General features: G+C 42.9%; 47 protein-coding genes, 2 tRNA genes, 1 pseudogene and 1 riboswitch (1 of these 51 running past the window's edge). Of the genes and pseudogenes, 39 read left to right on the top strand and 11 right to left on the bottom strand.

Going from position 1 to position 57,671, the window contains the following annotated elements:
- From metE to JOC37_RS07070, 31 genes are all read left to right on the top strand, one after another.
- Positions 1 to 1,982, top strand: the 3' portion of a protein-coding gene (gene metE / locus JOC37_RS07220; protein ID WP_204617535.1) for a 5-methyltetrahydropteroyltriglutamate--homocysteine S-methyltransferase. 316 nt of this gene lie to the left of the window's left edge; 1,982 of the gene's 2,298 nt are visible here — the last part of the coding sequence; the start codon falls outside the window, past its left edge; its stop codon occupies positions 1,980 to 1,982.
- Between the two features lie 247 nt (positions 1,983 to 2,229).
- A complete protein-coding gene (locus JOC37_RS13465; protein ID WP_204617533.1) occupies positions 2,230 to 3,105 on the top strand; it encodes a methyl-accepting chemotaxis protein in 876 nt (291 codons plus the stop codon).
- 203 nt (positions 3,106 to 3,308) lie between these two features.
- Positions 3,309 to 3,426: riboswitch (molybdenum cofactor riboswitch) on the top strand.
- A gap of 124 nt (positions 3,427 to 3,550) precedes the next feature.
- A complete protein-coding gene (locus JOC37_RS07210; RefSeq protein ID WP_204617531.1) occupies positions 3,551 to 4,576 on the top strand; it encodes a molybdopterin-binding protein in 1,026 nt (341 codons plus the stop codon).
- Positions 4,577 to 4,711: 135 nt separating this feature from the next.
- Positions 4,712 to 7,444, top strand: coding sequence for a molybdopterin-dependent aldehyde oxidoreductase (locus JOC37_RS07205; protein ID WP_204617529.1), 2,733 nt, complete (start codon positions 4,712 to 4,714; stop codon positions 7,442 to 7,444).
- 89 nt (positions 7,445 to 7,533) lie between these two features.
- On the top strand, positions 7,534 to 9,822 hold the full coding sequence (locus JOC37_RS07200) for a pyridine nucleotide-disulfide oxidoreductase/dicluster-binding protein (RefSeq protein ID WP_204617527.1): 2,289 nt from the start codon (positions 7,534 to 7,536) through the stop codon (positions 9,820 to 9,822).
- Positions 9,823 to 9,833: 11 nt separating this feature from the next.
- Positions 9,834 to 10,043: a DVU_1557 family redox protein gene (locus tag JOC37_RS07195; protein ID WP_204617526.1), complete on the top strand. Its 210-nt coding sequence runs from the start codon at positions 9,834 to 9,836 to the stop codon at positions 10,041 to 10,043.
- 3 nt (positions 10,044 to 10,046) lie between these two features.
- Positions 10,047 to 10,775 (top strand): DVU_1556 family methyltransferase, encoded by a 729-nt coding sequence (gene trsM / locus JOC37_RS07190; protein ID WP_204617524.1) that lies wholly within the window; start codon positions 10,047 to 10,049, stop codon positions 10,773 to 10,775.
- A gap of 15 nt (positions 10,776 to 10,790) precedes the next feature.
- Complete coding sequence (locus JOC37_RS07185) at positions 10,791 to 11,237, top strand: DVU_1555 family C-GCAxxG-C-C protein (RefSeq protein ID WP_204617522.1); 447 nt, start codon at positions 10,791 to 10,793, stop codon at positions 11,235 to 11,237.
- Positions 11,234 to 12,667, top strand: a complete 1,434-nt coding sequence (gene trsS, locus JOC37_RS07180; RefSeq protein WP_420797283.1) for a radical SAM (seleno)protein TrsS — start codon at positions 11,234 to 11,236, stop codon at positions 12,665 to 12,667. Before JOC37_RS07185 ends, trsS begins: the two co-directional genes overlap by 4 nt.
- Positions 12,594 to 13,928, top strand: coding sequence for a DVU_1553 family AMP-dependent CoA ligase (locus JOC37_RS07175; protein ID WP_204617520.1), 1,335 nt, complete (start codon positions 12,594 to 12,596; stop codon positions 13,926 to 13,928). Before trsS ends, JOC37_RS07175 begins: the two co-directional genes overlap by 74 nt.
- The gene (locus tag JOC37_RS07170) at positions 13,912 to 14,961 is read left to right on the top strand and encodes an XdhC family aldehyde oxidoreductase maturation factor (RefSeq protein WP_204617518.1); all 1,050 of its coding nucleotides are present in this window, start codon (positions 13,912 to 13,914) and stop codon (positions 14,959 to 14,961) included. Before JOC37_RS07175 ends, JOC37_RS07170 begins: the two co-directional genes overlap by 17 nt.
- Positions 14,958 to 16,091 (top strand): DVU_1551 family NTP transferase, encoded by a 1,134-nt coding sequence (locus JOC37_RS07165; protein ID WP_204617516.1) that lies wholly within the window; start codon positions 14,958 to 14,960, stop codon positions 16,089 to 16,091. Before JOC37_RS07170 ends, JOC37_RS07165 begins: the two co-directional genes overlap by 4 nt.
- A complete protein-coding gene (gene cobC / locus JOC37_RS07160; RefSeq protein WP_204617514.1) occupies positions 16,076 to 16,690 on the top strand; it encodes an alpha-ribazole phosphatase in 615 nt (204 codons plus the stop codon). The genes JOC37_RS07165 and cobC overlap by 16 nt, the downstream gene beginning before the upstream one ends.
- Positions 16,691 to 16,915: 225 nt before the next feature.
- The gene (gene modA, locus JOC37_RS07155) at positions 16,916 to 17,701 is read left to right on the top strand and encodes a molybdate ABC transporter substrate-binding protein (RefSeq protein WP_204617512.1); all 786 of its coding nucleotides are present in this window, start codon (positions 16,916 to 16,918) and stop codon (positions 17,699 to 17,701) included.
- A gap of 9 nt (positions 17,702 to 17,710) precedes the next feature.
- Complete coding sequence (gene modB, locus JOC37_RS07150) at positions 17,711 to 18,394, top strand: molybdate ABC transporter permease subunit (protein ID WP_204617511.1); 684 nt, start codon at positions 17,711 to 17,713, stop codon at positions 18,392 to 18,394.
- Positions 18,363 to 19,031: an ATP-binding cassette domain-containing protein gene (locus tag JOC37_RS07145; RefSeq protein WP_204617509.1), complete on the top strand. Its 669-nt coding sequence runs from the start codon at positions 18,363 to 18,365 to the stop codon at positions 19,029 to 19,031. Before modB ends, JOC37_RS07145 begins: the two co-directional genes overlap by 32 nt.
- 96 nt (positions 19,032 to 19,127) lie before the next feature.
- Positions 19,128 to 19,310: a hypothetical protein gene (locus JOC37_RS07140; RefSeq protein WP_204617507.1), complete on the top strand. Its 183-nt coding sequence runs from the start codon at positions 19,128 to 19,130 to the stop codon at positions 19,308 to 19,310.
- 117 nt (positions 19,311 to 19,427) lie between these two features.
- Positions 19,428 to 19,697: a hypothetical protein gene (locus JOC37_RS07135; protein ID WP_204617506.1), complete on the top strand. Its 270-nt coding sequence runs from the start codon at positions 19,428 to 19,430 to the stop codon at positions 19,695 to 19,697.
- An 82-nt stretch (positions 19,698 to 19,779) separates the two neighbouring features.
- On the top strand, positions 19,780 to 20,556 hold the full coding sequence (locus tag JOC37_RS07130; RefSeq protein WP_204617504.1) for a hypothetical protein: 777 nt from the start codon (positions 19,780 to 19,782) through the stop codon (positions 20,554 to 20,556).
- 496 nt (positions 20,557 to 21,052) lie between these two features.
- The gene (locus JOC37_RS07125; RefSeq protein WP_204617502.1) at positions 21,053 to 21,664 is read left to right on the top strand and encodes a hypothetical protein; all 612 of its coding nucleotides are present in this window, start codon (positions 21,053 to 21,055) and stop codon (positions 21,662 to 21,664) included.
- A 531-nt stretch (positions 21,665 to 22,195) separates the two neighbouring features.
- The gene (locus tag JOC37_RS07120) at positions 22,196 to 22,759 is read left to right on the top strand and encodes a helix-turn-helix domain-containing protein (RefSeq protein WP_204617500.1); all 564 of its coding nucleotides are present in this window, start codon (positions 22,196 to 22,198) and stop codon (positions 22,757 to 22,759) included.
- 44 nt (positions 22,760 to 22,803) lie between these two features.
- Positions 22,804 to 24,846, top strand: a complete 2,043-nt coding sequence (locus JOC37_RS07115; protein WP_204617498.1) for a hydantoinase/oxoprolinase family protein — start codon at positions 22,804 to 22,806, stop codon at positions 24,844 to 24,846.
- 4 nt (positions 24,847 to 24,850) lie between these two features.
- Positions 24,851 to 26,596: a hydantoinase B/oxoprolinase family protein gene (locus JOC37_RS07110; protein ID WP_204617497.1), complete on the top strand. Its 1,746-nt coding sequence runs from the start codon at positions 24,851 to 24,853 to the stop codon at positions 26,594 to 26,596.
- Between the two features lie 3 nt (positions 26,597 to 26,599).
- Positions 26,600 to 26,935, top strand: a complete 336-nt coding sequence (locus JOC37_RS07105; protein WP_204617495.1) for a cupin domain-containing protein — start codon at positions 26,600 to 26,602, stop codon at positions 26,933 to 26,935.
- Between the two features lie 66 nt (positions 26,936 to 27,001).
- Entirely contained in the window at positions 27,002 to 28,087 is a 1,086-nt protein-coding gene (locus JOC37_RS07100) for a M24 family metallopeptidase (RefSeq protein WP_204617493.1), read from the top strand.
- Between the two features lie 72 nt (positions 28,088 to 28,159).
- The gene (locus JOC37_RS07095; protein WP_204617491.1) at positions 28,160 to 29,509 is read left to right on the top strand and encodes a purine-cytosine permease family protein; all 1,350 of its coding nucleotides are present in this window, start codon (positions 28,160 to 28,162) and stop codon (positions 29,507 to 29,509) included.
- Between the two features lie 298 nt (positions 29,510 to 29,807).
- The gene (locus tag JOC37_RS07090; protein ID WP_204617489.1) at positions 29,808 to 32,792 is read left to right on the top strand and encodes a PD-(D/E)XK nuclease family protein; all 2,985 of its coding nucleotides are present in this window, start codon (positions 29,808 to 29,810) and stop codon (positions 32,790 to 32,792) included.
- The gene (locus tag JOC37_RS07085; RefSeq protein WP_204617487.1) at positions 32,785 to 35,955 is read left to right on the top strand and encodes a UvrD-helicase domain-containing protein; all 3,171 of its coding nucleotides are present in this window, start codon (positions 32,785 to 32,787) and stop codon (positions 35,953 to 35,955) included. The genes JOC37_RS07090 and JOC37_RS07085 overlap by 8 nt, the downstream gene beginning before the upstream one ends.
- A gap of 424 nt (positions 35,956 to 36,379) precedes the next feature.
- Entirely contained in the window at positions 36,380 to 37,396 is a 1,017-nt protein-coding gene (locus tag JOC37_RS07080; protein ID WP_204617485.1) for a helix-turn-helix transcriptional regulator, read from the top strand.
- Between the two features lie 152 nt (positions 37,397 to 37,548).
- A complete protein-coding gene (locus tag JOC37_RS13690; protein ID WP_204617483.1) occupies positions 37,549 to 37,665 on the top strand; it encodes a stalk domain-containing protein in 117 nt (38 codons plus the stop codon).
- Positions 37,666 to 38,072: 407 nt separating this feature from the next.
- On the top strand, positions 38,073 to 38,573 hold the full coding sequence (locus tag JOC37_RS07070) for a coiled-coil domain-containing protein (protein ID WP_204617482.1): 501 nt from the start codon (positions 38,073 to 38,075) through the stop codon (positions 38,571 to 38,573).
- A 133-nt stretch (positions 38,574 to 38,706) separates the two neighbouring features.
- On the opposite strand, the gene JOC37_RS07065 is transcribed toward JOC37_RS07070, so the two are convergent.
- The 6 genes from JOC37_RS07065 to polA form a co-directional block, all read right to left on the bottom strand.
- Positions 38,707 to 38,791 (bottom strand) — tRNA-Leu (locus tag JOC37_RS07065).
- Positions 38,792 to 38,858: 67 nt separating this feature from the next.
- A complete protein-coding gene (locus tag JOC37_RS07060) occupies positions 38,859 to 39,443 on the bottom strand; it encodes a transglycosylase SLT domain-containing protein (RefSeq protein ID WP_204617480.1) in 585 nt (194 codons plus the stop codon).
- A 44-nt stretch (positions 39,444 to 39,487) separates the two neighbouring features.
- Entirely contained in the window at positions 39,488 to 40,102 is a 615-nt protein-coding gene (gene coaE, locus JOC37_RS07055) for a dephospho-CoA kinase (RefSeq protein ID WP_204617478.1), read from the bottom strand.
- 47 nt (positions 40,103 to 40,149) lie between these two features.
- Complete coding sequence (gene ytaF, locus JOC37_RS07050; RefSeq protein WP_204617476.1) at positions 40,150 to 40,794, bottom strand: sporulation membrane protein YtaF; 645 nt, start codon at positions 40,792 to 40,794, stop codon at positions 40,150 to 40,152.
- Between the two features lie 76 nt (positions 40,795 to 40,870).
- Positions 40,871 to 41,698, bottom strand: coding sequence for a bifunctional DNA-formamidopyrimidine glycosylase/DNA-(apurinic or apyrimidinic site) lyase (gene mutM / locus JOC37_RS07045; RefSeq protein ID WP_204617475.1), 828 nt, complete (start codon positions 41,696 to 41,698; stop codon positions 40,871 to 40,873).
- Positions 41,691 to 44,345, bottom strand: coding sequence for a DNA polymerase I (polA, locus tag JOC37_RS07040; protein ID WP_204617473.1), 2,655 nt, complete (start codon positions 44,343 to 44,345; stop codon positions 41,691 to 41,693). The genes mutM and polA overlap by 8 nt, the downstream gene beginning before the upstream one ends.
- A gap of 130 nt (positions 44,346 to 44,475) precedes the next feature.
- Between polA and JOC37_RS07035 the strand changes: the two genes are divergently transcribed.
- Genes JOC37_RS07035 through JOC37_RS07025 form a run of 3 tightly spaced genes read left to right on the top strand, consistent with a single transcriptional unit; the run spans position 44,476 to position 47,194 of the window.
- Entirely contained in the window at positions 44,476 to 45,918 is a 1,443-nt protein-coding gene (locus JOC37_RS07035) for a S41 family peptidase (protein WP_204617471.1), read from the top strand.
- 41 nt (positions 45,919 to 45,959) lie between these two features.
- Complete coding sequence (locus JOC37_RS07030; RefSeq protein WP_204617470.1) at positions 45,960 to 46,583, top strand: DedA family protein; 624 nt, start codon at positions 45,960 to 45,962, stop codon at positions 46,581 to 46,583.
- Between the two features lie 14 nt (positions 46,584 to 46,597).
- Entirely contained in the window at positions 46,598 to 47,194 is a 597-nt protein-coding gene (locus tag JOC37_RS07025; RefSeq protein ID WP_204617468.1) for a phosphatase PAP2 family protein, read from the top strand.
- A 79-nt stretch (positions 47,195 to 47,273) separates the two neighbouring features.
- Here the strand turns inward: JOC37_RS07025 and JOC37_RS07020 are convergent, their stop codons facing one another.
- A complete protein-coding gene (locus JOC37_RS07020; protein ID WP_238480811.1) occupies positions 47,274 to 48,002 on the bottom strand; it encodes a polysaccharide deacetylase family protein in 729 nt (242 codons plus the stop codon).
- Between the two features lie 198 nt (positions 48,003 to 48,200).
- Between JOC37_RS07020 and JOC37_RS07015 the strand changes: the two genes are divergently transcribed.
- Both JOC37_RS07015 and JOC37_RS07010 read left to right on the top strand, forming a co-directional pair.
- Positions 48,201 to 49,328 carry a D-alanyl-D-alanine carboxypeptidase family protein gene (locus tag JOC37_RS07015; RefSeq protein ID WP_238480810.1) on the top strand — a complete coding sequence of 376 codons (1,128 nt, stop codon included), beginning with the start codon at positions 48,201 to 48,203 and terminating at the stop codon, positions 49,326 to 49,328.
- Between the two features lie 55 nt (positions 49,329 to 49,383).
- A tRNA-Val gene (locus JOC37_RS07010) sits at positions 49,384 to 49,458 on the top strand.
- Positions 49,459 to 49,896: 438 nt separating this feature from the next.
- Here the strand turns inward: JOC37_RS07010 and JOC37_RS07005 are convergent.
- Both JOC37_RS07005 and JOC37_RS07000 read right to left on the bottom strand, forming a co-directional pair.
- Complete coding sequence (locus JOC37_RS07005) at positions 49,897 to 50,394, bottom strand: hypothetical protein (RefSeq protein ID WP_204617465.1); 498 nt, start codon at positions 50,392 to 50,394, stop codon at positions 49,897 to 49,899.
- Positions 50,394 to 50,900: a DUF4747 family protein gene (locus JOC37_RS07000; protein WP_204617463.1), complete on the bottom strand. Its 507-nt coding sequence runs from the start codon at positions 50,898 to 50,900 to the stop codon at positions 50,394 to 50,396. Before JOC37_RS07000 ends, JOC37_RS07005 begins: the two co-directional genes overlap by 1 nt.
- 290 nt (positions 50,901 to 51,190) lie before the next feature.
- Here JOC37_RS07000 and JOC37_RS13245 point away from each other — a divergent pair, with 290 nt between their 5' ends.
- The 3 genes from JOC37_RS13245 (at position 51,191) to JOC37_RS06985 (ending at position 55,893) form a co-directional block, all read left to right on the top strand.
- Positions 51,191 to 51,457, top strand: coding sequence for an ATP-binding protein (locus JOC37_RS13245; RefSeq protein WP_420797282.1), 267 nt, complete (start codon positions 51,191 to 51,193; stop codon positions 51,455 to 51,457).
- 138 nt (positions 51,458 to 51,595) lie between these two features.
- Positions 51,596 to 52,411 carry a Hachiman antiphage defense system protein HamA gene (locus JOC37_RS06990; protein WP_204617461.1) on the top strand — a complete coding sequence of 272 codons (816 nt, stop codon included), beginning with the start codon at positions 51,596 to 51,598 and terminating at the stop codon, positions 52,409 to 52,411.
- Positions 52,408 to 55,893: a DEAD/DEAH box helicase gene (locus JOC37_RS06985; RefSeq protein ID WP_204617459.1), complete on the top strand. Its 3,486-nt coding sequence runs from the start codon at positions 52,408 to 52,410 to the stop codon at positions 55,891 to 55,893. Before JOC37_RS06990 ends, JOC37_RS06985 begins: the two co-directional genes overlap by 4 nt.
- 100 nt (positions 55,894 to 55,993) lie before the next feature.
- Here JOC37_RS06985 and JOC37_RS06980 read toward each other — a convergent pair.
- Both JOC37_RS06980 and JOC37_RS06975 read right to left on the bottom strand, forming a co-directional pair.
- Positions 55,994 to 56,871, bottom strand: a pseudogene (locus JOC37_RS06980) (IS3 family transposase).
- A 206-nt stretch (positions 56,872 to 57,077) separates the two neighbouring features.
- On the bottom strand, positions 57,078 to 57,671 hold a 594-nt coding region (locus JOC37_RS06975; RefSeq protein WP_204617457.1), incomplete at its 5' end, for an ABC transporter permease.

Raw genomic sequence — 57,671 nt, 5'->3', positions numbered from 1 at the left:
ACGATGTTAAGGCCTTGGAAATGAAAAAGTGGTTTAACACAAACTATCACTATGTTGTGCCTGAAATTGAAGACGGCGTAGAGTTCAAACTGAACAGCAGTAAAGTTTTTGACGAGTATCAAGAGGCACTTGAATTGGGAATTAAAACAAAACCGGTCTTAATTGGGCCCTTTACCTTTTTAAAATTAGCCAAAATTAAAGCGGCGGGAAAAAAATATTTTGACTATTGTGATCAAATATTAAGGGTTTATGAACATATTTTTAATATACTAAATGAGTTAGCCGTTGAGTTTGTCCAAATAGATGAGCCTAAGATTGTTATGGATCTAACCGGTGAAGATATTAATAATTTTGTAAGGATGTATGAAAAACTTTTACCCCAAAAAGGGAAAGTAAAGGTTATATTACAAACTTACTTTGGAGATATAAGAGATATTTATAAAGAAATAGTTTCTTTAAATTTTGATGCTGTAGCCCTTGATTTGGTAGAAGGGGAAAAGAACATTGAGCTAATAGCGCAGTATGGTTTTCCCGGGGACAAATTGTTATTTGCAGGGCTTATAAATGGTAAAAACATTTGGCGGAATAATTACCGGCAAACTATGGAGAAATTGCAGACGGTATTTAAATATGTAAATAAAGACCGGGTGGTTTTAAATACTTCATGTTCCCTGCTGCATGTTCCCTATACCTTAAAAGGAGAAGTAAAGATAGCAGAAAAATATAAACAGCAGCTGGCTTTTGCAGAAGAAAAATTAACTGAGTTATCAGAACTGAGAGAATTACTTCAAGAAGGAAATTATTTAGTTAATAAGAAATTTATTAAAAATGCCCAAATAAAGAAAGAAAAAATTACTAATAAAGAGTTTTACTTTGAAGATGTAAGAACGAAAATAAATAATATTAAAGATGAGGATTTTATAAGAAAACCTTCCTTTGATGAGAGGATTAAAAAACAGCAGGAGATTTTAAAACTACCTTTTCTTCCCACCACTACAATAGGATCTTTTCCTCAAACCAGCGAAGTAAGGAAGTTGAGAAGGGCGTATAAGAAAGGTGAAATAACTTTAACAGAATACAGGCAGAAAATAAAAGAAAAGATCCGGGAAGTAATTGAATTACAAGAGGAAATAGGACTGGATGTACTGGTTCACGGTGAATTTGAAAGAAATGATATGGTGGAATATTTTGGGGAAAATCTAGCGGGCTTTTTATTTACAGAAAATGGATGGGTACAGTCTTATGGTACAAGATGTGTAAAACCGCCCATTATATTTGGAGATGTCAAGAGAGAGAAGCCCATAACTGTGGAGTGGATTAAATATGCTCAAAGTTTGACCGAAAAACCTGTAAAAGGAATGCTTACCGGTCCAATCACCATACTGAACTGGTCGTTCCCCAGGGAAGATATCAGTTTGAAAGAGATAGCATTTCAAATTGCTTTGGCGATAAAAGAGGAAGTAATGGATTTAGAAGCGGCAGGAATAAAAATCATACAAATAGATGAAGCTGCACTGAGAGAGAAACTACCATTACGAAAAGAAGATTGGCAAAAAGACTATTTGGACTGGGCGATAAAATCTTTCAGATTTGTTCATTCTTCAGTTAAACCCGAAACTCAAATACACACCCACATGTGCTATAGTGAATTTGCTGATATCATTAAAGAGATAGAAGCGATGGATGCAGATGTAATTTCTTTTGAAGCGGCAAAATCAGATTTGTCTTTATTGGATACATTAAAAGAACATAACTACAGCCAGGAAGTTGGACCGGGAGTATATGATATTCATTCGCCCAGAATACCAAAAGAAAAAGAGATTGAAGAGATACTATTAAAAATCAGCCAAAAACTTGATATAAATAAGGTTTGGGTAAATCCGGATTGTGGATTAAAAACCAGGGATATGGCGGAAACGGTACCCAGCTTAAAAAATATGGTTAATGCAGCCCAAAAAATAAGGCTTAAATTTAAAGGTTAATATTAATCTAAATATACTGCTGTCCACTGTTGAGTGGCCGGCAGATTTCTGCCGGAAATAGAGGGGGAGTCACCTCTCTTTATTTTTTGCCTAGGGGAGGTTTTAAATAATTCAAAAATAGGGGAAAGGTTAAAATCTTAAGATATTTAGCAGGGATTTTTGCTTTTTATCTCGAATTTTATCGAATATATTACATAATAATATAAATTTTAAAAGTATTTTAGAGTACTAAAGGTGGTATAATTATATGTCTTATTCCGATGATAATCTGTACAAGATTTTAGAGCGAATCGGTCCTGATGTTGTTCAAATAATATCCGAGGAGACAGGTGAAGACGTACACATCATGGGTAGGGGTGGTGTGATTATTGTCACCACACAACCGGAAAGGCGGGGAACGGTTCACGAGGGCGCTAAAAAGTTATTGGCCGGTGAAATTGATGAGGCATTTATCACCGAGGAAGACTGCAAGCATCTCAGCGGGGTGCGCCCCGGTTATACGGCACCCATTGTATTTAACGGGCAGAGAATAGCCGGATTGGGTATATCCGGTGACCCCAACAAAAATAAACCCATAGCCCGGATTGGTATAAGGATTGTAGAATCGAAGATTGTTCAGGAGTTAACTGCTGATAATGTCAGCCAGGCTGCTCAAGAGGTCTATTCCCGGGTGGAAGAAGCTACCGCTTCTATCCAAGAACTGTCTGCCTCCGCCCAACACATAGCTTCCAGCAGCAGTGAGATGGCTGAAATGGCTGGCCAGGCGAAAGCTAAAATGGAGCAGGTAAATTCCATCCTGGAGGCTATTGAAGAAATAGCTGTTCGCAGTAACCTGCTGGGATTAAACGCAGCCATTGAAGCAGCCCGGGCCGGTGACCACGGCAGGGGGTTTGGAGTGGTAGCTACCGAAATTCGTAAAATGGCTAATTCCAGTGCCAAATCTGTAGAGGAAACCACCAGGGTAATTATGGAAATTAAAGATTTTTTTAATAAAATATCAGAATCCATCGGTAGGAATTCTAATTATGTACAAAAGCAGACAAATGCTCTAGAAGAAATGACCACCCAGTTAACCGAAATAAATTTGCAAATGGAACAATTGGTTAGAAATTTTAATGACTAAAGTTTTAAAGTTACCACACTACATAGTATGGTAACTTTTTTCTTTTTCAACTAACCTGAAAAAGTTGTAAATTGCGGAAAAAGAAAAAATATATCGATTTTTTTGTATTGACTAACTGTTGCTGAGGGGAATAAAATTAAGGTGAAGTTTAGTTAATTAACTGTAAGACCAAGTTTAAACTGGTTGAAATGAAAGAATAAGGGTTGTAAATAATGCTCCGAGCCTAACAGTCTAAGGTTTAGCTATGACTGTAAGGCCGTTAGGGTTTACAGGGAAACCGGTAAGCCTCCCGGTGTGGAAAGGAGCGCAGTTATTCTTGCTGTTAATTTAAGCCAAGGTGCTGTTGCTTTATACCGCACCTTGGCTTTTTATTTTCAGTATGCCGGAAAAGGGGGCAATAATGCTGTTTAATATTTAACTGATGTCAAAGAAAGAGGGTGTTATTATGAAAGTCTTACCCGTGCGGGAGGCCGTTGGAACGGTTCTTTGCCATGATGTTACGCAGATAATACCGGGAAAGTTTAAAGGCAGAGCATTTAAAAAGGGACATATCGTTCGGGAAGAAGATATACCCAGGCTACTGGATATTGGCAAAGAGCACCTGTATGTGCTGGACTTGAGCGACGGGATGGTTCATGAAAATGAAGCTGCCGTTAGAATAGCCAAAGCTGCTGCCGGTTCCGGGGTAACGCTGACCGAGCCCGGTGAAGGCAAGGTGAATTTAATTGCGGCACATACCGGACTGCTGAAAATCAACATAGAAGCGCTGTATGAAATTAATTTCGTAGATGAAGTGATGTTTGCTACTTTACATTCCAACCAAATAGTTAGTAAGGGCAAAAACATAGCCGGTACTAGAATTATTCCCCTGGTGATTAAGGATGATAAAATTCGGAATATTGAGGAAATATGTCGAAATAATTACCCAATTGTAGAAGTTAAACCCATTAAGTGCTGCAGGGTGGGTATAGTAACCACCGGAAGTGAAGTATATAACGGGAGAATTGAAGATAGGTTTGGAGCGGTTATACGCCAAAAAATGAAAGAACTTGGCAGCGAGGTTATCGGGCAGAAGTTTGTATCCGACAGTATCGAGATGATTGTAGCGGCAATTAATGATTTTCTTGCCGCTGGAGCCGAAGTAATTACCGTCACCGGTGGTATGTCGGTGGACCCTGACGATGTTTCTCCCGCGGGCATCAAAGCTGCCGGTGGAGACATAGTTACCTATGGTGCTCCCACACTGCCCGGGGCGATGTTTATGCTGGCTTATATTGGTAATGTACCGATACTTGGTCTGCCCGGCTGCGTGATGTATTACAGGGCCAGCATTTTCGATCTGGTTATAGCACGCATACTGGCAGGGGAAAGGTTAACCCGTAAAGATATTGTTCACCTGGCCCATGGAGGCTTGTGTATCAACTGTAAAGAATGCCGTTACCCGGATTGCGGTTTTGGTAAGGGAAGTTGATTTCGAAATTTGAAGGCCAAGAGTAGGAAGGCTTTTATAGACATAAATTTGAGTATGTGGTTGGAAAATACACCGGTGTATTTAAAATAACAACTTAAAATTTAAGATTATCAAAACAAGGGAGAGGTGAAAAAGGTGCTTAAAAAGGTTATTACCATCAACGGGGTAACGAGAACTGTAATCGTTAACCCGGAAACATCTTTGGCAGATGTGATCCGCAAACAGCTGGGACTTACCGGCACCAAAGTCGGCTGCGGCCGGGGTCAATGCGGTGCTTGCTCGGTAATTATGAATGGGAAAGTAATCCGCTCCTGCGTTACTCGGATGAAGAGAGTTCCCGACGGAGCCGATATTACCACCATTGAAGGTTTGGGTACTCCGGATAATCTGCACGCCATACAGCTGGCATGGGCCGTTCACGGTGCTGCCCAGTGCGGTTTCTGCAGTCCCGGCTTTATTATTTCGGCCAAGGGTTTATTGGACACCAATCCGAACCCCACACGGGAGGAAGTGCGGGAATGGTTCCATAAACACCGCAATGCCTGCCGCTGCACCGGTTATAAGCCGCTGGTGGATGCTGTGATGGATGCTGCCCGGGTACTGCGCGGTGAAATTACCAAGGAAGAGTTGGCTTACAAACTTCCCAAAGAAGGAAGGGTATGGGGGACTAAACAACCACGGCCTTCTGCCATTGCCAAAGTTACCGGTACCCTTGACTACGGTGCTGACCTGGGCCATAAATTACCCTTTGAAAAGCTGCATTTGGCGTTGGTTCAGGCCAAAGTATCCCACGCCAATATTCTTTCTATCGATACTTCTGAAGCGGAGGAAATGCCTGGGGTATACAGGGTTCTCACCCATAAAGATGTAAAGGGCAAAAACCGCATTACCGGTTTGATTACTTTCCCCAGCAACAAAGGGGATGGTTGGGACAGGCCGATCCTTTGCGACAAAAAGGTATTCCAGTATGGAGATGCCATTGCCATTGTTTGTGCTGATACCGAAGAAAATGCCCGGGCAGCGGCGGAAAAAGTTAAAGTTGAGCTGGAAGAACTGCCTGCTTATATGAGTGCCCCGGCAGCGATGGCAGATGATGCCATTGAAATTCACCCCGGAACCCCTAATGTTTATTTCGAACAAAAGATTGCAAAAGGCGAAGATACCAAGCCGGTTATGGAGAAGGCCGACGTGGTGGTGGAAGACAGTTTCTATGTGGGACGCCAACCCCACCTGCCCATGGAGCCGGACGTTGGTTTCGCGTACTATGATGAAGAGGGGCGGCTGGTAATTCATTCCAAGAGCATCGGCTTACACCTTCACCACGCCATGATTGCACCGGGACTGGGCATTGAACCGGAAAAATTGATTCTGGTACAGAACCCGGCGGGGGGAACCTTTGGTTATAAATTCAGCCCCACCATTGAGGCTTTATTGGGAGTGGCCTGCATGGCTACCGGTAAGCCCGTTTTCCTGAACTTTAACATGTACCAGCAGATAACTTATACCGGTAAGCGGTCGCCGTTCTTTATCAACTTGAAGTTTGCTGCCGATAAGGCAGGTAAACTTTTAGCCATGGAAAGTGATTGGACGGTAGACCATGGTCCCTATTCCGAATTTGGCGATTTATTAACCGTCCGGGGGGCCCAGTTTATCGGTGCCGGGTATAACATTCCCAATATTCGGGGTCTTGGCCGCACAGTTTGTACCAACCATGCCTGGGGCTCCGCTTTCCGGGCTTACGGTTCGCCTCAAAGTGAATTTGCCTCAGAAGTTCTAATGGACCAATTGGCTGAAAAATTGGGTATGGATCCGCTGGAGCTGCGGTATAAAAATGTTTACCGGCCCGGTGACACCACTCCCACGGGATGTGAGCCGGATGTCTACAGCCTGCCTGAGCTGATTGACAAAATACGTCCCAAATACCAGGAAGCACTGGAAAGGGCTAAAAAGGAATCCACCGCCGATAAGAAGCGGGGGGTAGGAGTGAGCATCGGTGTTTACGGCTGCGGCTTGGACGGTCCCGATGCGGCGGAATGCTGGGTGGAGCTGACCAAAGATGGTGTTACAGTGGCCACCTGCTGGCATGATCATGGCCAGGGGGCAGACATGGGATGCTTGGCCACCGCTCACGAAGCATTGAGGCCCCTGGGGATTAAACCGGAGCAGATTAAACTTATTTTGAATGATATGTCTGTTTGTCCCAATGGTGGTCCCGCCGGTGGCAGTCGTTCCCAGGTTGTGGTGGGCAATGCCATTAAAGCCGGGTGTGAACTGCTGTTAAATGCCATGAAAAAAGATGACGGTACTTACAGGACCTATGATGAAATGGTGGCGGAAAATATCCCGCTGCGCTACGACGGCAAGTGGGCTGCTCCTTGTACCGCCTGTGATGAAAACGGGCAGGGCAACCCATTCCCCACTTACATGTACGCAGTTTTCATGTCTGAAGTTGAAGTGGATACCAACACCGGAAAAACCCAGGTTGTAAAAATGACTGTGGCCGCCGATGTGGGGGTAATCGCCAACAAACTGGTGGTGGACGGCCAAATTTACGGCGGATTGGTTCAAGGTATCGGCCTGGCCCTTTCCGAAGACTTTGAAGATTTAAAGAAACACACAACTTTGGTGGGCTGCGGCCTGCCGTACATTAAAGATGCCCCGGATAACATTGAAATTATCTATGTGGAAACTCCCAGGGAACTGGGCCCCTTTGGTGCCTCCGGGGTGGGCGAACTGCCGCTGACAAGTCCCCATGCTTCCATCATTAACGCCATTTACAACGCTTGCGGCGTGCGCATCACCGAACTGCCGGCTTTGCCGGAAAAAGTACTGGCCGGTCTAAAGGCTAAAGAAGCTGCCGGGAAATAACTAATTGACTGAGGAGCGAACCTAAATAAACATTTTGTTTATTTGGGTTCGCATCCCGTTTAGTACATATTGAAGTGAGTGATCGGGGTATGGAACAAAAAGAATTACGGGATTTGGAAGCCAAGTGCACTCAGGAGCATTATCCTGCCTGTACTGCTGCTTGCCCGGTGCATGTTGATGTGCGTGGTTTTATGGCTGCCATTAATAAAGAAAATTTTAAGGCTGCATATGAAATTTTGCAGAAAAAACTGCCCTTTCCCGGGATTATAGCCAGAATTTGTGACCGCCCCTGTGAAGCTGTCTGTAAACGAAGTGAAGCCGGTGATGCCCTGGCCATTGGGGATTTGGAAAGGTTTTGTGTGCAGAATTACTCCCCTTCCCGGCAGAAGATAAAAATTTTACCTAAAAAAAACAAGCAGGTGGCGGTGGTAGGAGGGGGATTGAGCGGTTTAACGGCAGCCTATGATTTGGCCCAAAAGGGATACGACATAGTGGTGTTTGAAGCGAAAAATTACCTTGGCGGCAGGATATGGACATACTGCGCGCCGGCACTGACCAAAAAAATAGCAGCCGGTGAATTTGCGGTATTAGAGAAACTGGGAGTGAAACTAAAGTTAAGTACCTGCGTGGGTAGAGATATACTGCTGCCTGATTTGCAGCGGCAGTTTGATGCGGTATACCTGGGTATGGGAACGAAATCTTTATCTAATGCTGATTTGCAAAGTGATCCGGCTGTTTTTTCCACCCGGTGGGAGGGGGTTTTTGCCGGTGGCAGTATGATCGTTGATGAGGCCGGCTATTCACCGGTTTTATCTGTTTCTCTTGGCCGGCGGGCTGCTGTTTCTATAGATCGTTACCTTCAGGGAGTGTCCCTTACAGCGTCCCGGAAAAACGAAGGGCCCTATCGCACACGCCTTTACACAAGCACCCGGGGGGTAAAACCCCTGGCAAGGGTACAGAAGGCTGATGCCGAGGGCTATAGTAAGGAAGAGGCGGTGGCGGAAGCGGGTAGATGCCTGCAGTGTCAATGTTTGGAGTGTGTAAAAGCATGCACCTATTTGGCTGAGTTTGGCAGTTATCCCAAAAGATATGTACGGGAGATTTACAACAACGAATCCATCGTAATGGGTATGCACCATGCCAACAAAATGATAAATTCCTGCAACCTGTGCGGTTTATGTGAAGCTGTTTGTCCAAATGGTTTTAATATGGGAGAAGTTTGCCAGCAGGCCCGCAGCAGCATGGTGCAGAGGGGGAAAATGCCCCCATCTGCCTTTGATTTTCCTTTGCGGGACATGATGTTTAACAACAGTGAAAAATTTGCTCTTAACCGCCACCAACCCGGCACCGATGCCAGTACCTTTGTATTTTTTCCCGGCTGCCAGCTGAGTGCCTCCCATTCCCGGCAGGTAATGCAGGTATACTCTTACCTGCAGGAAAAGCTGACCGGAGGGGTGGGAATAATGCTGCGCTGCTGTGGTGTTCCGGCGGAATGGGCCGGTGAAGAAAGGCTTTTTCAATCGGCGCTGGAAGAAATACAAACGAAGTGGCGTGAAATGGGCCAGCCGCAGTTAATATTGGCCTGTCCCACCTGTTATAAAATCTTTAAAACTCATTTACCGGAAATAAAAATTTTATTCCTGTGGGAGGTGTTTAGGCAAAAAGGGGTGCCGGAAACAGCCCGCAGAAATAAAATTAAAAAACTGGCCCTGCATGACCCGTGCAGCACCAGGTGGGAAAAACATATCCATGAAAGTGTGCGCAGCGTGATAAAACAGCTGGGGTATGAAGTGGAAGAGCTGCCCTACAACAAAGAGAAAACCCGGTGCTGTGGATACGGGGGATTGATGTATTCGTCCAATCCGGAGCTGTGCAGCGAAGTTATAGAAAGGCGTATTAATGAAAGCACTGCCGATTATCTAACCTATTGTGCCATGTGCCGGGACTTTTTTGCTTCCCGGGGTAAACGGGCATTGCACCTGTTGGATTTGATCTATGGTGAGTACCTGGACGTACTGGCAGAGAGAAAGGGACCGGGTTATTCCCAGAGACATGAAAACAGGGTGCATTTGAAATATAAATTACTCGATGAATTTTGGGGAGAAAAAATGAAACCAATTTCCGATTATGAAAGTATAAAGTTATATATCGACGACAGTGTGCAGGACATTTTAGAACAGAGATTTATATTAAAAGAAGATATTCAAAAGACAATAGCATGGGCAGAAAAAACAGGCCGGAAATTTATTAATCCTGATAACGGCAGATTTTTGGCCTGTCATAAACTGGCATCTGTAACCTATTGGGTGGAATATGCTTTCAAAGGTGACGGTATTGAAGTTTACAATGCTTACAGTCACCGTATGGAACTTGGTTAGGAAGTGAAGATATGGGCTACATGCCGGATAGAACTAAAAATCCGTGGCGCTGTTTTAAATGTGATTGTGATTTACAACCCGGCCGGGTAAACGTAAGTTATTTGGGCAGTTCCTTCCCGGTGGAACTGCTGAAATGTCCCCAATGCGGGCTGGTGCTTATAACCGAAGATTTAGCCCGGGGAAAAATGGTGGAAGTGGAAAGAACGCTTGAGGATAAGTAACCAGTGGCTTTAAAAGAAATATGCCGGGTTTATGAAGGCAGAGCAGTGCGGCAGGTTACCGGGAAAACAGTAAGGCCGGGTGGATTTACTCTTACTGACCGGGCTGTGGCTTACTGCTCTTTTTCTGCGGGTGCCAGGGTGCTGGATGTCGGCTGCGGCACCGGTGCTACGGTGGAACGACTGTTGATGAAATACCGGCTTGATGCGGTAGGGGTTGATCCTTCGCCGCTAATGCTGTCTTTGGGCCGGAAGAGGAACTGTGATCTGCCCTTGGTGATGGGCAGGGGCGAGAGTCTGCCCTTTGCCAGCGGTGAGATGGACGGGGTTTTTGCAGAATGCACCCTGTCATTAATGGAAGATTTAAAACAAACATTGCAGCAGATACACCGGGTATTAAAAGAAAATGGCCGGTTGGTTGTATCAGATGTTTATACCAGGAAAGAGTGTACCGGGATCAATTGGCATAACTTTCCCATGGATTGCTGCCTAAACGGTGCCCGTACCAAACAGGCCTGGTTGGATGAAATAATCAGTGCCGGTTTTGAAATATTGCAGTGGGAAGATCATTCCGAACTTTTAAAGGACCTGGCAGTAAAGTTGATATTTGCCCATGGTTCCATGATTAATTTTTGGCAGCAGGTATTGAAAAATGCAGAGCGGGGGCGGGAAGTACAAAAGATGGTCAACAAAGCTAAAGTGGGGTATTTTTTGCTTATTGCCCGCAGGTTATAGCAAAGGGGGATATATATGTCTGAGGCAGCCTTTCGGATGTTTGAATTGGCACAGCAGGGGTTTAAATGCAGTCAAATACTGCTGATGCTGGGCCTGGAGCGTCAGGGCAAAGAAAACCCCGACTTAATTCGTGCCGGCAGCGGCTTGGCCGGGGGATTGGGTTTTTGTGGGAAAATATGCGGTGCCTTAACCGGCGGGGTATGCTTACTGGGGCTTTATGCCGGCCGGGGGAAAGTAAATGAAAGTGAAAATCCCCAATTAAACGTGATGGTAGACCAGCTGGTGTCATGGTTTGAAGAACAATTTGGCAGTAACGGTATTAACTGTACCGATATATTAGGCGGTGATCCCAAGCAGAAAATTGATGCTGTGAAATGCGGCAATATAGTGGCTGCCACCTACAGTAAGGTACAAGCAATACTGGCAGACCAGGGCATAAACACTGCGGGTGAAGGCCGGTGAGTATTGAGCGGGGGAAAATACTTTCCACAACCGAAAGCCTGTGCCCGGAGTGTTTAAAGAAAATTCCCGCTGTTAGAGTGGCCCGGGGCGACAGGGTGTACTTGGAAAAAAGCTGCCCGGAACATGGCTTTTTCCAGACACTGATATGGCGGGGAAAGCCTGATTTCCAATCGTGGACCAGGCCCAAGATACCCACTGCCCCCAAAGTTTGCTTTACAGAGGTGGAAAGGGGCTGCCCCTTTGATTGTGGGTTATGTGCCCGGCATCGCCAGCATACCTGTACTGCTTTGCTGGAAGTTACCCAACGCTGTAATCTCAAATGTACATTTTGCTTTGCCGATTCCGGTACAGGTATGTCAAGTGATCCGGATTTAGAAGTAATCAGAGGCTGGTATCAAAGGCTGCTTGATGCCGGTGGACCATATAACATTCAGCTTTCCGGCGGAGAACCCACGGTACGCGGCGACCTGCCTCGGATAGTGGCCCTGGGCAGAGAAATGGGTTTCAATTTTATTCAACTTAATACCAATGGTTTGCGCCTGGCTGAAGATCCAGGTTATGTTCAAGAGCTTAAAAAAGCCGGTCTAAATTCGGTATTTTTACAGTTTGATGGCACAGAGGAAGCCATATACCGAAAGCTGAGGGGCAGTGATCTGCTGTCCCAAAAGATAGCGGCCATTGAAAATTGCGCCGCCCAAAATATAGGGATAGTGCTGGTGCCCACCCTGGTGCCCGGGGTAAATACTCATAACATTGGAGAAATCATTAAGTTTGCCTTGAAATACCTGCCTGCGGTTCGGGGAGTGCATTTTCAGCCGGTAAGTTATTTTGGCCGCTATCCCAAGCCGCCAACCGATGAGCAGCGTATCACCATTCCCGAAGTGATTACTCAAATTGTAAAGCAGACGGCCGGGATGATAAAGGAGGAACATTTTCGTCCCCCGGGCTGTGAAAATGCCCTTTGTTCCTTTCACGGCAATTTTGTGCTCATGCCCGGTGGGAAATTAAAGTGCTGGACCAAGCATCAACCCGGCTGCTGCGGCAGTGTTGAACTGGCGGAAGAGGGCTCCCAAAAAGCCCGCAGTTTTGTATCCAAATACTGGGGTTTTCCCCAAGTGGAAGTGAATACAAAATGTGCTGGTTTGGATGGGTGGGATATATTTTTACAGCGGGTGCGTACTCATTCCTTTACCATTTCCGGCATGGCTTTTCAAGATGTGTGGAACTTGGATTTAGAGCGAGTGCGGGATTGTTGTATTCATGTGGTAAACCCCGAGGGCAATATTATTCCCTTTTGTGCCTACAATCTAACGGACAGGGAGGGGCGTTCTCTGTACCGGTCCGGGAGGCGGCGGAATGGAAATCACACCACTGGAAGCATGGATACAAAGGAAAATAGGGTGCAGCCGGCTGACCAGGGAAATCATTAACAGTTATCAGCTTTATAGATTGAATGAAACCCTTGATTTAGTTCGAAATCGCAGTGCTTTTTACCGCAGAAAATTTGCTCACCTACCAGGAGCAGGTTTATCCAGACTGGAAGACATAAGGCACCTGCCGTTTACCAGTGCTGCGGATATTAAAGAAAACCCGCTTCGGTTTCTATGTGTATCCCAGAGTGAAATCCGCCGGGTGGTGTCTTTAACCAGCTCCGGAACCACCGGCGGCGGTAAGCGGGTTTTCTTTACAGCCGGTGACCAGGAATTGACCGTTGACTTTTTTCATCACGGTATGTCTGTGCTGGTGGAACCGGGAGACAGGGTGCTGATTATGCTGCCGGGTACCAGACCGGGCAGTGTGGGGGATTTGTTATTAAAAGCTTTAAATAGATTGGGGGCAGTGGGTATACTTCACGGCCCGCTGGGCGATGTGAGAGAGACCATCAAGATTATGAATCAAGAAAGAGTTGATTCATTGGTGGGAATACCGGTGCAGGCGCTGGCTCTGGCCAGGTGCAGTGAGCATGCCGGGGCGTATCGATTAAAAAGCGTGCTGCTGAGCACCGATTATGTACCCGCTGCCGTGGTGCGGGAACTGCAGAGAATCTGGGGCTGTAAAGTATTTAATCACTACGGAATGACTGAAATGGGCTTGGGGGGCGGGGTGGAGTGCCGGGCTCTGGCCGGTTATCACATGCGGGAGGCAGATTTATATGTAGAAATTATCAATCCCCGGACAGGGGAACCGGTGCCGCAGGGCGAAATGGGAGAAGTGGTGTTTACAACTTTAACTAGAGTTGGTATGCCTTTAATTCGCTATCGCACCGGTGATTTGTCACGTTTTATCCCCGAACGGTGCCCCTGCGGTTCAGTATTGCGGAGGATGGATACTGTAAAGGGGCGGTTGGCAGGGGTTATTGAATTGGCACCCGGTAGAGAACTTATCATGTCTCAACTGGATGAAGCGCTGTTTGCGGTGGATGGTATGCTCGATTTTAATGCTTTTATCACAGCTAAAGGCGGAACAAACATTTTACACATCGAAGCAAAATTTTTGGCGGGATGGGAAGAGAAGGGGCGGAATTCCATTAATAATGCCTTGGCCAATATACCGCAGGTACAGCAAGCCGTGGCGGAAGGTATTTTACAGCTGGCTCCGGCTGCATTCAGCACAGCGGAATGGTCCAATACCGGTACAGCTAAAAGGATAATTCGGGATTTAAGGGGGAGAGGTTGTGAAAGAAATATTTGACAGTATACTGCGGCTGTTAAATAGTAATGAAAGTTTTGCACTGGCAACAATTCTTAGTAAGTTGGGTTCTTCCCCGCGCACCGCAGGCACTAAAATGATAGTGCGTGGTAATGGCACTATTATCGGCACCATTGGTGGAGGGACAGTGGAAGCCGAGGTTCAGCGGCTGGCAGCAGGGGTAATGAAAGCCGGGCAGCCCATCATTAAAAAGTTTAACCTCACCGGGGCAGATGCTGAACAAATGGACATGATCTGCGGGGGACAGGTGGAGGTACTTATTGACTATATTGATGCCGCCGATAACAATAATGCAGAAGTTTATCGCCAGTTTATCGCTTCCCGGACTGAGCGCAAAAAAGCTGTACTGGTAACCCAACTTTTTGAAACCGCTGCCGGTAAAACTGGCAGCAGGCGATGCCTGATAAAGCATGATGGTACCACCGTAGGGGAAAGGATTTTTAATGATAACATGGCGGCAAAACTTACTGCCGGCGCGGTTGGCAGGTATCCTCGGGTGCTTACCGTTGAGGGTAAAACTTTTCTGGTGGAACCGGTACGCACTTCCGGTACGCTTTATATTTTTGGCGCCGGGCATGTGGCTCAAAAACTGAGCCCGCTGGCAGCAATGGTGGACTTTGAAACGGTGGTGTTGGATGACAGGCAGGAGTTTGCCAACCGGGAAAGATTTAAATCTGCTCACCGGGTAATATTGTTAAATTCCTTCGCGGAGGCTTTTAAGGATTTGAAAATTAACCGGGATAGCTACCTGGTTATAGTTACCAGAGGACATGTCCACGATAAAACGGTGCTGCAGCAGGCTTTAACCACCGGTGCCGGGTATATCGGCATGATTGGCAGTAAAAGAAAGCGGGATGCCATTTACCGTGCTCTGCTTGATGAAGGATTTACTGATAAAGACCTGGCCCGGGTACACTCCCCCATTGGTTTGGAAATTGAAGCAGAGACGCCGGAAGAAATAGCAGTGAGCATTGTGGCTGAACTAATCAAAATTAGGGCCGGGCTGAACAAATGAAACCAGGGGGAAAAATAGCGGCTTTGGTGGTGGCGGGCGGGTATTCTTCCCGCATGGGATTATTTAAGCCGCTGCTGCCTTTGGGTGCCGGCAGAGTAATAGAAAAACCGGTACATACCTTTCGCCAGGCCGGGATAGAAGATGTGCGGGTGGTTGTGGGCCACAATGCCGCCATGCTTATTCCGGTACTGCAGTCTCTGGAAGTTGAAATAATTTATAACCACCGGTATGCCGATGGGATGTTTTCGTCTGTTTTGGCGGGGGTAAAGAGTTTGGAAACCGGTGTGGAGGCTTTCTTTTTACTGCCTGCTGACATTCCGCTGGTTAGAGTACAGACCGTTAAAGAAATCTTACAGGCATTCCGGCACAGGGGAACCGGAATTATATATCCCTGTTTCCAAGGGCGGAAGGGACATCCCCCGCTGATTTCCAGTTTTTATATAAAAGATATAATCTCCTGGAACAAACCGGGAGGTTTAAGGGCGCTGCTGAGTCAATACCCGGACGATTCCCTGAAACTGGAAGTGGCTGATGAAGGGGTGCTGATGGATATGGACACCAAAGATGATTATCAAAAGATATTGGCGTACCATCGGCGGCAGCATATTCCCACCGCGGCGGAATGCCTGGCAATACTAAATAAATTTGGAGCTGCCCCACGGGTGGTTAACCACTGCCGGGCAGTGGCCGGTTTGGCTAAGGAATTGGCCATAGCTTTAAACAAAACCGGCTGCCGTTTGGATGTGGATTTAATTACGTCGGCTGCACTGCTGCATGACCTGGCCAAGGGTAAGCCCGGCCATGCCCAAACCGGGGCTGCAATACTGCGGCAGCTGGGTTTTGCCGAAGTAGCTGAAATTGTGGCCTGTCACATGGACATTGCCGTACCCCAAGAAAAACCGGTTACCGAGGCAGAAGTTGTATATCTGGCGGACAAGTTGATTAAAGAAGATTGTTTGGTGCCGTTGGAAATTAGATTTGAAGAGGCCAGGGAAAAGTATGCACATAAGCCCAATATTATGGAAGCGGTACTGACCCGGTTTCAAAATGCCCGCATTATCAAAAAACGTGTGGATGATAAGCTGGGAGAGGCGCTGGAAAAGAAGGTAATAGCGTGGAACAAAGGTTAATATATTTAGTTAGGCATGGAGAAGTAGATACCATAGGCAAAAAACGGTTTATTGGACAAATAGACCTGCCGCTAAGTGATAAAGGAATCAGCCAGGCTAAGCGTTTGCAGCAGGAACTCAGTTGTGCTCAAATCAGCGGCATTTACTGCAGTGACCTGCAGCGGGCGGTAAAAACGGCAGAAATAATTGCCGAGAAGCATCGTGCCGCTGTGACTGTATGCCAAGAGCTGCGTGAAATTAAATTGGGCCGGTGGGAAGGGAAGACTTTTGAAGAAGTTTGCAGGCATTACCCACAGCAGTTTAAAAAGCGTGGTGAGGATATTGCAAACTATCGGCCGCCCGATGGGGAAAGTTTTGCCGACTTAAGTAAAAGGGTTGTTGCTGCATTTCATAAACTAATTTCGAACAGCAAGGGGAATATATTAATTGTCGGTCATGCCGGGGTAAATAGAATGATATTGTGTCATTTACTGGGTATGCCGCTGAAAAACCTGTTTAACATATACCAGGATTATGGTTGTTTAAACATTATTCTGTACGGTCGTTTTGGTTTTCGCTTACGGCTGATGAATAAGGTATATAGTACCTTACCCAGGTAACGTTATATGTAATACGTGATTGTTAATTGCGTATTTTTCAACCGGGCGGTTGTCCTGGTGAACCCCTTTTGTACTGTCACAGGGGTACAATTAAATATTTTTAATAAACCACAACCGCTGTTTATACAGTGGTTTTTTACTTAAAGAAGGGGGGAATGTTGCAGCAGGTACCGGGTTATAAATGCAAATACAGATTTAGATTTTTAAGAGGGAGGAGATATAATAATGAAAAAATTATTTGTAGTAATTACTTTATTGCTTTGTTTAATGCCTGCCGCTGCAGGCTGCAGTTTCGGGGAAAAAGAAACTGCTGCCCAAAAGGTAGAATTAACCGTTTCTACAGCGGCCAGCTTAACGGATGTGGCCAATGAATTAAAAGCGGTATATACCGAGCGAAATCCTAATGTTACCATTAATTACAATTTTGCTTCTTCGGGTACTTTGCAAAAACAAATAGAAGAAGGAGCTCCGGTAGATGTATTTATCTCTGCCAGTAAAGCTAAGATGGATGCCCTGGCAGAAAAACAGTTGATTATAGAGGATTCCCGTAAGAACTTGGTATCCAACCGGATAGTGCTGCTGGTGAGCAAAGACAGCAGTATCAAAGATTTTTCAGATCTAATCAAACCGGAGGTATCTAAGATCAGTATCGGGGAGCCGGAGTCTGTACCCGCAGGTCGCTATGGCAAAGAGGTATTAACATCGCTAAATATATGGGAACAATTGCAATCAAAATTACTGCTGGCCAAAACTGTCCGTCAGGTGCTGTCCTATGTTGATACGGGGAATGTTGATGCCGGTCTGGTATATAATACAGATGCTCTCTTGGCGAAAAATGCCAAGGTGGTGGCGGTGGCGCCTGAAAACACTCATAAGCCTATTATTTACCCGGTGGCAGTTCTTAAAAGCAGCAGAAATGAAGAAGAAGCGCGCAAATTCGTTTCATTCCTGGCTTCAAAAGAAGCTGCTGAAATATTTGCCCAGTACGGTTTTATACCTCTGAATAACTAAGGTGATATTATGCTGAATGACTGGCATCCGGTAATTTTATCAATCCGGGTGGGATTAATTGCCGTTTTGGTTGTTACCTGCCTGGGGCTGCCGTTGGCCAGACTGATGGCCAGGCGTGATTTTCCCGGCAAAAATATATTGGAAGCAATTATTACCCTGCCCATGGTATTGCCTCCATCGGTAGTTGGCTATGGTTTACTGATGCTTATCGGCAAAAACGGTATTTTGGGGAAAACATTATACAATATGGGAATTACAATAATATTTACCTGGTGGGCTGCTGTGCTGGCTGCCACTGTAGTGTCTTTTCCGCTTATGTATCAAAGTGCCGGTGCTGCCTTTAAAAGTGTAGATGTGAACTATGAAAAGGCGGCCAGAACACTGGGCGCCGGGGAAGTGAGGATTTTCTTCACTGTCACTCTGCCGCTGGCTTTGCCCGGCATAATTGCCGGCGTGGTATTGTCCTTTGCCCGGGCGATGGGTGAATTTGGAGCCACTTTGATGGTGGCAGGTAATATACCCGGTCAAACCCAAACCATGCCGTTGGCTATTTACTTTGCGGTGGAAGCCGGTGACAATGCCACAGCCAGGGCGCTGGTAACTATAATTACCGTTTTTAGTTTTGCAGTGATATACTGTGTTAACCGGTGGACGAAAAAGAATGCGAGCGGTGATGAAGGTGCTGGAAGTTAATTTTAGTAAAAAACTGTGGCGTTTTGATTTAAACGTAGAGTTTAAGCTGAAAAATCAAATCATGGTATTATGGGCTCCTTCAGGTGCGGGTAAGACCACAATTTTACACTGCCTGGCAGGATTGTTAACCCCTTCCACAGGGTGGATTAAACTTAACAGCAAGGTTTTATATTCTTCCGCAGAAAAGATCAACGTGCCTACCCGGTATAGAGATATTGGCTATCTTTTTCAGGATTACGCTCTCTTTCCCCATTTAACGGTTAGAGAAAACGTAATGTACGGGCTCAGAAGTAAAAAACAGCGGAGAAATTCATGTGAGCATTATTGTATGGAATTACTGGAATCTTTTGGAGTTGGACATTTAGTTGAACGCTATCCGTATCAGCTTTCCGGTGGAGAAAAGCAGCGGGTTGCTCTGGCCAGGGCGTTGGCAGTGCAGCCCAAGCTGCTGCTTTTAGATGAACCCCTTAGTGCTGTGGATAGAGATATGAGAATTAACCTTAGAAGGGAGCTTAAAATACTGCACCGGCGGTGGCAAATACCGTTTATTATAGTAACCCATGATGAAGAAGAGGCCCGATTTTTGGGAGATAAAATTTTGAACCTTAAAAACGGTTATGTCCAAGAAGTCGGCTGATACGGCAGATGAAAATTTTTATCAACCCAAAGTGAGTACAGGGAAGTAGATTTAAGTTCGGCTGCACAGGCTAAAGTTCCGGTGTCCAATGGGGAAATGGACAAAGAAACGGTTAAAGAAGTGATTAGCCGCTTCCATGATAGTGAAAGTGCGGATAGTGTTCAGGTAATGGTTAACCTTGGTTTTCCTTTCTGGGGTTTCCTTATTTTATGGTTTGCCACCTGGACCAGTCAATTAGTTAATAATTACAGCGATTGCGGCAGGGGTATGTACAGGTAACTGCAGAGGAAGCAAAAAATCAGTCCGGTTATGACCTTATTACTCCTAAGTATCTACCGGAACGATTTCAACACTACGGAATATTTATGGGATAACCCAGGGATACCGACTGAAAAGATGGTAAAACAACTGTGGTATGACCCGGGGAAATTTGAAGTGTTGATGGTAACCCAGATAAAAGACCCAAGTCCAGACCGAGAAGAACAAATAATATTTACTGACAGTTTAGAAGCGCCGGGAAAAATAAGCGATATTTTCCCTTGGGCTAAATATAGATGTCAATATGCTTTTACTAAAAATGGAATTCACGTTCAGGGATATATGCTTGTAAATGACGAGGGTAACCGGGACGAATACGAAAGGATATTGAAGTCACTGGGAGAGTAAAAATGTGGTAGTTGTGAGGGAACCAAATAGTAGTTACTTTCGTTAATACTTTATAGAGAAAATTTCAAGGGGAGTTTTGCCAGTGAAGAAGAAGTGGTTAGCGTTTCTCTTGGTTGGAGTATTTTTAGTAGCCAGTTTACCAAGTAGTGTTATGGCTGCTGAACTAGTTACCGTTACTCTTAATGATAAAAAGCTAGATTTCGACGTGTCACCTATACTGGAGAACGGTCGGGTGCTAGTACCATGGAAAGAAGATAATATAACATTAATAGCCAATAAATCCCTTGCAAAAGAAAAATACCTTTCTAATTCAGTCATAACTTCCATTATGATAAAAAAAGAGAACAAGAACTTCGAAATTATGTTCACAGAAAAACCGTTATCAATTAGTTCAGTAGGTTTATCAGCAAATAAAGATTACCTGGCCTTAAAATTATTTTATCACTACGGTTATAAAGTACTTGTTGTTAATCTTAATACAGGAGAACATTTCATGCTAAATGACATGTTGAAAACAGCTAAAAATGGATTCGTAGAAACAATTCACGCTTACAGTTGGTCACCCGACAAAAACAAATTGGCTTTTGCCTTCGGCAATACCTCAAAAAGCAATCTAGCAATTTATGATCTGGATAAAAATTTCTTATCACTAATTCCAACAGAAAACGATTATATTACTATCGCTTACATTCTATGGCATCGTAACGGTGAAGGACTTGACTTTGTAAGTGAATATCCTCCAAACAAATTTAAACTTTATAGATATTTTAACAATCAAGATAGTATTGAGTTTATAAGAGCTGTATCACGTGAAGAAATAGTAAATATGCCTAGTCCTAACTATAGATTTAAGTATTAAGGGTAGGGCTAAACCCTACCCTTGAGCACACTACTTGCTTAGATGTTATTTACTGTAACTTTGCCTACCGCATCTGCACTTGCAATTTCTTTAATCTTTTTAATTAAGGCATCTTGGTTATTGCTAGATATCCTGATGCAACCGTATGTTGGGCGTAATTGTACCAAGTTGCATCAGTATTGGCTTCAGGATCACCACCGTGAATCGTAAAACCGGAGCAACCATTTTCTTCTGCAGTTAAAGCATTACCGCTTACAGGGTCCATGGAAACCCTTTCATAAGCTCTATAAGAAGATTCTGGGGTTCCCGGAGGGAGTGTAAATTATTTTGTGTAAATGGGTTTATGTTTATTATACTGAACCGGCTGGTTGTATTATTCATCCCAACTACTTATCAATTTCATTCCCTATTAGAATTTGGTAAATCTATAATTAAGGGTAGGTATTATACCTATCCTTAATTATTATATAGTGGTTTAAGGAGGAAGTTGTTTGATATGAGAAGAATTTATTTGTTTCTTATCGTTTTTATGTTATTTGTTACTACAAGCGTTATTGGGTGTAATAATCAGGCGACATTTAAAGAAGATTCATATGCTAATTTTGAAGAATTACATTCTAATGTTTTAAATAACTTTAAACCACTCAATTTTGAAATTATTAGTAAAAATGAGACAACAATGATGTCTCATACATTTCCAGAAGGTCTTAAAATTGATTCAAGGCAATCAGATAGCATAGATGATAATGTAGAAAAGCCGTCTAAATATGAAATATTCTTTCAAGACAAACAGCATAAAAATTTAGTTAAAGTAAATTTGATTTTTACACCTAGTAATTCTAAAAAAGGTATAGTTTTTTATCAAATTATTTCTCCATTTGATAATGTTAACATTATAGAAAAGTATCATGATATTCCTAGGCCTATAATAATTGAGACATTAGCAAGCTTTGGTAATTATAGTATTTCCTTGAATACAATATCTTTAGATGATAGTCTTTCTACAGTGACAAATGAAAAAGTTAAAGGTACAATAAATACTCATTGGGAATTTTTTAAGCAGCTCGAAGCATTTCTTATTGAAAATTATAATGATGCCAAAATATAAAAAACCTGGTATCATGGCTTTTAGTATATAGCTTTGATCACTAGCTTTGCATGAAAAAATTTTTCAAAGCCAAGGGGACGGTTCGAGACTGGTGAAAAAGTCTCTATAAAATCACGTTAGTTAGGGGTAACTTCGGTTCAAAAACAGAAAAAGTGCCTCAAGCCTTGATTTTAAGGTTTTTTTCATGCTTCGACTGGAGCCAAAGCAATTAAGCTTTTACTCATCATTATACAATAAAATTCCAGGAGATCATATACTTAAAAAGATTTCTATGGTAGTGGACTGAGGTAAGGGAATCCCATGGAATTATCCGTGGGATTTTTTTAAGATTAAAGGCTTCGCCTTTTTTGATGTTTAAAATGTCTAAAAAACTAACAAATTTTGTACAATGTCAGTGTAAAAATTTTATAAAAATTTTTATAGTGCAGCAGGAAAAATTTAAGTAAATGTGTAATTTATTAAAGTAAAATAATAAATATTTAATCTACAGCATAATTTCCCATTTAACTTTAAGGATTTTCAGTTTTTAGAATGCAAAAAGGAGTGAAGAAAATTAAAGAAATCTGCGAAAAAATCCGTGAACTACGTAACCAGCAAAATCTAACTTTAAAAGATCTTAGTGAAAAAACAGGATTATCTGTTAGTTTCCTTTCCCAGGTAGAAAGGGGCACATCCTCATTAGCCATTACTTCTTTAAAAAAAATTGCTGATGCATTAAATGTCCCTATAACCATTTTTTTTGACAGTTATCAGAATAAAAATTTTGTAGTTAAGGCTGAAGAACAAAAAACCTTTCGCATTGAAGGTTCAAGTGCTAAATATACGAGATTGAGCGGGGAATTTTCGGGAAAAGTATTGGAACCCCTTCTTGTTACCCTGGACCCCGGGAAAACGCATGAAGCAAAATTTAGTCATCCTGGAGAGGAATTCTTCTACGTTTTAGAAGGCGCTGTTATTTTTAATGTGGATGGCCAAGAGTATTTGTTAAAAAAAGGAGATTCAATACATTATCCATCTAAATTACCTCATTTCTGGTTTAATCCATTGGAACAAAAAGCAAAGATACTGTGCGTATTGACACCGGTGATCTTTTAAAGAGACAGCGGGAAACTATAAATTTTATAGAAGGGTGGTTAACCATGCGGGTCGCAACTGACATTGGGGGAACCTTTACAGATTTGGTTTCCGTTGATGAGCAAGGAAAAACTACAATTGCCAAAAGTCATACCACGCCTCCCAACTTTGAACAAGGGGTTATAGATGTTATTGAAAAAAGTGGTATAAATGCAAAAGAAATTGAGACTTTCATTCATGGTACAACTGTTATTATTAATGCTTTAACTGAACGTAAAGGTGCTAAAACAGGGCTCATTACCACAAAGGGATTTCGTGATGTTTTAGAAATAGCACGCGGCAACCGTCCTGATTTGTTTAATATTCGCTACCAAAAGCCGGCTCCCTTTGTTCCGCGTTATTTGCGCAGGGAAGTGGAAGAACGCTTGAATTATAAAGGAGAGGTATTAACTCCCTTAAATAAAGAACAAATTAAAAATATAGTTGAATACTTTAAGAAAGAAAATGTTGAAGCTATTGCAGTAGCCTATCTTCACGCATATGCTAATCCCGTACACGAGCAGCAAACTGTAGAGGTAATTAAGGAACTTTGGCCGGAAGTGGCAGTTACCGCTTCCCACGAAGTAACCAAAGAATGGCGTGAGTATGAACGCACCAGTACCTGTGTATTAAACTCCTATGTTAAACCCGTAGCATCAAAATATATTGACAGGCTGGAATCCAGGTTAAGTGAGATTGGTGCAGAAGGCCGTAAATATATTATGCAGTCTAACGGCGGTACCACTACCTTTGCCCAGTCCAAAGTTACACCTATCAATATGGTGGAATCCGGCCCGGTAGCCGGTGTTTTTGGTGCCGCGGTTTTAGGTCAGATTATAGGCGAGAAGAATATTATTGCTTTCGATATCGGTGGAACGACCGCAAAATGTTCACTAATTGATAATGGTGAAGTGAAAGTTACTACCGAATATAAAATTGAAAAGACAGACCGCACAGCCGGATACCCGATTAAAGTGCCGGTGGTTGATATTGTTGAAATTGGTAATGGTGGTGGTTCCATTGCCTGGATTGACGATGCCGGTTCACTGAAGGTTGGCCCCCAGTCTGCAGGGGCACTGCCTGGGCCTGTTGCTTACGGGCGCGGTGGTACTGAACCTACAACCACAGATGCCAGCTTAATTACCGGGCGTTTGTCTGCCAAAAACTTTGATAACGAAGTGGACTTAGATAAAGTAGAAGAAGCCATTTATGAAAAAGTGGCCAAGCACTTCAACATGTCGGTAGATGAGGCAGCGCTGGGTATTATCCGTATTGCCAATTCCAACATGTTAAATGCCTTAAAGTTAATTTCTGTAAGAAGAGGTTATGACCCCCGTGAATTTGCCATGGTAGCCTTTGGCGGCGGCGGCCCGATGCACGCAGCTGCGTTGGCCAAAGAACTGGGTGTGAGCAAGGTTATTGTTCCGGTAGCGGGTTCAGTGTTCTCGGCCTGGGGCATGTTAATGACTGATCTGCGCAGTGACTTTGTTCAGACTTACATTAAACGATTCAATGAGGTTGACCTTGATCAGTTAAATAAAGAGTGGAAGATAATTGAAGAAGAGGCGCTGGCGCAATATCAGAGCCAAGGTATTGAGCAGGATAAGGTAATTTTCTCACGTTATGCAGACATGCGTTACCTGGGGCAGGAACATACCGTTAAAGTTCCGGTGCCCAATGGGGAAATGGACGAAGAAACGGTTAAAGAAGTGATTAGCCGCTTCCATGATATCCATGAACAGCATTATACCTTTAAATTGGAAGAGGCCCAGACCGAGATTGTTAACCTGCACTTGGTTGCCTTTGGAACTGTTCAAAAACCGGAATTATATAAATTGGATAAAGTGGGCGGTAATGCAGAAGAAGCATTAAAAGAAATAAGACCGGTTCTTTATGAAGAAGAAGGTTGGATTAAAACCAAAGTATATGACCGTGAAAAACTGGCCGCCGAGGTAACCATTGAGGGTCCTGCTATAGTAGAAGAACAATCGGCATCTACCGTCGTTTATCCGGGGCAGTCTGTAACTGTAGATCATTACGGCAACTTGATTATTAAGACGGGGGTGTAATGAAATGACCAATCAAAATATTAATATTGATCCGTTTACCCTTGATATAGTAAAGGATTCACTTACCGCAATTGGTGATGAAATGTTTTATGCCCTGGCCCGTACTTCCATGAGCCCAATTATTTACGAGGTGCTGGACTATGCCAGCGGTCTGACGGACGCCAAAGGAAACCTTCTTACCCAGGGCAACGGTGTAACAGGGTTTATCGGATTGCTTACCTTTATGGTTAAAGCGACATTAGAGAAGTTTAATAAAGAAGGAGACCTTAAGCCGGGAGACATCATTATTATTAACGACCCCTATATGGGCGGCGGTTCCCACCTTTCTGACGTGGGTTTGGTAATGCCTATTTTCTATAAGGGGGAACTGGTAGCGTTTTCAGCCAATAAAGCACACTGGACAGAAGTGGGCGGTAAGGATCCCGGATCCTGGACCACTGACTCTACCGAGATATACCAGGAAGGACTGCAGTTCCCATGTGTTAAGCTCTTTGAGGAGGGTAAAGTAAACCAACCTCTGGTAGATATTATTGCTGCCAATGTTCGTTTCCCTGATCTTTCATTAGGGGATATGTGGGCTCAAGTTGCTGCGCTCCGAACCGGAGAAAGACGTTTTATTGAACTTTGCGGCAAATATGGTAAAGATTTGGTATTAGCATCCATCGACCGTTTACTTGAACATGGTGAACAAATTACCCGCAAAGAATTAGCCAAACTGCCAAAAGGAACTTTTGAAGCAGTGGACTACATTGATGATGATGGCTTGGGCAATGGCCCGCTTAAAGTGCAGGTTAAAGTTACCATTACCGATGACAAATTTATCTGTGACTTTACAGGCAGTCATCCCCAGGTGCTGGGGCCGGTTAACACTTCTTATGCAGCTCTTGTTTCTGCGGTACGAACAGTATTTTTGGCCGTTACAAACCCATCACAGGATGTGAATGACGGGATTTTCCGCCCGCTTGAGATTATAGCCGAAAAAGGGTCAATATTTTCTTGTGAGCGTCCGGCAGCAGTATCAACTTATTGGAAAACTATGGCTTACGGTACCGATTTGGTTTGGAAGGCGTTGGCCCCGGTAGTTCCCCATCGCCTGACAGCGGGTCACCTGTTATCTGTATGTGCTGTAATTGTTGCCGGTATGCACCAGGATACCAATGAGCCGTTCTTGATTGTAGAACCATCCGTTGGTGGTTGGGGTGCCGGTCAGGGCAAAGACGGGGAAGCAGGCCAATTCTGTATCGGTGACGGTGAAACCTTTAACGTACCGGTTGAAGTTGCTGAAACCCGCTATGGAATTATGGTTGACGAATACAGCTTCCGTGCGGACGGTGCTGGTGCAGGTGAATACCGCGGCGGCTCCGGTGTTATCCGTTCTTACAGGGCAATGACTGATAATCAGATGCTGACGGCAACCTTTGGCCGTCATAAGTTTCTACCCTGGGGGTTCAACGGCGGAAAAGACGGTTCGCGCAATGAGTTTGAAATCATAAAGGCCAATGGTGAAAAAGACGGGCCGTTTGGTAAATGTGCGCGCTACCCACTGAATAAAAACGATGTTGTTCGCTTAATCACCGCCACAGGCGGGGGATATGGGGATCCCTTGAAACGCAACCCTGAGAAGGTAGCGATGGATGTGAAGAATGAATTTATCACCGTAGAACAAGCAAGGGAAGATTATGGTGTAATAATTAACCCTGAAACCTTTGCAGTAGAAGGCTTCACAGAAGAGCGTCAAAGGAGAGAATAGTAATTGAAAATAGTAACTGCGGCAGATGTAGAGGCAGATAAGCGCTCCGATATCATTATAAAAACCTTGTTTGGTGAAAATGTTGATAAAGATGCGAAAGTAACCTTTGGAACAGTAGTGATACCACCGGGAACCAGGGTTCCTGCTGAAGGTGCAGGTGCCCATGATGGTGATGAGTATTCCTTAATACTCAAAGGCTCGCTGCTTTCTGTAAGCGGTGGCAAAGAGTATAGGCTGTCCGGGGGACAGGCTGCCTTTATTCCCGCCGGAGAAGAACACTGGTCAATTAACGATGGTAATGAAGATTGTGAAATAGTGTGGGCTATAATTAAACGATAAATTAGTCGGGGTCTTGTCTATTAAGGCAGGACCCCGATAAAAACAATTTATGTAGGAGGTGAAGGTTTGAATATTTTTGAACAGAGATTTGTAAAGGCCCGGAGATTGCTTGCAGAAAATGAAATAGATGCAGTAGTTGTCACTTCTTCCCCGAACTTTTTCTACTTTAGCGGAACATGGCTCGATTCTCATGAAAGGTTACAAGCTATTGTAATCCCTAAAACAGGTACACCTACAATGATTGTTCATGAAATGACCAAGGAGCAGGTTAATCCACCCAAGAGTGTTGACAGGTTGTTTTGGAAAGACGGAGACTCACCTATTGAATTATTAGCTAATTTATTACCTGAAAAGGGAAAAGTATCTATTGATAATCAGTGGCCAAGTGGGAATTTGATTCAACTGATGAGTCTATTACCACTTTCCTTTGTTGGAAGTGATAATATTCTAGGAGCACTGCGCCTTAAAAAAGACAATCTGGAACTAAAATATTTGAAAGATTCTGCACTTTGCGCTGATCAAATTATGGACAGTGTAAGCAAATTATTAAAGCCTGGAATAACAGAAAAAGAAGTGGTGCGAGAGATTGAAAGTCTCTTCAAACAAAAGGGAGTTGACCAACTTTCCTTTGATGCAATTGTAGCTGCCGGAAGTAATGCAGCAGTTCCACATCACCACCCAGATGATACTGTTCTTAAAGAAGGAGATTCAGTTGTTATCGATATGGGTGGAATTAAGGAACATTATTGTTCTGATATTACTCGCACCTTTATTATTGGCGAACCAAGCCGGGAATTCAAAGAGGTTTATAGTGTAGTTCAAAAGGCACAGGATGAAGCAGTTAAAGCCATTAAGCCCGGTGTACCAATGAAAGATATTGACCAGGTGGCCCGAAACATCATTGACAAAGCAGGATATGGTTCGTACTTTACCCATCGCACCGGCCATGGTATTGGGATGGAGGTTCATGAGGAACCATATTTGGCACCAACTAACTCCCGGTTATTAGAAGAAGGAATGGTTGTCAGTGTTGAACCCGGTATTTATTTACCCGGTAAATTCGGCGTTAGAATTGAAGACATTGTGGTGGTTACCAGTGAAGGTGCTGAAAGATTGAACAATTATCCACGGGAATTAATCAGAGTAGGTTAGCAAAAACATATTCATTTATTTATTAGATAATTTGCATATAACGTTAAACATTGAAATAAGGAGGGAAAATTTTTGGAAGAGAAAAAAATAAACAGTTCAATGGAAAGGGATACAGCTTTGGCGTCAATCCCTATGTCTGAAAGACAGCATTGGTTAACACCGGCTATGATTTTCGGCGGATTAGAATTCACCATTCCGGTGTTGATGGTGGGCGCCATGCTTACAGCAAGTTTTGGTTTGTCATCAGTATTTTGGATCCTCTTTACAGCTTTAATAGTATTCCAATGGGCTGGCAATGCCATCGGCGGGTATATTGGAGCTAAAACGGGTCGATCTTCTTCAGTTATCGCCCGTTCCAGCTTTGGGTCTGCACAGGCTAAAGTTATTGTAGCTTTGACAATTTTTATTGTATCCCTTGGCTGGTGGGCGGTTCAGACATCTGTTGCCGGAAATGCAATTTCTGTAATGGTTGGTATTGATTACACTAAACAATGGTTAGCCTGGGCAGTGGTTACTGTAGTTATAGGTTTAATATTTGCAATTCCATCAATTATTGGTTATTCTTCCATGAAATGGACAGATTATTTAGCTGTTCCCGCAGGGTTAATACTGGTTATCGCCAGCATAATTTTGGCCTTAAAAAACATCGGTTGGGAAAAAATATCCTCTTGGTCCCCGGAGCCGACCATGACTTTCTTAGCGGCTGTTAGTCTGGTGATAGGGGTAAATGTTTCCCAATGGGTAATTTCTTCTGACTATACCCGTTATGCAAAACCGAAAATAAAAGATAATATTTTAATCCCCCTTGGTATTATTGGTGTCGGATTTCCATTATTTTATGTAGGGGCCATTATGTCAGTGGGGGTTGGAAGTGCGGATATTGTTCAGGTAATGGTTAACCTTGGTTTTCCTTTCTGGGGTTTCCTTATTTTATGGTTTGCCACCTGGACCAGTCAATTAGTTAATAATTACAGCATGGGTTTAGCATTAGCTAATTTGTTGAACGTAAATTCAGGTAAAGGCCGTGCCCTGCTTACTTTCATCGGTACTTTAATTGCCATTGGTGCAGCCTTGGCCGGAATTTTGGATTACTTTATGGATTTCCTTTATATGACCGCCCTAATTTACCCCGCTATTGCCGGTGTTATATTTGTAGATTTCTTCTTAGTTAGAAATCAGGAATGGGTGGACAACCCAGGTTGGAACTGGATGGCTACAATCGCAATTGTTGTTGGCACCCTGTTTGGTTACTACACACAATATGTTAACCCCATGGGGCTGCCGGCGGTTCAATCTTTGATTGCAACAGGGATATCTTATTATGTATGCATGAAGGTTAAAGCAAAAGCTGCACTGGATCATTTTACCCCGGAGCATTGGAATGAATTTAAAAAGCAGGAAAGTATAAGTCCAAATATTTAACACAAAAAGGCAATTGCTCTTCGAAAGGGTAATTGCTTTTTACCACTCAAAAGACTTACGAAGAGATTGAGAAGAAATAGCAAGAGACCGGTCATTCAAAGCCCGGTTTCTTGCTGTGTGTTACAATGTAGCTGTATGTTATATGAATTAAGAAAGAAATAACTTGATTGATGTCGAATGAAACTGCAGGCTGTTTAACTGCTTTTTGGGATGCAGCAGAAAGAGTGCAGAATTGGGTTTAATGACATTAAAATATAACGGAACCGCGGGTACATACTATTTTTAGGGAGTGAAGGTTTTGCATGCAGAAATAATCTCCCCGGGTGAAAGCATTAAAGAACAGGTAATGAAAGAGGTTAGTAAATTACTGGGAAAAGGTGCTGCTGCTGAAAACATATTAATACTGGCTTCCAGGCGAAAGATAGTTGAAGGTATTAAGAAGGAAATTATTAATCTCTTACCAAACGGTTATGGTGAATTATGGGTATTAACCGGTGCAGGTTTTAGCAGCAAACTTAGGTACAGGTATCCCCTTAACTTAAAACGAGATCTTGAATTTATTAGAGGTTGGAAGCAGTATGTATTATTCCAAGAAGCAGCTGGACGGGTAGAACTGCAAAGTGTTTTTAAATCCGTGCAGGGCAAAAGATCATTTTTACTGCAGGCCATGAATTTTGCCAATATGCTGGAACTAAATAACATCAGCGCAGGGGATTTTAAAAAATGGGCCCAGGTTGAAGGCAACTCAAAATTCATAGACATGGCAAACATCTATGCTAGTTTTAAAAATTTGTGTCAAAAAACCGGGAATTATACCCCCCAGGGGCTAACCCAGCTGCTGCTTAACCAATTAGAAAATGACCTGCAGCTGGCCAAACACTTAGCAGGTAAATTCAAATACATAATACTGGCCGGTGCCCAGGATATAGATGTTGTTTACCTCAAACTGATAAAACTACTATCAGATAATGGTTCAAATGTAACAGCTTATATAGATGCTGTTGATTATCTAGCAAACTCACAAGGTGAAGAACTTTGGGATGTATTATCTTTTTTCGGATTGGGGCACAAAGAAGTTAAAAAAATTACCGGCGCACAGCAGGGGTTGACGGCAGTGGTGTCACTTTTTTTTGAGCCGTCACTGAAGGCTGTATCTGCCAAACCGGAAACAGTGCTGGTACCGGCAGAAAAGTCAGTGGATGAAGTGACATGGCTGGCCTCTAAAATAAAAGAATTGCTAAACAGCGGGGCAGCCCTGGAAGACTGTGCTGTTTTTTACCGTGACTTAAATAATCATCCTAACCTTTTAGAAATATTAAAAAACAATGGAATTTTATACTATGCTGATATAGTTGAACGGTGGTATCAAGACACTTATTTAAAATTTATTATTAATACATTAAAATTCATTCTGGACCCTGCTGATGACAACCGGCTTTACCAGCTGCTTACTTCTCCCGTTGTTGGAATTGATAGTTACCAGTGCAGGCGTTGGATTGCTGCTGCCAGGGAAGAAGGGATCCGATTAATTGAATATCTTAAAAGCATGATAAATGATCTGGAAGTTGACCACCGGAAAGCAGTTAAAGCTGTTTTAGACCTAGCCCACAGAAACGGGCAGGATAGTGCAGTGGAAGCAGTGGAGCAGGTGGTAAAAAAATTTAAGCTGTACCTGCTTGCTGCTGGCAGTGAAGATGGACGCAGTGCTGTAAATAGGATAAAAGAAACCATTACATCAGCCCGTTATATAAACTCACTGCGGGAGACCTGTGGTAGGAAGCTTACTGTTGAAGACTTTTTAAATGTCTGGGAACAGTCGGGCTTTAGGATAATACACCAAGAACAAAAGGAAGAAACTGCAGCAGTGGCTGTGGCTAATATCAGGCGGGCAGAAAGCATAGAAAGAAAGTATGTATTTATTCTGGGAGCAGTAGACGGTATAATTCCTGCGCCGCGCAGTCCACAGCACTATTTTTCAAGCAGTGAAATCAAAATATTATTTAATGGCATGGGGCCGCTGAAACCAGCCGGGGTACTGACCAGTGAACAAATTAAGAAGCAGGAAGAACAATTTTTTATCCAAGCTTTAAAGGCAGCTAAAGAGAGGGTATATATTTCCTTTGCCAAGGAATACCCCGGCAGGCCGGAAGCAATACCTTCTGTATATGTATACCGGCTTCTGAATTTTGAAGATATCTGCAGGGAAAATGCGCTTAAGCATGGTTTGGGCTGGGAAGAACCTGAGAATAAAGCCAAAGCCGCAGCAGGTATGGAACTGCCTCTGGTTAACTACGGTAAAAACACTGCTGCCTGCGTTTTAGCAGCACGCTGTTTATATAAGGGCGTGGAAGAAATACTTAGGGGCAGGGAATATTTTGACAATCTGCCGGAGGAGAAAGTTAAACCGGAGTTTTTCATACCCCTGCCCCAGGAACCAGTGCAGTTTGAAGGAGCACCTTATGTCAGTGCTTCCGGCATCAGGGATTTTTTAAATTGTCCCAGGCAGTTCTTCTTCAGTAAGGTGCTGCGCCTGGAAGAGCAGGGGAATGAAAACTTGACATTTGGCTCGCTGGTGCATAGTGTACTGGAGAAATTTCATGATAAATACCCATTTTTATCTTCCAGTGAAGATTTGGGAAAAGAAATGGAGCGGATACTGCAGGGCGTTGTAAACAAGTATGAATTCAGTCACCTGCTGGTGGGGAAAGACCAGCAGCGCAGGGCTAAAGAAATGGTTTTTTCTTACCTGGAAAGGGAAAAAGAGTACTGGGAAGACGGTAGAGAAGTTGTTTACAGGGAACACAGCATTAAATGGCAGACAGATAACTTTAACCTCAGGGGATTTATTGATAGAATTGACAAACTACCTGATGGAAGCTATGAAGTTATAGATTATAAAACAAGTAAGGCGGCTGCATATAAAACACTGCGCAAAAAATTTATGCCCTCTGGTGATGGTGAGTACAAACCTGAAGACCTGCAGCTGCCGATTTATTACTGGGCTTTAAAAGAGGTGATGCCGGGCATAAATATATCCCGGTTGACACTTTACTATTTAAAAGAGGAACCTACTCCACGAACATTCCAACTGGTAGGTGGAGGAAGCGGTGATAAAGAAATATGTCCAGGTATTTTAAATGGAGTGGTTAGGGATAAGTTTCATGAAGTGATAGAGCAGATCTGCCAGGGTGAATTTCTGGCCCAACCAGGGAACTGCTACCACTGCAGTTACAAGCAGTTCTGCAGCGATATTGAAAACCAAGGGGGGAACTGCAGTGAATAAACAGGTATATCTTGATGATTTAAACCCACAGCAGAAGGATGCTGTAACGGCCCCATTAAATAAACCCCTCAAAATTACAGCCGGGGCAGGTACAGGTAAAACGCGCACTCTTACATCCCGTTATGTTCACTGCCTGGCAGATAATCCAGGTTGGTCGCCGGAAAATCTGCTGGCCCTTACCTTTACTGATAAGGCTGCTGCCGAAATGAGAAACCGTATAGCCAGACTCTGCCGGGAAATTAACTTATTCAGCAGGGACAGTGCCATGTTAAATGCCTGGATTGGTACATTCCACAGCATCTGCTCACGAATACTGCGGGAAAACTCCCTGCGCATTGGCTGGAACCCGGAATTTACTGTGCTCACCGACCTAGAAAGTAAGGTGATTTTTAACAGTGTAATAGATGACATTTTGAATCTTAATGTAGGTACTGGTGATATAGATTTGAACAGCTTTCAAGAACTGCCCTTTGCAGAAGTCCCGGTAATGACGGCAGAGATTTATGATCTAGTAAGCAAACTGAAAGATTCATTTTTAACACCCATGGAGTTCCGGGTTACAGCACTGGCCAAGCTGGAGGAATTTAGAGACAACAGCTGCCGGCTGCAGGATGTAGTGGAGAAATGTGCCAAAGGGAAGACAAAAAGTTCTATTCTAAATAAACTTGATGACATAGAGGTGCACCTGCTGCTGGAAGAAGAATGGATTAATTTTATCTATCTTGCTTACCGGGAATACCAAACCAGGTTGGCCAGTGAAGATGCCATGGACTTTGCTGACCTAATTTTTATGACCTACCGGCTTTTAAAAGACAATAAAGAGCTGCTAGCTGCTTACCGCAGCCAGTTTAAACATATTTTCGTGGATGAATTCCAGGACACCAGTGAATCACAATTTAAACTGCTGAGCCTGTTGGCTGCTGATGATAAAATGTCCAATGTCACCGTGGTGGGTGATGAGAAGCAGGCTATCTACGCCTGGCGTAATGCCAGACCAGAAAACATGGGTGATTTTGCAGCAGCGCTGTGGGGAGGGAAAGAGGTACACCTGAATACCAACTACCGTTCAAAAAAGGGTATCTTGGATGTTTCACATTTCTTCATCACCCAGCAGGAGCAGTTTAAAAATAAGGAAGATAAAATTCGTCTGCAGGCGGGAAGAGATGACGCTGAACAAGGTAAGGGCCATGTGCTGGTAGCCCTTTATGATGAAGAAACTCAGGCCAAAGTAATGGCCAATGAAATACAAAAGTTAGTAAGGGATGGCTGCCGCCCCGGGGATATTGCGGTGCTTTTCCGCAGTTTGAAATACTGCAAGCTCTTTGAAGATGAACTGCGTAAAAGAAGTATTCCTTACCGTACACTGGGCGGAACCGGATTTTATGAAAGACTAGAAGTACAGGATATCCTCGCATACCTAAGGATTATCAATAATCCCACCGATAAAAACAGCCTGCTTTGGATATTGATGCGCCCGCCGGTGGGACTAACTGACAACCAGCTCTACCAATTATCAAATACCTGGGAAAAGACCGAGGAAGGCATGAAGCGCAAGCTTGACGTTTATGAAGCACTGGCAGCAGACTTTGATGAAACTAGTTTTGGCAAAACAGCAGTGGTAAAAATAAAACGTTTGCTAAAGCTATTTAGAAATGCTTTAAATTTAAAAGACAGCCTGTCGGCCCCGGTACTTTTAGATTATATACTCACCAACAGCGGCTACCTGCAGTATTTGTATACCAAGCCGGAAAATGAAGTGCTGCACAGTTTGGCCAACATTAATAAGCTGCGCAGTACCCTGGCGGACTTTGAAGGCAAGCACGGGACGGTAGGCCTTGATGATATTATCCGCCTGTTAGAAGTATACCAGGATGATGAAGCAGAAGCAGGTTCCAGTGAAGAAAACGCTGTACATTTGATGACCGTGCATAAGGCCAAGGGGCTGGAATTTAAATATGTTTTTCTGGTACAGGTAGTTCCGGGCAGGTTCCCGTTTTCTCCCAGGTATCCCAACCTGGTATGGGACGATAAGCAGGGACTGTTAATTAAAAATACAGTTAAATACGGCAATATTTTTTCAATATCGCAGTTTAAAAATGTACTTAATAATGCCGGGTTAATTAACAATAAAGCATTATTTAAAGAAACAGCCCTGGATGAAGACCGCAGGGTATTTTATGTGGCGCTGACACGAGCTGAAGATAGAGTATACCTTCTTGCTGATGAGCCAAAGGGAAACACAAGTCTGCCCCAATACTACGAAGAAATAATTAGTATTATTGGCGATGATGAGCTTGGTAAATACTGTCTGCCGTGGCAGGGTAATATAAATGATGCTGAAAGCTCACCTGCAGGTGACGGCTGCGAAGAACAGGTTTTAAATACAATATTATCCTGGCCGGACAAAGAACCAGCCAAGGACGAAGAAAAACACCTATCCTTAAGTTTTACCAGTATGCTGCAGTACAAAAAGTGTCCTAGACAGTACTATTACAGTACTGTGATGGGTATACCGGCAGAGGATGTTGATCCTGGCCAGGAAGATAGAGCAGTACAGGAATATGATGCTGTCCTGTTAGGGAGCATTGTGCACAATGCTATCCAGCGTAAAGAAACATTTAAAGATCAAGAGGACGTAGAGCTATTGTTAGAAAAAGAGGCCGTTTTATTAGGGCTTCCGGTTGATAAGTACAGAGAGCGTTATAGAGATACTGCCTCTGCCTGCGTTAACAATTACATCAGTTTATCAACTAAATCAAATAGTGGAAATATATATACTGAAAAGGAATTTCATACTGTATACCAACTTGAAGAAGGTACGCTGGAGTTTAAAGGGTACATAGACAGGTTGGAAATTGACGGGAGCAAGGCAAAAATTATCGACTTTAAAACGAACCGGGTATTAGATGTTGAGAAAATTGAAAATTATTCTCTGCAGCTCCGTTTATATGCCTGTGCGGTAAAAAGGATTTTCCCTCAGATAGAAAACATTGAACTAGAGTTATGGCACCTAAACGAAGGGGAGGTAATTAAAGTTGATGCTGGTTTAAATGATGCAGAAGCGGAGCTGATAAACATGGGATCAGCTATTTTGCGTGAAGAATACCCGGCCCGGAAGACAAAAGGGTGTGAATACTGCAGTTACCGCCTGCTGTGTGAATAGATGTTAGTAATATCGCCTAATTTGAGGCGATATTTTTTTTACCTACCGACAAACTGGTGTCTAATGGACGCAGTTACAATAGGTTACGGTATCTTCAGTGCTGATGATGACATCATAGCCCCAAGGGCTTAACGGAGGCGAATGATAGTGTATTTTAAAGTCTGCCCTAAGTGCGGTAAAAAATCTTACAGTGCGTCATCGAAAGGTGAGTGGATATGCCCCTACTGCGGGACCGATATTTCTAATATACCCAGGGAAAATACAGAAAAAATAAACAGCTGCTGTAGGAGGGGGGAGGTAGTTAAAGTGATAGGTAGTGTATTCTATGATTGATTTTGTCGTATTTTAGAGAAGGTTTTTGCAGTATCCCGGCGAAAAATATTGTTAATTTTCTTGATATTAGTTAAGCCGGGGGGTATTACAAATGGCTGCTGCACCTAAAAAAGACGTAACAAAAAATCTGCGCATTAACATGATCATTGATTTAATAAACAAAAAAACACCATATGGAGGTGTAACTAAAAAAGAGCTGGTAGAAAAATTTGAAGTATCAGAAAAGACTATAGAGCGAGATTTAAATGCCATTGAAAATGATTTTAGAGTCCCCTTAATAAGAAAAGAAAAGGTTGTAAATGGAGTTAAAAGAACTTACTACAACTTAGAGGCAGGTTACCTGCCCAGTTTAAGCCCGGAAAAAGCCACGGTGTTGTTTTTAAGTTTGCTCCAGCAAAAAGGTTCTGCCCTATCAGGGCACTTAAATGAGCTTAAGGATGCACTGGTATCTACGTTGTTTAAATACCACTATGACCCTAAAGAACTGGCGGTGGAACGGCTGCAGAACCGCATTCACCTGGTTGAAGAAACCTTGGTGGAACCTAAAATGGTGGGAGACCGGTTTACTAAGCTGATACAAGCACTGAAAGAGTGCTACCGGGTTAAAATACGTTATTTTGTGGGATACAAGCAGGAAGAAAGTAAACGAGTGGTTGAACCCTATGGCCTTATCTGCAAGCGCCAGAACTGGTACCTGGTGGCCTACTGCCTGGAAAGAAAAGGCATCAGGGTATTCCGCGTTGATCAAATAAAAGATGTTTTTCCCTATACTTCAGAAAAATTTAATTACCCTGACGATTTTAATCTCAAGGAGTATATGGCCAACAGTTGGGGTGTAATTAACGATGGCAGTGTTTGTAAAGTTAAATTAAAATTCAGCCCCGGTGTGTCCCACCGGGTTAAAAACGTTATTTACCACCCATCGCAGGCAGTGGAAGAAGAGTTGGCCGATGGTTCGGTGATTATTACTTATAATGTTTGCGGAATAAAAGAAATGAAAACCTGGATTATTCAGTGGGGAAGCAACGTAGAAGTGCTGGAACCAAGCTGGTTAAGAGAAGAAATGTGTAGAATGGCGGAAGATATTTTAAAACTTTACCGGAAGTAAGAGAAAATTAGAACAGCTGAGGAGGTATCCCTACTGCCCCAAAGCCCCGCATTCGCAGAAATTATTCCCGGTAATGGCGGGGAAGGGGGTGATACCAGACATCCTGATTGGTATATCGTTTTTGATGAAGAAGACAACCCGCCCAACCGGTTGTGCAAACAATAAACACCGCCCCGGTAATTAAAAACGGCAGAACCTTCATCCCGGTACGCTACCTGGGCGAAGCACTGGCTGCCAGATGGCCTGGGATGGAGCAGCTAAAACAGTAAACATAGCTGCTAAATAACTCGGCCTCAAACACCGGGTTATTTATTTTGTCAAAATATTGAAATGGGAGATATGTGTATGAAAAAACTTTTCACCTTACTTTGACAGCACTGCTCTTTTGCAAGAGAACACCTGAAAGCACTGTTATCTTTCCTGATGTTAAAGCTTGGAAGTCTGTTTTTTTGTATTGTTTTTTGAAAGGGTATTTTAGGATTTGCTTAAAAGAATATTCATCGTGGTTCTTACTCTGACAGAGAAGGAGTAGAAGAAGAATTGTCGAAGTAGTAGCAGGAAATATTGAGTTGTTTCTAGACTGCTTGAAAGATGACAATAGTGCAGGTGTTAATGCTGCCGAACATGAAATAGGTTTCAACGATGGCGATATTTCGGTTTAGAAAGGAGAGTAGGTATGGATAATAATAAGTTTCAAGAACTGGTATTACAGCAGCTGCAAGCTTTAATCGAAGGCCAGAAAGAGACTCGGAATGACCTAACTAAACTCGAAACCCGCATAGAAGCAGTAGAAACCAGTATAAAATCGGTAGAAACCCGCATAGAAGCAGTAGAAACTCGCATAGAAGCGGTGGAAACCGGTATGAGGTCAATGGAGACCCGCATAGAAGCGGTGGAAGCCGGTATGAAGTCAGTGGAGACCCGCATAGAAGCAGTGGAAACCGGTATGAAGTCAATGGAGACCCGCATAGAAGCAGTAGAAAAAAATCAACTCCGATTAGAATCCCGTATAGAGAACCAAGTTATTGAAAAGATTCGGGGTTTGTATGATGACAGAGAAATCCAAAATGTGCGGTTTGAACGTATCGAGAGTAAGTTAGATAATGTTGAAATAAATACCGGTTATCTTGTGGCCAAGGTAGCTCGATTAGAAACTTTAGCAAAAGCAGCAGAATAGTGCCCTTTCCCGGGTTTGATGAGCAGCTGGTTAATGCCCCTACGTTAAAAAAGACCAGCATATATTGATACGCTGATCCAGTACAGACACAAAACCCTGATATATTAACACCTAATGATGTGTGGAAATGCACTGGTGTCGGAGGTGGGACTTGAACCCACACGGGTCACCCCACACGCCCCTCAAACGTGCGCGTCTGCCGATTCCGCCACTCCGACACGTTTCACTGACAGTAGGTATTATAACACAGTGCTATATTCACTGCAAGGGATTTTTTACGGATTTTTATAGTTTATTACCATCGTATAGGTAGCTGTATATTTTATAATTAAGCATTACCTTTCTTATATAGTACCTTGTTTCAGGAAAGGGAATTTGGTCTATATTCTTTGATTCGCCGGTCCAGTGCTGGTTTTCCAGCCATTGTTTTACGTTGCCGCGGCCGGCGTTATAGGCGGCCAGCATTAGTGTTTGGTTGCCTTTAAATTCATCCTTCAAATTAGCCAAATACCATGCCCCCATGCGGATGCTTGTTTCCGGGTTGTATAACTGGTCCGGCTTAAAATCTGATTGGCCCATTTGCTCTGCTATCCAGCGCCCGGTGTCGGGCATAATTTGCAACAGCCCCCTGGCACCTGCCGGGGAATTGGCATGAGGGTCAAAGCTGCTTTCCGTTTTAATTAATGCTGCTAGCAGGTTGGGATCGATGTTATTAGCTACGGCATGTTGGGTAATTGTTTCACGGTAGGGGAAGGGATAAATTTTTCTGCCTATGTCACCAGCTTTGAATATCAAAAGGACAATGATGAAAGCAAATAAAACGCACCTTTTAACACCGTTACCTTTTCTTTTTAACAGGGCCAACACCATCACTCCGACAACTATTTGCTATGTGGCAAATATATGCACTGCAGTTACTGACTAACACATCCGGTATATTTAAACCATAGTTTTTCTATTTGTTTGCGGGTATTTTCCCAAGAACCGCTGTTATCGATAATTTCATGGGCATATTTTAAACGATGGGATTCCGGTAATTGTGCATTGATGCGTTTTAACGCTTCATCTTTGGTAAGGTTGTCCCTTTCCATGACCCGCTGCAATTGAGTACCGGCATCGATATGCACCACCCATACTTTGTCCACAAGTTTATGCAGTCCCACTTCTATTAACAGCGGCGCCATTAATAATAGCATATCTTGAGGCGAATTACTATTCCTTTTAAATGCATTTATTTTATTTAAAACAATTTCAGTAATTCTGGGATGGGTGATACCGTTTAATTTTTGTAAAGCTGAAGGATCGTTGAAAACTATAGCGGCTAATTTTTTCCTGTTTAACGTTTTATCAGTGTGCAAAACGCCCGGTCCAAAGGCACGCACGATTTCTCTTAGAGCTGGGCTGCCGGGAGTGACTACTTCTCTGGCTACGGCGTCGGCATCTATTATCTTTGCTCCCAGCTGAGCCAGGTAGTTAGCTACTGTGGTTTTCCCACTGGCTATACCGCCTGTTAATCCTATTACAGTCATTTTTATCACCTGAAATTAATTTTGTAATTCTAGTTTTTTTACTAAAATTAACAGATTTTAAATAGCCCCATGGCAATGAGGATGCACCCGGGCAGAACGGTCATTTTCCGGCCGATGCCGGTGGCGGCAAACCCGTTGCCCATTATTAAACCGGCATAAGTTAACATTATATGTCCCAGTCCCACCACTATGCCGGTGAGAATGGGGTTAAACCCCATCATGGATACTGCAAAACCTGCTCCAAAGGCGTCCATGGCCAGTGCGGTACCCAACAGAATTGCCTCCCGGGAACTAATAACACCGGATTTATCAAGATCAGCCTTTGATGGTTCGCGCAGTATTTGAATTACCAGTCCCAGTGCCCGGATGCGAATTTGCATCAGCGTAGTTTCGGTTTTATTAACTTCTTCCTGCTCTTCATTTTTAGTTTCCTGCCAGGCCTGAATCAAAAGCCAGCTGCCAATGCCTGTCAATATTAAACCACCCAGCCGGTGGGCAAAAGTTTCAGACAGTATACTGGCCAGCATGTGGCCAATAGACATAGAAATACTGATGGACAATACCGACATTAAGCTGATAATGATTATCGAGGAAAAGGGAATTTTAATTTTCCGAGCCCCATAGGCAACGGCTGTTCCCAAGGCATCCATATTCAAAGCCAGAGCAAATACGGCTATGGTAAGCAGCTCCAAAAACTTTCCCTCCCGTTACATTAGTCTACATTCATACTATGAGAGGGCATATTTTTTGGTGCATGCTAGACCTTTCTTAAAGCTGCTGGCATTGAGGACAAAAGCATGAACTGCGCCCGGCAACTTTTTTGCGCTTAATAATGCTGCCGCAGCAGTGGCAGGGTTTACCTTCCCGCCGGTAGACTTTTAACATGTTTTGATTGCTGCCGGTGTTGCCTTCCCCGTCTACATAGTCACTAAATGAAGTGCCCCGGTTTTTTATGCCCTGCCGCAGTACGGTTACAATGGCGTTATAAAGATTAACTATTTCTTCAGCAGTTAAATCCCGGGCTGGGCGTTCCGGGTGTACTTTAGCCAGGTGTAAAGCCTCATCGGCATAAATGTTGCCTAAACCGGCCACAAAGGTTTGATCCAGCAATAGGGCTTTTATTTTTGTGCGGCGTCGTTTTAGTTCTTTTTTCAAATACTCCGGGTTAAATTTTTTTTCTAACGGTTCCGGGCCTAATTTTTTCAGTCCGGGCATGTTTGCCAGCTCTTCTTCCGGCAAAAGGTCTATACGTCCGAACTGCCTCATGTCGGCAAAAATAAGCCGTTTGTCATTTTCCAAATAGAATATTACATGGGTGTATTTAGGCAGTTCTGCGTTATCCTTTAATAAAACCAACCGCCCGGTCATCCGCAGGTGGATGACCAGAACTTTATTAGCGCTCAAATATACCAGCAGGTATTTGCCGCGGCGCCCCAGTTTTTTTATTTCACTGCCCATAAGCAGCTTTTTAAAATCCTGGGCGGTGTGGCTCTTAATAATCTTAGGCATCAAAACATCTACATTTATAATGGTTAAACCGGTTATTAATTTTTCCAGCGAGCGTTTAACTGTTTCCACTTCCGGTAGTTCAGGCATGGTGCTGCTCCTCTATGGGTTTTACTTCGTACCAGTTGGGTCCGGTTTTGATATCCACCACCAGAGGTACATCCAGTGACATGGCGTTTTCCATACAATCTTTTACTATTTCTACCAGCTCCGGCATCTCACTTGCGGGAGTGTCAAAAATCAATTCGTCGTGAACCTGCAGCACCATCCGGGCCTGCAGCTTTCTTTCTTCCAGCTCCTTGTTAATGCGTATCATGGCCAGTTTGATAATATCTGCTGCACTGCCCTGGATAGGTGTATTTATGGCCGCCCGTTCTCCGAAACTGCGGACCATGCGGTTGGGGCTGAAAAGATCGGGCAGATAACGGCGGCGGTTTAACAGCGTGGTAACATATCCTTTATCCTTTGCTTCCCTTATTACCCGGTCAATATAGTTTTTCACCCCGGGACAGCGGGCGAAATAGTTGTCAATGTACCGGCGGGCTTCCGCCCGGCTTACCTTAATATCCCGGGCCAAACCGTACTCACTGATGCCGTACACGATACCAAAGTTAACTGCCTTGGCCTTGCTGCGCATTTCAGCGGTTACTTTATCAATGGGCACCCCAAAGACTTCGCTGGCGGTGCGGGTGTGAATATCCTGTCCCTGATTAAAAGCCTCTATAAAGCCGGGATCTCCTGCCATGTGAGCCAGTATCCGCAGCTCAATCTGCGAGTAATCTGCAGTAAGAATTACATTGTTTTTATCACGGGGCACAAACACTTTTCTGATCCGCCGTCCCAATTCCAATCGGATGGGAATATTTTGCAAGTTTGGTTCTGCACTGGATAACCGGCCGGTGGCGGTTACCGTCTGATGCAGTGTGGTATGAATACAACCGGTATTTTTATTGATTAAAGCGGCCAAACCGTCGGCATAGGTGGATTTTAATTTTGTTAACTGCCTGTGCTGCAGTATTTTATCCACTATTTCATGTTTTTCTGCCAGTTGTTCCAACACCGAAGCATCTGTGGAATAGCCCGTTTTGGTTTTTTTAATCACCGGCAGCTCTAATTTTTCAAACAGTATTTTGCCCAACTGGCGGGGGGAATTAATGTTAAATTTTTCTCCTGCCAGTGCATGTATTTCAACGGTCAGTTCATCAATACGCCGGCCCAATTCGGCAGACATTTCTTCCAGCCCCTGCTTATCCACAGCCAGGCCGGTAATTTCCATTTGAGCTAAAACCTTTACCAGGGGCAGTTCCACCTCATAAAACAGCCGTTCTTCCTGCTGCTGTTTCAGCTTATCCCTTAGTACGGGAACCAGTTTTTTTATCACTTCCGCCCTGGCGGGCAGTGCTGCCTCCCCCTTGGAAGGAAGCACAACCCCCAGGTTTTGCAGTGCTATGTCTTCTAATTCCAAGCTGGGGGAAGCGGGATTTAATAAATAGGATGCCACCATGGTGTCGAAACCTAAATTATTTAGCTTTATGCCGTGATGGTGCAGCATCCAAATGGCGCTTTTGCCGTCATGACAGTAAATAATTGCCTGATCATCTTCACAAATTTCCTTTAATACCTGCAAATACTCATCCGGTTTTCCCTCCACCGGCAGCTGGTAGACCTGTTTTCCGGTGGCTATTGCCGCCGCAGACACACCGGTTTCAGCGGTGCCGTTCAGTACAAGAGAAATCCCTTCTGTGTTTTTAACCTCTTCTAATAAAGTATCCAGGTGTTCTGGTTTGGTTATCTTTTGATATCCCACTTTAAAAGTATCCACCGCCGGCTGTTCATGAGCAGCCTTTTTGTTTTTACCGTTTTTACTCCCATCGCTGCCAATTATTAATTTCACCAGAGATTTAAACTCCAATTCGGTAAACAATTCCAGCAGGCGATGGTAATCGGGGGAACGGTAGGTACACTGGGTTAAATCCACTTCAATGGGTACGTTTTGTTCAATGGTAACCAGTTTTTTGGATAACAGTGCCTGCTCCCGGTGCTGCTGCAATTTTTCCCGCTGCCGCTTGGGCAGTTCATCCAGGTGATTAAAAATTTCATCTAAACTGTGGTATTTTTGCAAAAGTTTGGCAGCGGTTTTTTCTCCAATGCCCGGCACCCCGGGAATGTTGTCTGAGCTGTCTCCCGTTAACGCCCGGAAGTCTATAAACTGGTTGGGGTAAATACCAAAGCGCTCCCAAACCTTGCCTTCGTCGTAAATATCTAAATTAGTGATGCCTTTGCGGGTCATTAATACCTTGGTGCGGGGTGAAACCAGCTGCAGTGCATCCCGGTCACCGGTAACAACCAGTGTGTTAAGGCCGTTTTTTTCTGCTTTGGCCACAATGGTGCCGATCAAATCGTCACCTTCGTAACCATCTAATTCAAACACCTTAATATTCATGGCCTGCAGTATATCCTTTATTATTGGAAACTGGGGCCGCAGTTCATCGGGCATTGCCTTGCGGTTGGCTTTGTAGCTGCTGTACTGTTCTGTGCGAAAGGTAACCCTGCCTTTATCAAATACCACCGCCACCAATTCCGGTTGTTCATCCTGTAAAATTTTGTACAGCATATTGGTAAATCCGTAAGCGGCGTTGGTTATTAAACCACGGGTGGTGGTTAAAAGGGGGATGGCATGAAAGGCCCTGTATACCAGGCTGTTGCCGTCCACTACAATTAAAGTATCTTGGGACACGTATAGCACCTACCTCTTTTAATGTTAATTATTATTTCACCGCCTAACTTCCTAATACCTGCCGGCAGGAGATTAGACAGAATTATAGAATTAGTTACTGTTAAAAATTACATTAATGAGGTGATTTTTTTTGTTTAAAAGGCTTACATTTATACTGATAGCTTTTATGATGCTGGTTTGTGTGCAGCCGGCAGCGGCTTTTGATGATTATGTTGATGGTGCCACCACTATTGAAGAAATTTTGGATTACACATTAAACAATCACGTTGATAAGCCGGAACTGGATGTTCTGGTTAATGGTGCCATTGAGGGTATGCTGGAAGCCCTTGACGATCCCTATACCCAATACATGACACCAGATTCACTGCAGGAGTTTTCTGATTCTTTAAACGGTGATTACGTGGGCATCGGAATAAGGATGGAACAATATGAGGGATATGTAAGGGTGGTGGAAGTTTTTAAAAACTCCCCGGCGGAAAAGGCCGGTTTAAAGCACGGTGATGTAATAGTTGCTGTTGACGGTGAAGATATAAAGGATATTCCCCTGGGCTTTGTGGGATTTAAAATCAAGGGCCCGGAGGGCACCGCAGTAAAGTTAAAAATTTGCCGCAACGGGGAGTATTTTGATGCCACTTTAACCAGGGCAGAGGTAAATGCTCCCACTGTAACTTCTAAAGTAATGTTTAATAACATTGGTTACATCAATATCGACAGTTTTGGCGAAAATACCGCCGGTGATTTTGCTGCTGCCCTGCAGGAGCTTAAAGCTAAAAAGGTAAAGGGGCTAATTTTAGACCTGCGTGACAATCCCGGTGGTTATTTAATGGCTGCGGTACGCATGGCCGACCACTTTTTGCCGGTGGGGAAAAAAGTGGTTAGTGTTGTAGATCGATATAACGAAAAACAGGTTTACCGCAGTTTTACACCGGTTGAAGTAAAAGGCTTGCCCGTTGTAATTTTAGTTAACGAGGGCAGTGCCAGTGCGGCAGAAATTTTAACCGGGGCACTGCAGGATCATGGAGTGGCCACTGTGGTGGGCAGCCAAACCTATGGTAAGGGTACTGTGCAGACAGTGTTTAACCTGTCCAACGGTGGGGCACTAAAGCTGACCATGGCCAGGTACCAACTGCCCGGTGGAGAGTTTATTGATGGTACCGGTATAATGCCCGATAAACAGGTTCTTTCACCGGGATTAGCTTTGCATGTAGCCAGACAAATTATACAGCCAACTGATCAGCAGGAAATCATTTTCACCATCGATAAAAATGAAGCCCAGTTAAACGGCGAGAAAATATATATCGTTGGTAAGCCTTACAATAAAGATGGCGTTTACTACGTTCCGCTGCGCTTTACCATGGAAGCGCTGGGCTGTACAGTTAACCTGGATGAACAGCGCAATGGAATACAGGCCACCAAAGGTGATACGGGATTTTTTATTCCCCTGGACAGCGGTAAAACCATTCACCCGGTGGAGTTATCCGAAGGTATTTCTTATATTTCAGTTACAGATTTAAAAAAATTAGGTATTAACTGTACCGTAAAAGATAATACAGTAACTGTAATTGAAGATTAAAGGTATTCTAAAGGGTAGCAGATTAAATTGGGAGGTTAGTTATGCTGGAGTATATCTACTCATTAATTGAAGAAAGTTTTGCCTGGGTGACGGATTTCATTGCTGCCCTTGGTTACTGGGGTATTGCTGTCGGTATGGCCATAGAATCTGCCAACATTCCGCTGCCCAGCGAGTTAATTCTGCCCTTTGGCGGCTACCTGGTGTCCACCGGGCAGTTAAACTTTTGGGGCGCGGTGATGGCCGGCACAATCGGGGGTACTGTCGGCTCTGTAGCTTCTTACTATCTTGGTTTGCTGGGCGGGCGCCCGTTATTATTCAGGTACGGCCGGTATATCGGCATCTCAAGATCGAAAATTGAGCTGGCCGACCGCTGGTTTGCCCGTTATGGCGAGGCTACCGTATTTTTTACCAGGTTAATGCCGATAATCCGTACTTTTATATCGCTGCCCGCCGGGCTGGCCGGTATGAATTTTAAAAAATTTGTAATATATACTTTTCTCGGTTCGCTGCCCTGGAGTATATTACTGACTTATGCCGGGGTAAAACTGGGAGAAAACTGGCAGCAGATTAAGCCCTGGTTTCACCGGCTGGATGCAGTGGTGGCGGTGGCGGTTTTACTGCTGGTAGTCTATTACCTAATTCGCCGCCGGGCCGGTTGGCGTTAAAGGAGTGTAAATACTTGGATGCTTTACTCACCGCACTGCATATCATCCAGCAGATAGATGCGGAAATGTTTATGCAGGTATACCAGTGGCGCCGGCCGTTCTTAGATAAAATAATGCCTTTTATTACTCATTTGGGTAGCGGTGGGGTGCTGTGGCTCACTTGTGCACTGCTGATGTATATAACCGGTTCGGAACAGAAAAAAAGAGCAGCCCTTTTAACGGTGGTTGCTTTAACTTTTAGTTATTTTTTAAGCCAGGAATTATTAAAAAATGTAATTGAACGGGAAAGACCCTATTTAGTATTGGCGGGCATCAAAACACTGGTGCAGCCCCTGGATTCGTATTCCTTCCCATCGGGACACACCGCCACATCCTTTGCCTGTGCTGTGGTGCTGGCAAAATCATGGCGGCGGTTTAAGTGGCTGCCGGTGTTTTTAGCGCTGGCCATTGGTTTTTCCCGGGTTTATGTAGGGGTGCACTATCCCCTGGATGTTATTGCCGGGGCTGTTTTGGGTATAATCTGCGGCCAGTTGGTTGTGCACTGGCGCTGCTTTCAGCTGCCCTTATCATTTCTTTTTGCTGCTGTTAACGGCAGGAGTTCTCATCGGTAGAATTCCTGCCCTTTTGTTTTTTAAAAGCCGATGACAAGAGGTGCAGGACAGCGATTCCCGCACCTCTTTTAAGTACTGTTTAATCTGTGGTACCAGGCCCGTACTTAAGCAGTTCAGATACGGTAACTATTTTATACCCTTCCTTTTCTAAACCGTCTAAAATGATTGGTAAAGCCTCCGGAGTGCGGTCGGTAACGTCGCTGGCATGCATTAAAATAATATCTCCCGGGTGCACTTCTTTTAATACTTTTTCGGCAATTTGGGCGGAACTGCGGTCTTTAAACCAGTCCAGTGAATCGGTGTCCCACTGAATTACGGTATATCCAACTTCATTGGCTGCTTCCAAAACTGCTCCCCTCCAGGCGCCGTTGGGACAGCGGAGCAGTTTAGCTTCTTTGCCGGTGGCTTCTTTAATGTTTTTATGGGCATTAAGAATATTCTCTTTAATTTTTTCTTTGGGCAGCTTATCTAAATCAACATGCTCGTGCCCGTGACTGGCCACTTCATGCCCTTCTGCAGCAATCCGTTTGGATATTTCCGGGTATTTTAAAGCGGCGGGGCCGGAAATAAAGAAAGTGCAGCGGATATTTCTTTCCTTCAAAATGTCCAGTACCGGCTGGGCCACCTTGGTGCCGTAGCTCCAGTCAAATGTTAAAGCCACAACTTTTTGATCTGTTTTTACCCGGTAATATGCAGCCTGCTGGGGTTTTACAATGTTTTCCCCGCTGGTAGTGGTAACATTGTTGGTGCGGATAACGGCTGTTGTCAGCACCACTGCCACCGCCAGAAAAGCTGCTATGATAGGCAACCGCTTTCTCCATTTGTAAAGGTTAAAAGTCCAAACTCGCAAAACTTACACCACCTTATATTATTTTCTAAGCTATACATATTTTGCTAGGGATAATATTAGCACCATGATATTTGTGTAAAAAATGGAATTTAATAAAGGCATAAATAAATACACTCCAAGGCAGCAACAATAAAAAAACCGTAAGGAGGCTTGATGATGTTTAAAAATATGTATTTATATATTTTTTCCATATTCTTTTTGCTCAATGTAATCAACCCCGGGGGGGCATCTGCCGGTGAACCGAAAATAACGGCCCGCGCAGCGATTTTGATGGATGCGGAGACGGGGCAGGTGTTCTATGCCCAAAATGCGGAGAAAAGACGCTCTCCCGCCAGCCTGACAAAGATTATGACCGCCATACTGGCCATTGAACTGGGCAGCCCCAATGACGTGGTTGTTGTGAGCAAACGGGCACAAAATATTTACATCGGTTCACAAATATACCTTAAAGCGGGGGAAAAGATAAAACTAAGGGAACTGATCAAGGCGGCGTTGATATATTCCGCCAACGATTCCACCGTGGCCATTGCCGAGCATGTGGGGGGCAGTGAGAAAAATTTTGTTCGCCTGATGAATCAAAAGGCGCTGGCGCTGGGGGCTGTTAACACTAACTTTGTAAACACCAACGGTTACTCTGTGCCCAACCATTACTCCACCGCCTATGATTTAGCAAAGATAACGCGCTATGCCCTGCAAAATTCCACCTTTGCCCAATTGGTAAGAACCAAAGAAGCGACCATCCATTGGGAAAGCGGCAACCGGGAAAAAAAAGTGCGCAGCACCAACCGTCTGCTGCGCAGTGATTACCCCGGTGTGGATGGGGTGAAAACCGGCACCACTGCCCGGGCCGGCAACTGCTTAATTGCTTCGGCCACCCGCGGCAACCGGCAGTTAATAGCAGTGGTGCTGCACAGCCGCAACAGGTATAAAGATGCTGCCAGGCTGCTGGAATATGGTTTTAATGAATTTAAGGAGCAGACGGTGATAGAAAAGGGCCAGATTTTAGGTGAGCTGGAGGTTAAAGAGGGGGTCAAAAGGTATGTTCAACTGGTGGCGGAGGAAACAATGAGGGCTAATTTACCGATTGATGGTAATAATGTGGGGTTAAAAGTAAATATATCAGCCAGCACAACTGCTCCGGTAAAAAAAGGGCAGCAGTTGGGATATGCAGTGGTAACATTAAACGGGCAGGAAGTAGGGCTGGTGCCGCTGGTGGCTAAAGAAAAAGTAAGGAAGCGGGGAATGCTGTTTAAAATATGGCAGGATATATTAAATAGCCGGTAAAACGACCTTGACTTTTAAAAGTTCATATTGCATAATATACCTGCAGTATAGTTGTGGGCGGGTAGTTCAGTGGGAGAACGCTTGCTTGACACGCAAGAGGTCGGAAGTTCAATTCTTCTCCCGCCCACCAGAAAAATCAAGAGTTCCCGGTACCACGGAATGGTGCCGGGTTGTTTTATTTTGGTACTCGATTGAATTATTTTGATGTTTTCGCCTTATTCCAGGGGCCTAGTGGCAAGCCATTCACCAACAGTAACTTTGCTTGGCTCCACATAAGAGCCCTGCTTTAATTCCGACAGCAGCTCACCATTAAGTCTTCTGCTTCCGCTTTCCGGTGGCCGGGTCCTTGCCGGCCTCGATTACTATTTTCTATTTGCCTGTTCCTTCTTGTTTGATATGGCCGGACATACTCATTCATCCCTTAATGTTGTTTTTGGAATATTAGTAACTGCTTGCAATAATGTGGAACAAATGTTCCTGTGCGCATTATTTTGACATCATTTGCTTACATTCCTGCATGGTGAGAGTGATTTAAGAGAAGACAAATTAGCCCGGCTTAGGGTCCGGGCTAATAACTATCTCTTTGTCTTTGTCGCTTAATTTCCGTAAACTTTATACGATATTTAACGTATGTTATAGCGTCCATGCTAGAATTAAATACAGTGAATAAGGAGTAACTAAATAAAAAAACAAATACTGCAAAAAGATTCTTGTTTTGAGACAATATTGATAATATCAGCTTATACGACGTAAAGCCAAAAAGTAATATTGAAAAAACTAATGATATAAGGGTAATGATAAGGGAATACTTAAAAGAATTTATTATTTCAGTGTAGGAACCATCCTCTTCCAAGAAACTAATGAAATCATTGTCTCCAGATGAAATAATTATTGCAAGCGCTGCAAAGTATACAGAAAAAACAATAGATAGCACTGGTATTGCAATGCCATATATATCTTTAGCAAACGTACCTGCAACACTGCTTGGGAGTAACAACCACAATATTAAAGTGATTGCCGTTGCTGTAATAAAGTCCCAGCAGAGGAAAATGTTTTTTAATTTCATTAGTTTCTCATCCTATTCCAAATTTCCTTAAATTTATCAATAATAGCAACGTTAACTTCACTCAAAGTACTATCTTGAGGTACTTTTTCAGTGCTGGCTGTTTTTTTTTCATTATTTTTTAAACCATGTAATTCAGCTTTACCGTATCCGTCACTAGCCATCATAATTTGACCAAACGTTTCGTCTGACTGGTCAATTATTAACCCTTCACTACTATTATATACTGCCCGATATTTTTCCGCACGCATGTTCTTTAGTCTTTCATCTATTTTTTTCCAGATTATTCTGTTGCTAGGGTTAGATGGGTGTAGTGTAATTACTAATGTATTAATTTTATCAAAACTTTTTAATGCTTTAATTATTTCTATTTCTTCATTTACAACTTGAACTTCAGCATCAATAAAAAAGTTATCATTAGCTTCTTCAATTAATCTGGAAAACACATACCTAAATTGGTCTTTTCCTATTCGGTTAGTTATAGATACAATTGCGGCTGTAGAACCCATGCTTTTTAGGTGGTATTTGTACAAGGCAGGCAGGATTAAGACAGCTTTCAGGTTGTGGAAAGGGAAATTTTTTACCCATATCGAAATATTCTTTTGGGGTTACTGAAGTTAAAAAAATTTGCTGCATGAGTAATCACTTCTGCAACAAATGTTGCAATATTTTAGTACCAAAATAAAATGAGAATTTTTCGCAAATTATTTTAGCATTAAAATTATTTGCAGATTATTTAATTTGAGAATACAAGGGTGGTTTAAAGCTTTTAATTTGAGATTTTACAGGATCACAGCTTTTGTTCCAGGTAATTTCAGACTGTTATGAACGCAAAAGCCTAATTATTACAACAAATTTAGAATTCAGCAAGTGGAACGGTATTTTTTACGATGAAAAGCTAACTAGTGCAATCATTGATAGAGTAATCCACCATAGCCACCTCTTAATATTTACCGGTAGCAGTTACAGGCTTGAGAACTCTACCATTAATTGCCAAAAATGTAAGTTGGGGTGCTGCAAAAACTTACAAAATTATTTTGCAAAAACATGCATTTTTATCTTGTAAATAAGGTTTAGAAACAGTGAAGGATTTAAGAGAATTATGGAGAATTTTTACATTAATAGTGTTCACTTGCTGATAATAATTTCCCTGAAACTATGTGCAGATTTAACTTCATCATTGTAACTAAAGTAAGGTGATCTGATGGCGCTAAAAGAACAAATGGATGTTGTTTTACCAGATCAAAATAACTTCATTCACCACTGGGTGGATACTTTATCTAAAGAGGAATTTATAAAATTTAAACACTATTTGCTATCAGAACTTCCTGGGAGTCGCTCAAAGATCGCGAAACCATTGGCAGAACATATCTGGGAACATTACCATGATCGGAAACTGCTGACCAAATCGCTGGAAGAGTTGGGATATTGTACACTGGCCGAGGTTTACCGTGATAAGAGACCGAAAAAAAGAGATACCCGGATGGGGAATTTTGGAGAAATTGTTACCAGTGCCTATATGGAGCAACAGTTAGGTTATCAAGTACCGATTTACCGGTTGCGATACAATCCAAATCCCGAACAGTCGATGAAGGGTGATGATGTCATCGGATTTAAATTTGGAGTGGAAGAAGGAGAACAGCGTATCATTTGTGTTGCCGAGTCAAAAGTAAGAAAGCATTATGATGCCAATATTTTAAATGAGGCTTATGAAGGCATTAAGAAAAGTTATGGTCAGGCTGAACCAACCTCATTGAATTTTATTTATGAAAGATTGATAGAGCGGGGGAATTATGATTTAGCTAGAAAGGTACATTCTTTTTTGAATCATTTTTCTATGAAAAAACCGTACAGTAAAGAGTACCTGATTTTTCTGGTTAGTGAACACCGGCATATTACCCCGACCCAAAACCTCCATAATCAATCGAATATCATTGAAGGATTATCCATCTATGAATTTAAACTGCATGATATACATCCTTTTATCAATGATCTTTTTGAACAGGAGATTGAACTATGATCCCATACGAATTGGCTGATGAACTGGTAAAAGATGTGGAACGTTTTCTTCAATCGCGTTCTTTTAAGAATAGTAAAAACCAAGCTTATTCCCGTTCCGTGCTCATTAATTTACATGCGCCGGAAGAAGAGTGGCCGGATTACAACTTTTCCGTTTCACATCTAGTTGAGGGAGCCCATTATCTGCTAATGAATGCCGTGCTGATGAAGCCCTTTGCAGAACATGCAGAACTTGCTAGAGAAGCATTAAAAGAAGCTGCCGAAGTGCTAGAGTTTCTCTATTCAAATAAAACGGAAAATAAGGCCGAACAGATTCGGCAGTTGACTTTTTCCGCTTTGGCCTATTACATTGCAGGCTTCTATGCGCGTTCGTATGTCCTGATGAAAGAACTGGAGATTCCCACTGATAGTCCTGTGGAATACCGGGCACTCCGGCTGTTGTTTTTGAAGGATATCAAAGTGCTGCGATCCTTGGTATATTTAGAATTAAAGCGTATTAATCTTTCGGATGAAGGATTAAAGGAAAAATGGAATAGTGAGGACGCGGATCCAGATGAAATCATATGGGAATTGGTTCAGGAAACGTACTTTCGTGCATTGTCGTACTATGTGGAGTATGTAAAATGTGGAGAAAAAGCCCTGTTTGATAAGGCAATAAACTTTCTAGAGATTGGTATTGATCTAGCCCGCGAACATCAATTTGTGGATTGGTGGTGGGTTTTTTATTTTACTCGTTATATCCTGTTGGAGTATTGGGACCATTCACTTTGGAAAAATCTCGATTTCCTTTTGGTTCATGAGAACGGGGACTTAGTAAGAAAATATATTATCCATCAATATAAGAGTATGCCATCAGTGATTGAATTGTGGCCTTCCCAAAAGACTGCCGTCCCTCACATTTTTGAACCCGAGCGGGGGGATTATGTATTAAGAATGCCAACCAGTGCTGGGAAAACACGCATTGCGGAATTAACGATACTCCAGTTTTTGTTGGATGAACCTACCAAGTTGTGTGTTTATATCGCACCGTTTCGCTCCTTAGCAGCTGAGGTAGAAAAAGGGTTGAAAAAGATTTTTCATCCTCTGGGTTTTGGTGTAACCGAATTGTATGGCGGTTTTGAATTTGGTCAATTTGAACGATTGATTGTTGAGGAAAGCCGCATTGTTGTGGCAACTCCGGAAAAAATCGATGCATTTTTAAGATATAATACCGATCTGATCGATCAAATTGGTCTGGTGATTGTTGATGAAGGACATATTGTTTCCTTTTCCCATCGCGGGCTAAAGTATGAGATGTTTCTTCAACGGTTAAAACGACTGTTGCAATATAACCTACCGAGGTATTTATTCATCTCCGCAGTTCTGCCCAATACAGAGGAATTTTCCGAATGGTTATGCGGCTCTTCGGAACAGATTATTGCCTCCAATTGGAGACCGGCTCGCTTTCTTACGGCGGAACTGGAATGGAGGAGTAGTGGCGGACGTTTGGAATATCTCGATAATCGACCTTGCTTTGTTCCTCATTTTATTATTCCACGAAATATTCGTCGTGTGAATCCGCGAAGAAGAAATCTCTACCCTCATAATTCACGGGAAGCGATTGTTGAAGCAGCGGTGAAATTTGCGTTAGAAGGAAGTATCATGATCTTTACCGCGCAGAAACGTTCAGTGAAACCTTTGGGAGAACAAGTATTAAAAACATTAGAGATTTGGAAAAAGGAACATCCGGGATTTCAATTTTCCTTGTCAAAAGGAAAAAAAGCACTTTTTAAAGATGCTTTAAAAGCGGCGGTTGAATTTTTAGGGGAAGATCATTTAGTAACCAAGTGTTTAAAAGAAAAAGTGATTCTTCATCATGGGGATCTTCCACAGCCTTTACGTATTAAATTTGAAAACCTTGCCCGCAATGAAGTCGTTCGTTTAATTATAGCGACAACAACGTTGGCTCAGGGAGTCAATTTACCGATCCGTACCATTCTCATTCACAGTTTGCAGCAAGATTACGAGCAACACGTGTCCCCCATTGATTTTTGGAACATTTGCGGTCGGGCTGGCCGTGGGATGAAAGAAAATGAAGGGCATTTGATTTTTTTCGTAGATTTAACAAAACCAAGGAGAGTGATCGAAAAAGAAAAGCAACAGAGAGAAGAACTGTTGAGAGGAATGGATGAAGCTTTTATCGTCAGTGCACTGCTAAAGGTTTTGGTATATATTAGAAACCAATGGAAAAAAATACATGGAAAAGTGGATTTTGATGCGTTATGTGAAGCGTTAGCAAATCAAGATTTTTCATGGCTTCCTGATGAGGAAGTAGATACATTCTATGGTTGGTTAAATGTGTTGGATAGTCAATTACTTGCTTTAACCGCCGAATCGGATATTCAGGAAGTGACACCAGATCAACTGCAGGAGCTATTATCCCATTCATTACTCCATATTCAACTAAGAAGACTTAAAAATCCTGAAAAAGCTTGGGAACAGTGCACTCAAATGCTTGCAGCAAGAACACAGTATATTTACAAAGTTGCAGATTCAGAAACGAAACGAAAAAAATATTATCGATTGGGTTTCTCACCAAGAGATTGTCAAGTGATGGAAGAGCATGAAGATGAACTTTACGACTTGTTTTTTCAAGCCGGTAATACCATAGATTTAGACATCAACAAATTATTAATTGAAATAGCTGTTATTCTTTTTCAATTAAATGATCTAAAACCGAAAAGAGAGTATGATTCTTGGAAAGAAATCATGAATCTATGGTTGGAAGGTTGTTCTGTAAAAGACATAGCAAATCACCCTGAGATTGGTAATGAGATCGATGATCTTTATGCTTTAACTAATTATATTGAAGATGTATTTGGTTATAAACTTCCTTGGGGAGTGAATTCTGCTTGGGTCTATTTGAATGAAATCGCTAAAGAACGCGGAGAAGAACTTCCTCCATTAACGGGCTTTTTTACTCCTATGATTAGATATGGAATTAACCATCCGGTCGCTTGTGTTTTGATGACCTGTGGCGTTGAAAATCGGCGACTTGCCAAGGCGTTAGCGTTACATTATACAGGCAGTCCGTATGACTACAAAGCGATTTCAAAATGGTTCAGCTATTTGTTTATTCAAGATTTTGAGTCGTTTGGATTTGATGAAGATGAAATACTGGAGCTATTGGGTTATCAAAAAGCGTTTGGTTTTCAAAAAGAGGAACCTGATCGTAAAGAGTTTACTCTTACGGTGGATAAGGATGAAATCTACCAGCCAATTGAAGAAAACATGCGCTATGTTTTAGAGGCAAAAGATAAAGATAATCCCCACATGGTGGATCTGTATACTGTTGATCGAAAACTTGTTATCTCAGATATTGAATTAACGGATGATCTGGTAGTATTTATAGCCAGCGAGGATAGTTGGTTGGATTTATCTGTAGAAGAAATCACTGATGAGGATGATGAATTGACAATTCACTTTTTTGTTGAAAAAATGTGATAAATTGGGTTATTGCTAGGTAGACCTCATTGTCAAGATACAAATTTTAAAATTTTAAGCTACAAATATATGTTTGGTCATAGTGATTAATTCTTATTTTTTAAGGTGATAAACCAATCTCTGTTCCCAGATTTGTAATATTTTCCCCGGCACATGCCGCCTCCTTGAAAGTGTTATTTTTCTGTGGAAAGTAAATTTCAGCTGGAGTTTGATAGTCCAATGATTGATGCGGCCTTAAATAATTATAAAATTGCAGATAACGGTTTATCTCCCTACGGGCTTCCTTGGGGCTGATGTATTCTTTGAGATATACTTCTTTGTACTTGAGGCTGCGCCAGAGGCGTTCTGTAAAGATATTATCAGTGGCCCTGCTTTTCCCGTCCATGCTGATGCGGACACCGGCTTCTTTTAGGAGCTTTATATTGAGGGCTGGTAAACTGGCTTCCTTGGTCGCTGTTCATAATCTCCGGCTTGGTTCTGGCCAAGGCTTTCTCTACAGCCTCAATTACGAAAGGTAGCTCCAGAGTTTGATCGAGTTCCCAGCTTACCACGTAACGGGAGTACCAGTCCATGATGGCCACCAGGTACATCCAGCCTTTTTGCGGGTGGATGTAGGTGATGTCAAGGTTTCTGATGGAGATGTCAGGATTATCCCACTTGACCAGGGCCGCGCGTTTAGCCCTGGTCAGATCAGAGACCAGATTTTTTTTCAGCCAGGAAAGTTGTGTTGTTAGTCGCCCAATTTCAGCATATAATTCCTGGATTTGCTTTTCGTATTCCGATTTCACGGCTTCAATTTTCTTGATTTGAAAACAGCTGGGGCAGCTTTTCAACGGCTTCTTTCTTTCAGCGCCTTAGCTGGGTGGTAGTATGGATGCCATATTCTGAAGATATTTCGGAAATTGATTTTTCCTCTTTAAGAATTTCCAGTACAATTTTGCTTTTGAATTCAGGTGAGTAGCGCTTCCGAACAGATATTTGTATCTTAAGACCCCCTGATTTCGTGTCTAAAATCTTGGGTCCATTATAATTTGTTTCCTTAGAAAACACGCCGTTTGTTGTGTCTATTTTTTCGGGGTAAGCTCACTATCATTACTTTAGAACAGCTCAGCCAGAGCATAGTTGAAAATAACATTATTGATGCAGATGCCATTTTTCCCGAATATCGAATTAAAATAGAATTTCTACGTTGTTACATCAGCTGTTTTTAATCTATGAATTGTAAATGAAGAGAACAATATTGTAAAAAGAATATTCATAACAAAAAATTGGATATTGTCAGTAGTAGTTAAGCCTTCTTGGCTAAGCACGCCCATTCCTATTGATAAAAGAGAATAAGGAAAAAACATACCCAATTTTATAATATACATACCTAAACCAATAAATACACAACAGAGACTAATTCCGATAGGAACAGCAAAGCTTTTAATTCGTATAGATAGCCCAAGCTGCAGTGCACTAATGGTTAAAGCTGCAAACCAACCTCTAAGTATCCACCCAATAGTTTCCGAGGGCATTTGAGTAGATAATCCCAATAGTTTACCTGCAATAAAATATAAAATTAAAAAAAATATCTGCACTGTAAATATCAGAATTGCTACGATAGTTAATTTTGTAGTAAACACGTTTCTAATAGATATAGGAGAAGTCATTATAACATTCCAGTTGTTGTTCATATGCTCAATTGTATTTGGCAAGTAGAAATTGCATGAAATGGCAGTAAAAAATGTAGTTATTTGCCAACATCCCTCATTTTTTAAATTTTCATTAATGATTCT

Origin of the sequence: Desulforadius tongensis, assembly GCF_016907915.1 — a bacterium.
GTDB classification, from domain to species: Bacteria; Bacillota; Desulfotomaculia; order Desulfotomaculales; family Desulfohalotomaculaceae; genus Desulforadius; species Desulforadius tongensis.
This window is presented reverse-complemented; position numbering and strand designations above follow the sequence as displayed.

What these genes read in the sequence shown, in the direction of transcription:
- JOC37_RS07000 (WP_204617463.1), bottom strand. Translation starts at nt 50,900, where the DNA reads ATGGGTTCTACAGCCGCAATTGTATCTATAACTAACCGAATAGGAAAA.
- JOC37_RS06985 (WP_204617459.1), top strand. Translation starts at nt 52,408, where the DNA reads ATGATCCCATACGAATTGGCTGATGAACTGGTAAAAGATGTGGAACGT.
- JOC37_RS07015 (WP_238480810.1), top strand. Translation starts at nt 48,201, where the DNA reads ATGTTTAAAAATATGTATTTATATATTTTTTCCATATTCTTTTTGCTC.
- JOC37_RS07200 (WP_204617527.1), top strand. Translation starts at nt 7,534, where the DNA reads ATGGAACAAAAAGAATTACGGGATTTGGAAGCCAAGTGCACTCAGGAG.
- JOC37_RS07165 (WP_204617516.1), top strand. Translation starts at nt 14,958, where the DNA reads ATGAAACCAGGGGGAAAAATAGCGGCTTTGGTGGTGGCGGGCGGGTAT.
- JOC37_RS07135 (WP_204617506.1), top strand. Translation starts at nt 19,428, where the DNA reads ATGGTAAAACAACTGTGGTATGACCCGGGGAAATTTGAAGTGTTGATG.
- JOC37_RS07145 (WP_204617509.1), top strand. Translation starts at nt 18,363, where the DNA reads ATGCGAGCGGTGATGAAGGTGCTGGAAGTTAATTTTAGTAAAAAACTG.
- JOC37_RS06990 (WP_204617461.1), top strand. Translation starts at nt 51,596, where the DNA reads ATGGCGCTAAAAGAACAAATGGATGTTGTTTTACCAGATCAAAATAAC.
- JOC37_RS07120 (WP_204617500.1), top strand. Translation starts at nt 22,196, where the DNA reads ATGCAAAAAGGAGTGAAGAAAATTAAAGAAATCTGCGAAAAAATCCGT.
- mutM (WP_204617475.1), bottom strand. Translation starts at nt 41,698, where the DNA reads ATGCCTGAACTACCGGAAGTGGAAACAGTTAAACGCTCGCTGGAAAAA.
- JOC37_RS07115 (WP_204617498.1), top strand. Translation starts at nt 22,804, where the DNA reads ATGCGGGTCGCAACTGACATTGGGGGAACCTTTACAGATTTGGTTTCC.
- JOC37_RS07060 (WP_204617480.1), bottom strand. Translation starts at nt 39,443, where the DNA reads ATGGTGTTGGCCCTGTTAAAAAGAAAAGGTAACGGTGTTAAAAGGTGC.
- JOC37_RS07125 (WP_204617502.1), top strand. Translation starts at nt 21,053, where the DNA reads ATGAGAAGAATTTATTTGTTTCTTATCGTTTTTATGTTATTTGTTACT.
- JOC37_RS07080 (WP_204617485.1), top strand. Translation starts at nt 36,380, where the DNA reads ATGGCTGCTGCACCTAAAAAAGACGTAACAAAAAATCTGCGCATTAAC.
- JOC37_RS07110 (WP_204617497.1), top strand. Translation starts at nt 24,851, where the DNA reads ATGACCAATCAAAATATTAATATTGATCCGTTTACCCTTGATATAGTA.
- JOC37_RS13465 (WP_204617533.1), top strand. Translation starts at nt 2,230, where the DNA reads ATGTCTTATTCCGATGATAATCTGTACAAGATTTTAGAGCGAATCGGT.
- coaE (WP_204617478.1), bottom strand. Translation starts at nt 40,102, where the DNA reads ATGACTGTAATAGGATTAACAGGCGGTATAGCCAGTGGGAAAACCACA.
- JOC37_RS07175 (WP_204617520.1), top strand. Translation starts at nt 12,594, where the DNA reads ATGGAAATCACACCACTGGAAGCATGGATACAAAGGAAAATAGGGTGC.
- modA (WP_204617512.1), top strand. Translation starts at nt 16,916, where the DNA reads ATGAAAAAATTATTTGTAGTAATTACTTTATTGCTTTGTTTAATGCCT.
- JOC37_RS07005 (WP_204617465.1), bottom strand. Translation starts at nt 50,394, where the DNA reads ATGAAATTAAAAAACATTTTCCTCTGCTGGGACTTTATTACAGCAACG.
- modB (WP_204617511.1), top strand. Translation starts at nt 17,711, where the DNA reads ATGCTGAATGACTGGCATCCGGTAATTTTATCAATCCGGGTGGGATTA.
- JOC37_RS07210 (WP_204617531.1), top strand. Translation starts at nt 3,551, where the DNA reads ATGAAAGTCTTACCCGTGCGGGAGGCCGTTGGAACGGTTCTTTGCCAT.
- JOC37_RS07195 (WP_204617526.1), top strand. Translation starts at nt 9,834, where the DNA reads ATGGGCTACATGCCGGATAGAACTAAAAATCCGTGGCGCTGTTTTAAA.
- JOC37_RS07185 (WP_204617522.1), top strand. Translation starts at nt 10,791, where the DNA reads ATGTCTGAGGCAGCCTTTCGGATGTTTGAATTGGCACAGCAGGGGTTT.
- JOC37_RS07070 (WP_204617482.1), top strand. Translation starts at nt 38,073, where the DNA reads ATGGATAATAATAAGTTTCAAGAACTGGTATTACAGCAGCTGCAAGCT.
- JOC37_RS07140 (WP_204617507.1), top strand. Translation starts at nt 19,128, where the DNA reads ATGGACAAAGAAACGGTTAAAGAAGTGATTAGCCGCTTCCATGATAGT.
- JOC37_RS07030 (WP_204617470.1), top strand. Translation starts at nt 45,960, where the DNA reads ATGCTGGAGTATATCTACTCATTAATTGAAGAAAGTTTTGCCTGGGTG.